The organism is Cognatundibacterium griseum (assembly GCF_014284195.1).
Taxonomy (GTDB): Bacteria; Pseudomonadota; Gammaproteobacteria; order Burkholderiales; family Burkholderiaceae_D; genus Undibacterium; species Undibacterium griseum.
Genome location: NZ_JACOGC010000002.1, coordinates 1 through 57671, shown reverse-complemented (window position 1 = coordinate 57671; position 57671 = coordinate 1). Strand labels below are relative to the sequence as shown.

The following is a 57671-nucleotide window of genomic DNA, read 5'->3' as shown; positions in this document are numbered from 1 at the left end:
GGATGCCGTCTTCAATCAGGGTATTGCACTGGGTCGGATTGCCCTCATCATCCATATTCAGCGAGCCACGGCGCTGCTTCATGGTGCCGTCATCCACCACCGTCACGCCTCTGGCGGCCACACGTTCACCGATACGACCGGAAAACGTGCTCGAACCTTTGCGGTTAAAGTCACCTTCCAGTCCGTGCCCGACCGCTTCGTGCAGTAAAACACCCGGCCAGCCCGGCCCCAGCACCACAGTCATCGGGCCTGCCGGCGCAGGACGAGCTTCGAGATTGACCAGCGCCGACTTCACGGCTTCTTCCGCATACTGCTCCAGCAATGCATCGGTGAAATAAGCATAATCGTAACGGCCGCCGCCACCGCTGGAACCCATTTCGCGCCGGCCATTCTGTTCAGCAATGACTGTCAGCGAGACCCGCACCAGAGGGCGGATATCAGCCGCAATCACACCGTCGCTGCGCGCGACCAGCACCACATCATATTCTCCTGCCAGTCCAGCCATCACCTGCACGATACGGGGATCTTTGGCCCGGGCGATTTTTTCTATGCGTTCCAGCAAGCGGACTTTCTGATTGGCGTCGAGTGAGTTCAAAGGATCATCCGGCAAATAGAGCTGATGTCCCTGAACATCGCGCATGGAGGATGCCACCTTGATTCTGCCTGCGCCCTGCGCAGCAATCGTTCTGGTAGCCATGGCGGCATCATTCAACGCTTTTTCAGAGATTTCGTCTGAGTAGGCAAATGCGGTTTTGTCCTTCGATACAGCACGCACCCCCACGCCCTGATCAATGGAAAAACTGCCGGTCTTGACGATGCCTTCCTCCAGGCTCCAGCCTTCGCTGCGGGTAAACTGAAAATACAAGTCTGCATAATCGACACGATGGGTCAGCATGGAGCCAAATACTTTCAACAACCGGTTCTCATCCAGACCAAACGGCGTCAATAAGATTTCTCTGGCGATGGCAAGATGATTCAGGGCGGGGTCAACGGGAAACATCATAAATTATTCACACAAAATGATTCAAGACTTGCATTGTAAAGCAACTTGGAAAACGCTGGCCGTCGATACGGAACACCCTGCAACCCGGGACATGATTCCTTACCATATCTGACGATGTTGAAGCGCCGGCAGGCTCTGCCGGATATTCCTGATCACGTCCGCATCGAGCTCACCGCTGACAAATCCCTCGCCCTCCGGCAATACCGCCAGCACCTTACCCCACGGGTCGATCAGCATGCTGTGTCCCCAGGTGCGGCGACCATTCTGATGCACCCCACCCTGACCGGAAGCCAGCACATAACACTGGTTTTCGATGGCTCTGGCACGCAGCAGAATCTCCCAGTGCGCCTGTCCGGTTGTATAGGTAAATGCTGCCGGAACGACGATCAGCGCACACGGCCCCATGGCGCGGTACAGCTCGGGAAAGCGCAGGTCGTAACAAATGGATAATCCGACTTGCCCCAGCTCCAGATCAAATGCGGCGACCTGATGGCCGGGGGTAATGGTGCGCGATTCCTCGTATGATTCTTCGTCTTTGGTAAAACCGAATAAATGCATTTTGTCGTAACGGGCGCAGACTGTGCCTTCCGGACTCCAGACCAGAGTGGTGTTCAATACTTTACCCGGCTCCGGCGACTGCAGGGGAATCGTACCGCCGATCAGCCAGACCTTCAGTGTTCGCGCCATCTCCGCCAGAAATGATTGCATGGGCCCCGTTCCGGCAGGCTCGGCAATATCAAGCTTGTCGGTGTCACGCAATCCCATTAATGGCCAGTATTCCGGCAACAACAATAATTGCGCACCGTCTGCTGCTGCCTCGGTCAGCAAGCGGCGGGCCGTGGCGATGTTGTGCTCCAGATCAGCACCGGAAATCATCTGGATCGCTGCAATTTTCATTCATCCCCCTTATTCATAGCCGGCTGCCCATGCGTGGCGGCAAGCTCTCCGCTGTCAAACCGTTCCAGCTTTTTGACCACCGGGTCCTTCCACGGACCGCTGATCAGATATTCGAAAGTAAATGCTTTCGCCAGCGGCTCGCGCAGAAACAGTTGCGCCAGAAAGGTTCCCAGTCCGATCACGGGATTGACCGCCAGTCCGTACACCACCGAAGCCGCACCGGCATTAATGACTGGAATCACCACCACGTGCAGTTGCTGCGATTCGCGCACAATATCGGCTTGCCCGCTCATCACGACGGTGGCATTCACGCCCCGCATCTTCAGATTATCCGTTTTTGCAATTCCCTGCTGAATCTGGGCCGTGCCAGTGATGGCATCAAAAGCAAACCCCTCTGAAAAAATATCCCTGAAATCGAGCGTCAGGCGACGTGGCAATGACTGCATGCTGAGCACGCCGAGTAATTTGGCGGCACCCGGATCGACTTTCAGAAATTGCCCTGCCGAGAGATCCAGTTTCACCTTGCCGTTCATGCTGGGAATATCCATCGCAAACGGCAATCCGGCCCAGCGGATATCGCCTTCCAGACGACCGTGGCCACCGCTCAGTACATGCGGAAAGCCAAACCGTTCCAGCAGCTGACCGCTATTGGCAATATCGAGCACATAATCAAGCCGGGTATTGCCATCGTCGTTGCGACTGCTCCATTTGCCGCTGGCGCGTAATTCGGCATCGGGATTTTTCAGCCAGACTTTGTTCAGCAGCCATTCACTGGCACCGGCATTCATCTGATTGCTGGCCTGCAGTTCCAGCCTTCCCAGCTTTTTATCCAGCAGTTCAAATTGCTCGGCAACGATATCGAGTCCGGGAATTTGCGTTCCGGCGTTTTTTCCTTCCAACAGGTCGCTGACTTCCGATGCGGCGGAATGCGGAATAATCAGTTTGCTGAGCCGCGCTGAAATATTGCCGGGACCGGGCCGCGCCGGATTATCAGTCCAGCTGAAGTGGCCGGATACCTGCCGGGCATCAATGTTGGCCTGCCAGGTATCGTTCAGATGTGAAACGCCGAGTACCACCTGATCCAGCTGCTTACCCAGAATGTGAAGTTGCCCGGTGCGCACCGCCATCACGCCGGCGTCGATGTATGGACGGATATCCAGACTGGCAGCACCGGTACTGCGGTTGTCGCCAGCCGGATTGTTGCCCGCCGACAAACCGGTCAGTGCCCGCCATTCATCGGCCTGCAGAACCGGCGTGTCGATATTCACGACCAGGCCGGCAGCCGGTTCGGGTGCCGCGGCATTCACGCCGATCCCACCGCGCACCACCTGCCAGCTGGCGGTTTTGTCAGCGGCTTTTTTCCGCCAGTAACGGGCATGCAGCAAGCTCCCCAGATTCACCCGCAGCTCGTCCTGCCAGACATTGCTGTCTGCAGAAGCCTGTGGCTGGATATCGATGCGCAACGGCAGCAATTCGGCACTGTTCTTTTTTAACGGCGCAGGAAAATTCAGCGCCAGTCCCTGCAAACCGGATTCAATCACGATTTCCGGCAATTGTTTTTTCACATTGATACTGGCGGTATACCTTGTCGTGCCGCTGACCCGGCCACTGAGCTGCTCGCGGTAAGCTGCCGGCAGGAACTGCGACAAACCTTCGCCTGTGGCGCTGCCGTCAAGCCGGATGCGGATACTGCTGTCTTTTTGCGACCCGCCGCTGATCACGACCGGGCCGCCCAGCGCATAGCCCTTCAGCGTTCCCAGATTCACGCCGCGCTCATTAAATTCCAGCCTGCCACTGGCAGCGCTGACCACAGGAATACCCGGCTGCAGCGCAACTTCATTGTTCATCAGTTGCAGCGCCCCCTGGACTTTGGCATCGATCAGGTGCTGCAAGGGTAATTGCAGTTTCAGACTCAGCGCGGCAGCAGAACCGGCTCTTGTTTCATCCAGAAAATGCCCCAGCCAGCCGCTGACCGGACTGGCTGCCACATACCCCAGCATGTTCTGCAGGCTGCCGCCGACATTGCCTTCAATATTCAGCACCGAGCCGCTGGTCAGCAGATCGGGAATCACTGCCTTCACCTTGCGCAATTCAACGCCCTGCGATTTCGCTGTATCGCCATGAATTTCCATGCGGGCGCGATCGAAAATAAAACTGCCCTTGATATCATCTATCACCGGCCAGAGCGTCGTTTTTCCGTTGTCGGATAACGCGCCGGCGGTGAAATCGAGTTTGCCGCCGCTGAGGTTGCCCTTCACCAGAAACTCACCTTTGCTGCGGGCATACGCATCGCTGGCAGAAAACGGAAAATAGGTCAGATCGCCTTTGACCCTGACACTGACATCATCGGCGCGGCCATCCAGAATCCCCCGGGTCAGCCAGTGCCGCAAATCTTCCTCGGCCACGGCCGGGATATAGCGATCCAGTTGTTTCAGATCAAAACCCTGAATATGCGCGCTCAGATCGACCTCTCCGGGCTGCGGCTGCGCTGACTGCCGCATCGGCAGCACATGCCTGCCACTCAGACTGGCATGCATACTACCTTGCACCATGTCCATTTTTGCGATCTGGAACAGCAGTTTGTCATCCTTGTCAAATTTCCAGCTGGCTTGCATCTGCAGCCGGTTGAACGGCATCAGTGGATCGACAAAATAGCTCGACAGCCGCAGCGACAGATCGCGTGAATCCAGCGCGAAATGCCCGCCCTGATCATTAGCATCAATCGTGCCGGACAGATTTTCAAATCCAGGAATGGCGGGCACCGCCGCCTTCGCCGGGCTGCGCGCCGTCTTAGGATGGGCCAGCTGCGCTGCCTGCGGCGCCATCGAGAGCTGGATAAATTCCCCCTTGACTTTATAGGCAGCGATTTCCGGGTAACTTCCCTGCCAGCTGGCGGAAAATTCCTTTAACTGACCTTTCGGCGCAAAGTCCGCCAGCATCTGGCGCTGGTCTGCCGGAAGCGGCAGGTGCTCGGCAAAATTGGCGAGCATCTCCAGATCAAGGAATTTGGCGTACAGCTCAACCCGCTCCGGCTGCCCATTGCTGCCGGGGGTAAAACTTTCCTTGATGGTGGTGGCGGGCATGCTCATGCCATCGCGGCCTTTCATGGAAAAATTTTCCAGCGCAATGGTGTGACCTGCCTTGCCGAAAATCGACGGCAGGTATTTTTTGCCAAGATCGATTTTTTCGCTGGCAATCACCCGCCCGCTGATTTCGCTCATGTCCAGTTCGGGCAGATCGCGCCCCAGTTTTCCCTGCACATCACTGAGTTTCAGATCTGCTGTAAGATCAGCCACCCGCCCGCGTTCCCAGCGCAGCCAGGAACGGACCGAGCCAAAACCGCGATGGATCAGGGCCGGGTAATCCACATACGCACTCAACTGATTCAGGTCCGTCTGATGCAGATCGACATACAGATCCCCGGCCCAGGTGCTGAAATCGGAAATTTTCCGGGTAAACGCCGGATGCAGCATATCCCCCCGGATATCCAGCGGCGCAGCCAGCCCCGCTGCCGGCGTGGCACGCAATGCAAAGCGATGATGCCGCCACTGATTCTGCAACAGCAGATTTACTTGCGTCAGCTGCAGCTCAGGCGCCTGACGGTATTGGTCTTTCCAGCGCAGCAGGCCATCGTGGATCACAATCTGATGCTGCTCCAGCACCCAGTCCAGTCCTTTGCCATCACCGCTTTGCCGGGAGTCGATCAAAAAACCGCCGATGTAAATCTGCCCGCCGGCATCCCTTTGCATATTCAGGACAGGTCGATTCAGCTCAATACGATTGAACCGCAGGTTGGCGACCATCAGCGACCACCAGGACAAGGTCGTCCGGATTTCCGGCAGAGCCAGCGCGGCCTGACCGTTCTGATCGTGCAGCACCACGTTTTCCAGCGCCAGCTGCGGATTCATTCCCTGCCAGGAAGCCTGCAATGCCTGAATGGTGACGACACGCCCAATGCTGCGGCTGACCAGTTGCTCCACCTGCGGCTTGTAATTGGCGACCTGGGGCAGCAGAACGTAGCGGGACACCAGAACCAGCGCGGCAAATAAAAAATACAACACCAGCGCCAGACGCAAGCACCAGCGCAGGCAGCCACCGCAGGCAAACCACAGGTGTGTGCCCGCCCGCTGCCATACCGGCGGGCAGGCGGCCTGTTCTGTGCTGCGAGGGGAAGATGCGTCTTCTGTCATGCTATCGGGGCACATCAGACAGCAACAATCCGGCGTCTGCCGTTGCTGAGTAAACCACTGCTTTCAACATACTCCCCTGTATTTTTTAAAATTTCAGCCAATTATCCGCACCAATGAAGGGCTGGCAAACATACTCCCCCGGAGTATATTTCACTCACCTTATCGTCCCGTCAGAAAACCCGACGTAAAATCCTGCTAGCAACGCCCATATGCCTTAGAATCAGTTTTCATCTTATTCTGCAGCTGCCGGCCTGCCCTGACATGACATCAACCACCGATATTCTTCTCACTTCCCGTTTTTTACAACGCTGGCTGCAAGCATCGGACGAACGCCAACCGGTGCTGGACACAATCTCTGAATTATCCTTGAGCCCGGCGATTTTTGCTCAGATTTTACAAAAAGAAATTTCCGGCGGCGCCAGTCTGAACAAAGCCATGCGCCGGCTGCGCAATCTGGTGATCTGCACCCTGATACGGCGCGATCTGTCCGGAGCGGCCAACTTGCATGAAGTGGTGACGACTATCAGCGAATTCGCCGACTTTGTCGTACAACAGCATCTGGCGGCGCTCGATGCCGAGTGTCAGGTACTGTACGGCATCCCGATCGGACAGGACAGCGGTACGGCACAGGAACTGGTCGTGCTGGGCATGGGTAAGCTGGGAGGTTATGAACTCAATGTTTCTTCCGATATCGACCTGATTTTCTGCTATGCCGAAGATGGTGAAACCCGCACCACCGATGACTCCCAGCGCAGTTTGTCAAACCATGAATATTTCAGCCGCCTTGGCAGGAAACTGATTGCGGCTATTTCTGAAATCACCGAAGACGGTTTCAGTTTCCGGGTCGATATGGCGCTGCGTCCGAACGGCGCATCCGGTCCGCTGGTCGCCAGCTTCGCGATGGTAGAAGAATATTTCCTGATTCAGGGGCGTGAATGGGAGCGCTACGCCTGGGTCAAGGCGCGCGCCATGACCGGCAAGGCAGATGAAATTACAGCGCTGGAAAAAATTATCCGGCCCTTCGTCTACCGGCGTTATCTCGATTACGGCGCGATCGACTCATTGCGCTCTATGCATGCGCAAATCCGGGCCGAAGTCGTGCGTCAGGAAACCCGTCATCCGGAACGCAGTAATAATGTCAAACTGGGACGCGGCGGCATCCGTGAAATCGAGTTTCTGGCGCAGGTATTCCAGCTGATCCGTGGCGGACGCGACTTGCAGCTGCGCGACCGCTCAACCCGCCATACGCTGGAAACCCTCGCCACCAAAGGCATCCTGGACAAACAGATCGTACAGGGGCTGCTGAATTCCTATACCTTTCTGCGCAATCTGGAACACCGCCTGCAATATCTGGACGATGCGCAGACCCACACTTTTCCGGCTGCGGCGGAAGATCAGCAGCGCATTGCAGTCATGATGCGCTATCAGACTGTGCAGCAATTGCTGAACGAACTGAGCCACCACCGCCAGTTTGTGGCCGAGCAGTTTGATGCCATTTTCAAGGAAAAATCCGGCTCTGCCGCCGATCAGACTTCCGGTTTGCTCAGCAATCATCTGGATGCCGCTGAAAATACTGATGCGCTGGCAGCGCAACTCAGCAGCGCCGGCTTCCAGGAAGCGCAGGATGCAGCCCGACGTCTGCTGGCAAGCTGGCAATCGCCGCGGATACAAGCCTTATCGGAAGGCAGCCGTAACAAGCTGGTCATGCTGCTGAATCAGGCCTCCGGACTGGTCGGCAAACTACCGGAAAATCAGCTGACCTGCTGGAATCGCCTGCTCGACTTTATGGAAACCATCGCACGCCGTTCCGCCTACCTGTCGCTGCTGACGGAATACCCGCATGCGCTGGCCAGGGTGATCCGGATGATGGAAGCCAGCGACTGGGCCGCCAAGTTTCTGACCCGCCACCCCATCCTGCTCGATGAATTGCTGGATGAATCCGTCCTGCATCAGCGCCCCGACTGGCGCCACTTCGAGCAGGAACTGCAGCGCCAGCTGCAACATCATCAGGGCGATACCGAAAGACAAATGGAGACACTGCGTGAAATGCATCATGCCATGCAATTCCGCTTACTGGCGCAGGATCTGGAGGGCGAGCTGACCGTGGAACACCTGGCAGATGGTCTGTCTCAGCTGGCGGATCTGATCGTTGCCGCCACCATCCAGGCAGCCTGGCAAACCATCGCCAGCCGCCACCGCGACATCCCCCGTTTTGCGGTCATTGCCTACGGAAAACTGGGTGGCAAAGAACTGGGTTACGCGTCCGATCTGGATGTCATTTTCCTCTACGACGACGAAGATCAGGAGGCGCCGGCCAATTACGCAAAACTGGCACAACGCTTCATCACCTGGATGACCAGCCATACGCCGGCAGGCATCCTGTTTGATATCGACATCGCACTGCGGCCTGACGGTGCAAGCGGTTTGCTGGTGTCGTCGGTTCAGTCTTTTTCCCGCTACCAGGAAAAATCTGCCTGGTTATGGGAACATCAGGCACTGACCCGGGCACGCTTCTGCGCAGGGGACAGCGCAATCGGCGCCGCGTTTGAAGCAATCCGCAGCGACGTATTATGCCAGCAGCGCGATCCGGCGACGCTGACGCAGGAAGTCATCAGCATGCGAAAAAAAATGCACGATGCGCATCTGAACCGCAGTGATTTATTCGATCTGAAACATGATGCCGGCGGCATGATTGACATTGAATTCATCGTGCAATACCTGGTGCTCAAATATGCGCATCGATACCCGCAGCTGACAGCCAATATCGGCAATATAGCCCTGCTTCAACGATGCGGCGAACTGCAACTGATCGATCCGGAACTGGCAGAAAAAACCGCGCGTGCTTACCGCTGGTTCCGCAAGCTGCAGCACGGTATCCGGCTGCAGGGGGCAGACCGTGCGCGGGTTGCCACCACCCGCGTGACCCACGAGGCCGGAGCAACCCGGCAATTATGGGCCAGTCTGTTTCCATCTGGATGACATGCAGGCGCACCAACGGTAATCAAAACCGCTCAACAGCTACCGTCGTTTTCACCATGAGTCATGGCAGCACAAGGATGCGCCAAAACAAAAAGCCGGATTTCATGATCCGGCTTTTTTTGCGAAGACGAAATCACTTCCCCGCGCAACAGACTGATAATGACGCTTAAATTTGCGGTGGCGCTTTCGCCGTTGCTGTCATCGTTGTTTCCAGCCACTTCTTGATACGACCGGCATCGGCCAGCCGCGAATATTTGCCTTTGGAATCCAGAAATACCATGACAATCGCACGCCCCTCGATCATCGCCTGCATCACCAGACAACGACCCGCCTCAGTAATGTAACCCGTTTTCTGCAACCCGATTTCCCAGGCAGGATTCGAAACCAGTTTATTCGATGTTCCATATTCCAGCTGATGGCCGCCCGGATTGACCGTATAGCGGGAATCCGTCGAATACTCACGAATCACAGGATGCTGATAAGCCGCATTCACCAGCCGCACCAGGTCTTTGGCGCTGGCGCGGTTCTGGCTGGACAATCCGCTGGAATCAACGTAATGCGTTTCCGTCATACCGAGCTGTTTGGCCTTGGCATTCATGGCGTTGACAAACGCTGGCAAGCCGCCCGGATAATTACGGCCAAGCGCAGAGGCGGCCCGGTTTTCGGAACTCATCAGCGCAATATGCAGCATATCGGCACGCGACAATTTGGCACCGATTTTCAGACGCGAACCTGTACCTTTTTCTTTGTCAATATCATCCGTAGTGACCTCAATCAGTTCATTCATGTCCTGATTGGCTTCCACCACCACCAGACTGGTCATCAGCTTGGTAATCGATGCAATCGGTAAAGAAACATCCGGATTTTTTTCGAATAAAACTTTTGAACTGGCCTGATCCACCACATACGCCACGTTGGACTGCAGCGCGAGAGGATCATGCGTATGTTTTAAGCCAACGGTATCCCCGACACTGGCTTTTTCGACCACGATCGGCGCGACAGCGGCAATCGCTGCACCGGCAACCAGCCGGCGTTTACCATTCACCGTCACATAATGTCTGGCAGGCTTGGCTGCCACATGCGTCACGTGTTTATGGACGATACGTTTTTTATGTTGTGCCGGCTGACTGTCCGTTGCGTGCGCCAATACGGGCAACAGTCCGATCAGAGAAACAATGAGAGCCTGGCGGGCCTGATGGGCAAATTTCACTGTCTACAACTCCTCAAATAAAATGTGCCAAAAAATTTAGTGCAGTGTAGCAAATTTATGAAATATCGCAAGCGAATTAAAGACTTAGCGCAATGTATTGAAGTCCCGGTTCACCTTAAAAACTGTACGAAAGTCGCGAGGTCATCGCGCTCCGTCACCAGACTGTTTTCAATTTTCGACATATCTGCATAACCCAGCGCCATCCCGCAAACCAGCATTTCATTTTCTGGCAACATCAGTTCGTCGCGAATAATCTGGTGATATTGGGTAAATGCTGCCTGAGGACAAGTATCGAGCCCTCTGGCCTTTGCCGCCAGCATAATATTCTGCAAGAACATTCCGTAATCCAGCCAGGAACCCTGTTCCATGACACGATCAATCGTAAAAATCAGACCGACAGGCGCATCAAAAAACGCATAGTTACGGCCATGCTGGGCATGCATGCCTTGCTTATTGTCCCGTCCCAGCCCGAGCAGGGAATATAAATCCCATCCGACCTTGCGCCGCCTTTCCAGATAAGGCGTGACCCACTTTACCGGATAGTAGTTGTATTCCTCGCGGTGACCATTCTCAGCAAGAGGCAGATGGTGTGCCTGCAAAATGCACTCAGATAATTTTTTCAGACGCTCGCCTTGCAACACATACACCTTCCAGGGCTGTGTGTTGCTACCCGAAGGCGCGCGTGATGCGACCGTCAGGATGGAGCGGATATCGTCAGTATCGATTTCCGTTTTTAAAAACGCCCGGATTGAGCGACGTCCGGTAATAATCTGATCAACGCATTGCTGAGCCGGTGTTTCTATCATGCTGCCTCTCTCTGTATAGATTCCAATATTTGACGTAATGCAGAAGGTATCGGGACCGGGCGACGGTTGCTGCGATCAACATACACATGAACGAAATGCCCCTGCGCTGAAGCGATGTCTTCATTTTCCTTAAAGATACCCACCTCATAACGGACGCTGGAGTTTCCCAGCTTGCTCACCGCAACTCCGGCAACCACCTTTTCAGGGAATGCGACCGATGAAAAATAATTACACTGCGTTTCGATCACCAGCCCGATCACTTCACTTTTCTCCACATCCAGCACCTGGTTGCTGATCAAAAACTGATTCACGATGGTGTCAAACCAACTGTAATAGACCACGTTATTCACGTGTCCATATGCGTCGTTATCCATCCAGCGGGTCGTGATGTCGTGAAAATAGCCAAATTCACACCGTTTTTTTGCCTGTATTTTCATCGGAATATGTGGATCAGGTACCACAGAGAGAAAATCAAACTAAAAGTCTAACATAAGCGATTCAATTCATTCAGTGGTCATAAATCTGACCGACAATGGATGTCGGAGAAATTTACATTTCTTCAAGTAAATTCATAAAAATTAAATTTCACTGATGACACAGGTAAATGCGTCAAAATAAATTGCAACGCACAATCAATGATTGATTTAGTCTTACAAATCAATATAATAGAAATGACGCATCGCACAAATTTAATGTAAAACATTTACTTTTAATTATTGGATAAACCAGCTTCATCTTTGCTTACTTCCTCTTTTTAGGAGATTGCTATGTTTTCCGTACCAGAACAATTTTCGGCCGCTACTAAAGCTAATTTTGATGCACAACTCGCTCTGTTTTCATCTCTGAGCGGCAAAGCATTTGAGGGTGTTGAGAAATTAATCGAGCTGAACCTGAATGCAGTCAAAAGCTCGCTGGAAGAATCTGCAGCACACACCAAACAGTTGCTGGCAGCCAAAGACCCACAGGAATTCTTCACATTGAGCAGCGCCCAGACACAGCCTAATGCGGAAAAATTCCTCGCATACAGCCGTCACCTGGGAGCCATTGCTTCCGAAGCACAGGCTGAAATCACCCATGCCGCAGAAGCGCAGATTCTGGAGAATAACCGTAAAATCCAGTCCCTGTTCGACGAAGTATCTAAAAATGCACCTGCCGGCACAGAGCAAATCGTGTCTTTTTTCAAGACAGCGATGAACAACGCCAACAGCGGCTACGAGCAATTAAGCAAGACCACCAAACAGGCGGTTGAAGCTATCGAAGCAAACATGAACAACACAGTCAATCAACTGACGCAAGCGACAACCAAAGCTGCTCCACGCGCAGCAGCCAAGAAGTAATTCTGGCGGCGTAATGCCTGGCAAATCACTCATGAAGTGTCCGGACCAGGCAGCAGAACATAATAAAAAAGCCCCGATCCGGGGCTTTTTTATTGGCTGAACATTTATTAAAAAATACCGAAGCAAATAAAGCGTCAGGCTTCGCCCAGATATGCTGCCTGGACTTTGGGATCATTCAGCATATCACTGGCCAAACCGCTCATGGTGATCGCACCGGATTCCATGACATAGCCCCGATGCGCTGCCTGCAATGCCAGTTTCGCATTTTGCTCAACCAGCAGAATCGTCACACCTTGCGCAGAAACATTCCGCACCACTTCAAAGATTTTTTCCACCATGATGGGTGACAAACCCATGGATGGCTCATCGAGCAACAACAGGTTGGGATGGCTCATCAAAGCACGCGCCATCGCCAGCATCTGCTGCTCGCCTCCGGAAAGTGTGCCCGCCAGCTGCGCAGAACGCTCTTTCAGACGGGGAAATACCGAATACCACTTATCGATATCCGCATCAACCCCGCCTTTATCGTTACGGGTGTAGGCGCCCATCATCAGATTCTCGTGAATCGTCATGCGGGTAAACACGCCACGACCTTCCGGTACCATCGCCAGATGGCGTGTCACCAGTTCAAAAGAATTGCTCCCGCGAATAGAGCTTCCCATATACAGAATGTCGCCTTCCACCTTACAGCTTGGCAACGTTCCGGTAACTGCCTTCAAGGTGGTGGTTTTACCAGCGCCATTGGCACCAATGAGAGTAATCAGCTCACCTTTGTTGACTTCCAGATCAATGCCTTTAACTGCCTTGATACCGCCATACGCAACCTTCAGGTTACTGATTTTCAATACGTTCTCAGCCATTAGTGGCCCCCTCCCAAGTATGCTTCAATGACTGCCGGATTTTTCTGGATATCTGCCGGCTGACCTTCTGCAATCGGTTTGCCGTAATCAAGCACGGTGATGCGGTCACACAAGCCCATCATCAGTTTTACATCGTGTTCAATCAGAAGGACTGTTTTTCCCTCAGCCTTGATTTTGACAAGTAACTCCCTCAGCGCCAGTTTTTCAGTCGCATTCATCCCTGCCGCCGGCTCATCCAGCGCCAGCAATTTCGGATCCGTGGCCAGCGCACGTGCAATTTCCAGACGACGCTGATCGCCGTACGACAGGTATTTGGAAGTACGGTCAGCAAACTGACCAATACCGACAAAGTCCAGCAGCTCCTGCGCACGGCTGCGGATTTCCGCTTCTTCCTTGCGTGCGGCTGCATTTCTGGTCACCGCCCCCCAGACACCCTGGTGGGTACGGATATGCCGGCCAACCATGACATTTTCCAACGCGGTCATTTCTCCGAACAAGCGGATGTTCTGGAAAGTACGTGCAATCCCTGCCTTGGCGACCTCGTGCGGCGCAGAAGGAGAATATGGCTTGCCATCGAGTTCAAAAGATCCGGTATCCGGCTGATATAAACCGGTGATGACGTTAAAGAACGTGGTTTTTCCAGCGCCATTTGGGCCAATCAGACCATAAATCTGGCCTTTTTTAATATCAATTCCTACATTCGACAGTGCCTGCAAGCCACCAAAACGCTTATTGGCACCCTCGATTTTCAACATTGTCTGTTCACTCATGTCTGTTTTCCTCAGGCTGCGGCATCGTTGGTTTTGGTGATTCGGTCTTCATGCTTTGGCGCTGGCCACAAACCGGCCGGACGATTCAACATGACGACCACCATGGTCAGACCGTACAGCAACTGACGCAGAACTTCCGCCTCAATCCAGATTTTGCCAAACATCAGCATCTGAACCGGCTCCACGACATGGCGCAAAACTTCCGGAAGAGCCGCCAGCAAAATAGCGCCCAGCACAACCCCGGGAATATGCCCGATACCGCCCAGCACAACCATTGCCAGAATCACGATGGATTCCATCAGGGAGAATGACTCCGGTGAAACGAAACCCTGAAACGAGCCAAACATGGCACCGGAAACGCCTCCGAAAGAAGCCCCCATAGAGAATGCAAGCAGCTTGATATTCCGTGTATTGATGCCCATCGCTTTGGCTGCGATTTCGTCTTCACGGATAGCAACCCATGCCCGCCCCAGACGTGAATGCTGCAACCGGGTGGAAACAAAAATAATCAGGATGCACAATGCCAGGAACAAGAAATAATAGGCATTGACCGATGGCATGCTGAAACCGCCGATATGCACCACACCCGACTCACCGGCCAGTGAAACTCCCATGACGCTCACAGGGTCGATCATGTTAATTCCCTGAGGACCGTTCGTGATATTCACCGGAGAGTTCATGTTGTTCATGAAAATACGGATAATTTCACCGAAGCCCAGTGTCACGATTGCCAGGTAATCCCCGCGCAGCTTCAGCGTCGGCGCACCGAGCAGAGCACCAAACATTCCGGCAATGGCTGCCGCAAATGGAATGATAATCCAGACAGACAGGTGAATACCTTTCTGTGCGATTTCAGGACCGAAAGCAGTGACCAGAAAATTCCCGACGGTCGGGTAATTATCCACAAACGACTCGAGGATCGTGGCGAACTGAGGAGACCCGAAAATACCCGCCAGATAAGCACCTACTGCGTAGAACGCGATATATCCCAGATCAAGCAGACCGGCAAATCCGACCACAATATTGAGCCCCAGCGCCAGCATGATATACAGCAGCGCGAAATCAATAATACGGACCCAGGAATTACCGAAATTAGCAGCAACAAATGGAAACAGCACCAGCACAATACCAAGCACAGCAAAACTGGCATAGGCTTTTTGAGGATTGGCTTTTACATCAAATATCGTTGACATGGCTTTTCTCCTTAAGCACGATCAGCCACACGCTCACCCATGATGCCGGATGGACGCAATGTCAGCACAATAATCAATACGATGAAAGCGAAAATATCCTGATACTGACTGCCCAGAATGCCGCCAGTCAGATCGCCGATATAACCGGCACCCAGACTTTCAATCAGCCCGAGCAAAATCCCGCCTACCATCGCACCATAGATGTTGCCGATTCCCCCAAGCACCGCGGCGGAAAACGCCTTCAGACCCGGAACAAAGCCCATCGCAAACTGCGCAGAGGAATAATTAGCCGCCCACATGACGCCGGCAATCGCCGCCAGCGCGGCACCAATTGCAAATGTAGCCACAATGACTTTATTGGAGTCAACACCCATCAGCCCTGCAACGCGCGGATTTTCAGCCGTCGCACGCATCGCTCTTCCCATCTTGGTTTTTTCGACCAGTAAAACCAGACCAATCATGGCGGCAGTAGCCAACACCAGCAGCAATATCTGAATCTGGGAAATCACCGCTCCGCCGATTTGAACCGGAACCGTTGGCATCACAGAAGGGAAAGGAATCGGGCTCCGGCCCCAGATCATCATCGCAAACGTCTGCACCAGGATAGACACACCGATCGCAGTGATTAATGGTGCCAGACGTGGAGCATTTCTTAAGCGGCGGTAAGCAATCCGCTCAATCAGAATGTTCACGATAATACAGACTGGAATCGCTCCCAGAATAGCAATCAGCAGCATGGCGATACCCGGCAGTCCCGGTGCCACGACCTGCAATAACTTGATGATACTCAGCCCGACCATGGCGCCAACCATCAGCACATCGCCATGGGCAAAGTTAATCAGATTCAGCACACCATAAACCATGGTGTAGCCCAATGCGACCAGTGCATACATACTGCCCAACACCAGCCCATTGATAATTTGTTGGATAAAGGTATCCATATTTGCATCTCTCTATATAAACGAATCGAAATTTATGCTGACCGGCTCAATATACCGGTTAAACATCGGAACATGTCAGCAAAAATCATTCCTGATAACAAAAACGGCACCCTGATGTCTGGGCGCCGCTCACGTTGTCGTCATCTGCTATCCGAAAAGGCGTGTCATCATATCGAGAGTGACAATATTGCGTGTCATACACATCTTCAGTTCTCCTCTGCAACTTTTGGTAAAAGTTTTTCTAATATTGTGACTTCTTTTAGTTCGCCATTGAAGTGGGCGGGATTATACCGATGCATTTAATCGAGTCCGTGGTAAAAAAACCACCCGGTGCTACGTATTTTCCACAAAGCCACTTCGATTGCTTCCCTCTTTGCCCTGTCATGCCGCAGAGCAAAGGAGTTGCGCAATCTTAATCACGAATCCACAAAATAAAATATCGAAAACTTGGGAAAATGCAGTTTTTTAATACTTGTTCACCTTCCTGCCTGCTTGTGTGTATGCGGCATGAAACGATCAGATCAGTCGCTGTTCAGTCCTTTCGGCATGGGAAAAGTCACATGCTCCTCCACGCCTTCCAGCGTACGTACGCTTTTTGCACCATATTCACGCAATCGCGCCACGACCTCTGCGACCAACACTTCCGGTGCAGAAGCACCTGCCGTAACGCCGATACGTACCGCATCATTCAGCCAGGCCGCATCAATCTGGGTCGCGTTATCAATCATAAAGGCGGGAACACCGATTTTTCTGGCCAGTTCATGCAAGCGATTTGAATTAGAACTGTTCGGGCTACCAATCACCAGCACCAGATCGACCTGGGGCGCCATGAATTTGACGGCCTCCTGGCGATTGGTGGTGGCATAGCAGATATCACCTTTTTTAGGTTCACTGATCAGGGGGAAACGTTGTTTCAAAGCAGCGATAATTTCGGCCGTATCATCCACAGACAACGTGGTCTGGGACACGTAGGCTAACAAATCGGGATTTTTCACCTGCAGCTTTGCCACATCGGCGATCGTTTCGACCAAGTGCATACCCTCTTCCGTCTGTCCCATGGTTCCCTCGACTTCAGGATGTCCGGCGTGACCGATCATGATGATTTCACGACCTTCATGGCGCATTTTCACGACTTCAACATGGACTTTGGAAACCAGGGGACAAGTTGCATCAAAAATCCGGACGCCACGTTGTTCAGCTTCCTTACGCACCGCCTGAGACACACCATGCGCAGAGAAAATCAAAGTATTACCGGGAGGTACGTCTTCCAGATTTTCAATGAAAACGGCACCTTTCTCCCTGAGGTCATTCACGACATACGCGTTATGCACGATCTCGTGCCGGACGTAGATTGGCGCACCAAATTTTTGCAGCGCTTTTTCAACAATCTCAATGGCCCGGTCAACTCCGGCGCAAAACCCTCTGGGCTGCGCCAATACAATTTCCTTATCCATCACTTACAGAATTCCTATGATTTTGGTTTCAAACAACAACGTTTGTCCTGCCAGCGGATGATTAAAATCAAACACATATCCCTGTGCATCCATTTCACGCAAAATACCGGCGAAACGGCCACCTGAAGGCGCGGTAAAATCGACCAGATCACCGATCACATATTGCTCACCGAATGCAGAGTTTTCTTTCAGCGTTTCGGCGGACACTCTCTGGATCAGTTCCGGATTACGCTCGCCGAACGCTTTTTCAGGGGGGAGCTCCTGCGTGGAATGCGTCCCCTCCGCCAGCCCCAATAATGCACTTTCCAGTTCGGGAGCCAATTGCCCGCCCCCCATTTGCAAAGTTGCAGGACTATCATTAAAAGTACTGATAATATCCTCACCATCCAAGGTGGCAAGGCGATAATGCAATGTCAGGTAAGCATTCGGGGTAACGACGGGTATAGCTGGAGTAGTCATGATGGATGGCTGAAAAATAGCAGGTTAACAGTATGTATTGTAAGCCAGCTTTAACACTTCGACGTGATCCTCCTCAGAGACAGACTGGAGCAATATGGCAATTACGGACTGGCCGGAAGATCAGCGGCCACGGGAAAGACTGATTAAATCAGGCGCATCAGCATTATCCGACGCAGAATTACTGGCGGTTTTTCTGCGCACCGGCGTGGCCGGAAAAAGTGCAGTCGAGCTGGGACGCGACATGCTCCAGCACTTCGGCTCGCTATCCCGCATGTTCTCCGCCAGCCGGACAGAGTTCTGCGCCATACATGGCCTGGGAAGTGCCAAATATGCCCAGTTGCAGGCAGTTTCCGAACTGGCCAGAAGAGCGATTGCAGAAGAATTACAGAATGGAACCACCTTATCCTCCCCGCAGGCTGTCAGGCATTACCTCCAATTACTGATTGGAAATAAAGGACATGAAATCTTCGTCGCCTTGTTTCTGGATGTCAAAAACAGGCTGATCGCATCGGAAGAATTATTTCGCGGCAGCTTGAATCATGCCAGCGTCTACCCCAGAGAAGTGGTGAAATCTGCTTTAAAGCATAATGCCGCTGCGATCATATTCGCGCACAATCATCCATCCGGCACACCGGAACCCAGCCAGGCAGATATCGAACTGACCCGGGTACTAAAACAGGCACTGGCATTGATTGACGTACGGGTTCTGGATCACTTCATCATTGCAAACCCGCATGTTTATTCACTTGCAGAGCATGACCTGGTATAAAAATTTAAATTGTTAAATTTAAATTTTAAATAAGACACAATTGTTTTTCACAAGTCGTTGATAATTCAAAGAATTTTGTTTATACTCTCTTTTTTTCCAATTTCGGAAACTATTAAGGAGTTAATCATGGCACGTGTCTGCCAAGTGACTGGGAAAGGGCCAATGGTTGGCAACAACGTTTCCCACGCTAACAACAAAACCAAACGCCGCTTTTTGCCTAACCTGCAAAACCGTCGCTTTTTCGTAGAATCAGAAAACCGCTGGGTTTCTCTGCGTTTGTCTAACGCTGGTCTGCGCGTCATTGACAAAGTCGGCATCGATGCCGTTTTGGCTGACCTGCGCGCTCGCGGCGAAAAAGTTTAAGCTAAACTATTGTTAGGAAAATATCATGGCTAAATCTGGTCGCGACAAAATCAAGCTGGAATCCACTGCCGGCACTGGTCACTTCTACACAACCTCCAAAAACAAGCGCACGATGCCTGAAAAAATGGAGATCATGAAGTTTGATCCTAAAGCACGTAAGCATGTGATCTACAAAGAAACAAAAATCAAGTAATCCGATTTTTCTTTGGACATAAAAAAAGCCTCGTTCTGCGAGGCTTTTTTTTATTTTATTCAAATTGTATTGATCGAGAATTTCCCCGGAAATTCTCACTTATTTACATCTTGTGCGAAGTATCATTTCCGCAGACGGCACTATTCATAAAAAAACGGTGCAGTTGCACCGTTTTTTTATTGTGACCGATACCGCAATCAGGCATAAGTCCGCAGACGGCGGGAAAAATCATGCAGCGCCTGGATGCCCGATGCTTCTGCCCGCAAACACCAGTCCTGCAGCTGATGCACCAACTGCTCACGGCTGACGGTAGAGCGCTCCCAGATCAATCCCAGCTCCACCCGCATGTCGTGCATAGTCTTTAAGACCGTGCTGTGCGCCAGCACTTCAGACAACTGCTGCTGCTGTGGCGCCTCCAGTTTGTTCGGCTCACGCTGCAGGAGTTTTTTGGTGAGCTTTAAATGCGCCGCCCCAAACTGAGCTTTTTCACGCAGCACTGCGACTTCATGACGCCAGGTACGACGTAAAGATTTTGTATATTTTGCCATGACATCGTAACGATGCGTGATCACCGCCTGCAAAGTATCCATATCAATCACCGCTTTGCTCTCTGCAAATTTCGGTTCCGGTGCCAGCTTTTTGACTTTTGCCCAACCGACTATTTCCATAATGCGGATATACAACCAGCCGATATCAAACTCATACCATTTGGAGGACAGCTTGGCCGATGTGCCAAATGTATGGTGATTATTATGTAATTCTTCGCCGCCGATCAGGATGCCAATCGGGAAAATGTTGGTAGAGGCGTCAACACAGTCGTAGTTACGATAGCCCCAATAGTGACCGATGCCATTGATGATGCCCGCTGCGGTCACCGGAATCCAGATCATCTGGATTGCCCAGACTGTGATACCAATAACGCCGAACAACAAAAAATCAACTATAAACATCAGCAAAATACCTGCCCAGCTGAAACGGGTATACAGATTGCGCTCAATCCAGTCGTCCGGTGTTCCGTGTCCATATTTCTGCATGGTTTCCAGGTTTCTGGATTCCGCACGATAGAGCTCAGCACCTTCCAACAACACCTTTTTGATGCCGCGTGTCTGCGGGCTGTGTGGGTCTTCTTCTGTTTCGCATTTTGCATGATGCTTGCGATGGATGGATGCCCACTCCTTGGTTACCTGACCTGTAGTCAGCCATAACCATAAACGGAAAAAATGGCTGGGGATTGCATGCAGCTCCAGAGCGCGGTGCGCCTGACAGCGATGCAGGAAAATCGTCACGCTGGCAATCGTGATATGTGTCACGACCATTGTAAAAATAAATACCTGCCATCCACTGGCGCGAGTAAAGCCATTAGACAAAAAATCAATTACAGTTTCAACAAATGTGCTCAAAATAACATGTACTCCATTGTTAATGTTCGCTTCGTAACTTATATCGCAAAGTTAACTGTCTCAGAACAGATAAAGATATGGGGACGCATTGTACGCGTTTTTGACTTTACTTCCTCAATTTATCTGCAATTTCCTGCATCACCGTCATCAGGTACAGACTGACTCGGTACACTGGCAGGCGCTCCGGCAAAAGTGACGACTCTCTGCGGGAAAGGCAGATCAATGTGGTGCATCTGTAATGCGCTCCACAACGCACGGTTCACAGCAGACAAAACATTGGTACGGCCATTTTCGGGATCCGCAATCCAGAATCCGATCCGTAATTCCAGCCCGTCCGCCCCGAATTTCATCAGATAAGCAGCAGGTGCCGGCTCCTGCGCCACCCTGGGTACACTGGCGACAGTCGATTCAAGGACGGGCAACAATGCTCCCAGGTCAGTACGGTAAGACACCGTCACATCTGTTGACATTGCCACGCTGCGGTTGGTCAGTGAGTAATTCTGTACCGGTGAAGAGACCAGCACTTCATTCGGAATAACCGACTCGGCGCCATCCAGCCCCTGTAAGACAGTATAGCGGGTATTTATCTGGGTAACTTTGCCGTTGAATTTATCGACTGTAATCAAATCGCCGATAGACATACTTCTGTCGAGCAAAATAATAAAGCCGGACACATAACTGCTGGCAATTTTCTGCAAACCGAATCCAAGCCCCACGCCCAATGCGCCGCCAAAAACAGACAATACCGTGAGATCAATACCCACGATGGTGAGGCTGATCAATAAGGCCAGCAGAATCAGTAAAGCACGGCCAACCCTCGAAAGCACCACTTTCAGCGACATGTGTGTCGTAGGCAATTGCATCAGGCGGGTTTCGAGCGCAGCGCTGGCCCACAATGCAATCACCATGGTCAGTGCCACGGAGATACAGGCCTGCAGGATGCTCAGTACCGTAATTTTATTTTTACCGACTGGCAACACCACGCTGTCTAACGCGTCCAGCAAATCCGGCCACAGGCCCGTGAAATGCAAAACAACACCCAGCCAGACCAGTCCGGCAAACAGTTTTTCAAATAACGCCAGAAATTTCCCGATGTCGCCATCCCGCGCAAAAGTCCGGCGCACCACATAAAATCCAAACCGGATCAGTGCAAGCGAGCCAATGATGGGGAACAGCAGCATCAGCAAATGCGTATGCTGCCAGCGTCCCAGCATCCACTTGCCGATCATCAGGAACAGGACGCTCAGCGCGGGCTGCAACACCCGGCCAAAACTTTCTGCCCCAAGCCGGACAACCGAAGAATCAGGCTCACTCCGGGCAAAAATCTGACGCAGAAATCTGGCGAACAACCATGCCAGGCAAAGGCACAATGCAACCGTACCGACCTGCCATAAAAATTGCGGCTCCCGAAAATCAAGAGCCAGATCAGACAACAAGTTGGCGAGTAATGAACTATTCATGGAAAGTCGTTACATGAAACAGAAAAGATCAGCGCTTGCGGCAATCCGGAACGCTGATCCTGCATGACGGTATTACTTCTGGCGTTCCAGCACCGCAGCAAAAAAACCATCGGTCTGATGAATATGCGGATACAGTTTCAGATAGTCTCCCATCTCCAGCTGGATTTTCTGCTCTTCCAGAACACGGGAAACCGGTACCAGAGAGAATTCAGGATGCGCATTCAAAAACGCCTCAACGATTCCTTCATTTTCCTCATCTAGAATACTGCAGGTGGCATACACCAGGCGTCCGCCCGGCTTTACCATGCGCGAGGCGCTGTCGAGAATGGAACTCTGTTTCTGGTTCAGCTCAGCAACCCCTTCCGGAGTCTGGCGCCATTTCACATCGGGATTACGACGCAATGTCCCCAGGCCACTGCAAGGAGCATCCACCAGAACCCGGTCCAGCTTGGCAGCCAGACGCTTGATTTTGGCGTCTTTTTCATGCGCAATGACGACCGGATGCACATTGGATAAACCGCTGCGCGCCAGTCTCGGCTTCAGCTTTGCCAGCCGTTTTTCCGACACATCAAATGCATACAGCCGGCCGGTGTTACGCATGATGGCGCCCAGTGCAAGGGTCTTGCCGCCTGCGCCGGCACAAAAATCAGCCACCATTTCACCACGACGCGCACCGACCAGTTGCGAAAGTAACTGACTGCCTTCATCCTGTACTTCGATCGTCCCATCTTTAAACAAAGGCAAATTCTGTATCGATGGCTTTTTCCGGACACGCAAACCAGTACTGGCATAGGGTGTCGGTTCAGTGATGATCGGTGCTTCAGCCAATGTCTGGGCGACCGTATCGCGGTCACTCTTGAGCGAATTTACCCGCAGATCAAGCGCTGCCGGCATATTCATGGATTCTGCCAGCGTCAGCGCCCCGGCTTCGCCAAACTGGGTGCAGAGTTTTGTCCATAGCCACTCCGGAAGATTCGCTTTCATCAGCAAGGGCAAATGAGAGCGGTCAATCTGCATAACTCTGGTCAGCCATGCGGTTTCGTCTTCACTTAATCCGCCGAGTGAGTCAACACCCACGGCGTCTGCCAGTCCCAGCAAAGTCAGTCTGCGCATGGCAGAACCAGACCCGGATTCGGCAAAGCTGGTGTAGACCAACTTGTTTCTCAATAAGCCATAGATCGCTTCTGCGATCACACCACGCTCACGGGAGCCAAGCCGGGGGTGTTCCCGGAAATAGCGGGACAATGTGCCATCTGCTGGTCCGGTAAAACGTAAAATTTCACGCAAAACTTCTTCTGCATGACCAATGATGGCGGGAGGTAATCTCATTCTGCTTCCTTCAATTCCTGACAGGTCAAATCTGACCCTGGTGATTAGCGCATATTGGCGGATGCTGGCTCGCTGATGTGGACCGTATTGCCAATAATGCTGATTTTATTTTCCACAAACTGGCGTACAGCTTGCGGATATAAGCGATGTTCCTGTTCCAGCACCCGGTGCGCCAGGCTGTCTTCGGTATCCCCCGAAAAAACCGGAACCACGGCCTGCGCGACAATCGGGCCGTGGTCAAGTTCGGCGGTCACAAAATGCACTGTCGCCCCGTGCACCTTGACCCCTGCCTCCAGCGCCTGACGGTGCGTTGCCAGACCGACAAAACTGGGCAGCAGCGAGGGGTGAATGTTCAGCATCCTTCCTGCATAATGCGCCACGAATCCAGGTGTCAGAATCCGCATGAAACCGGCCAGCACGACCAAGTCCGGGGAATACTGGTCAATCTGCTCAAGTAATGCCTGATCAAATGCGCTCCGTTCCGTATATTCCTTACTGGGAACCACGGCAGTTGGTATGCCCCGGTTCGCCGCATAGACAAGGCCGCTGGCGTCGGCTTTATTGCTGATAATCGCGGCAATCTGTGCTGGCCATTGTTCCGCCTGGCAGGCCTCGACGATGGCCTGCATGTTACTGCCGCGGCCAGAAATGAGGATAACGATCTTTTTCATGGCGGCATTGTAACGCTGTAAGGCAGGAAGCCCCAAATAAAAGTGCCGGTGGTCAGCACCGGCATACAGGAAACGGTACTGGCCGGAATTTATTCAAATGAATAAAAAACTCTGAAGGCAACTTTCTTTTCTGCCCAGAAATCTGCTGCGTCACGGAATACATCCAGCAAGGTTTCGCGTGCTTCCTTGTCAAATTTAGGTGTATTGGGCAATTGTTCCAGAACAATCACGAAACCGGGTTGCGGACCTGCTTTGTAGATCATATCGGTCAGGCAGTCGGATAATGCATCGAAATTTTTTCCGAAATATTTTGGGAAACCGAAAGAAGCGGCTATCTTGCCCAATACCTGTTGTTTAGTGCTTGCTTCGAGACAGTACGCATACAAAAAATGCTGCCCGAGATGCGCAGCTTCTGATTGCAAATCCAGAACACGGAAAGCCCGGATTGACTGCACCACATTCGGCGCAACCGTTTCCAGCAAACCCGGCTCTTTCTCTTCCTCAGTCGATGAGATCATAATTATTCTTTGATACGACGAAAACTTTCGTAGTGGTCATCTGTGTAATAGTATTCACCCGAACTCTCCGGCACGCCGCCAGCAATAATGCGGCGAGGGCCGCGGTTACGGGCACGCGGTGTCTTAACAGTATATTCGTGATAATACCCACGCTTTTGCTTAGGAAGCCTGGACTCATAATTGCCAAAAACGACACCATCTTTTTCATAGGGAAAAGGACCGCCGTGCTTGATGAGTACTAACGTGGTTTGCGCTTCCTGCGGAAGCTCGTTAACGGGGACAATTCCGATATTATCTTTTGCAAATGCCATCGAAGCAAGCAATGTAATCATCAGAAACATTGCCCACTGCCGTATAAATTGCGTATTTTTCATTGATTTAAATGAATTTCAATAGATTTTAAGAACAGAGATTAGCCTTTTGGCAGCATCAGGGCAATATGTCAAATTGACCTCGATGCCGATTTTCAGATATGTACCTCTTGGCGGTTAAAAAATTGCAACACATCTTTCTCCCGCTGTCGCGTATCACTGCGTCCCAGAGCGATCAACTCCCTGGTATAACTCGATTCAAATAAAAGATAAGAAGCCAGCGCAGACCCTCTGACCTCCGTTGCGCCAATACCGCCCAGCATGGTCCGGACGGGTAAGGGCAGACTCTGTATATGACGGCTGGCAATTTCATCCAATCGTTCTGAGGGGGCGATCACCAATAGCTCCACCGGTCGTAACGGTGTTTTTTCCAATAAAGGAGGTGGCAACATCGATAAAGTTTTGTTGATGCGGGTCAGCCGTTCAATATCGACAGCGAGGCTGTCGAGAAAAATACTGGACAAGGCATGTCCGGCAATCTGCGCCAGACTCGGGTAGCGGGCAGCTTCACGACTGACTACTGGCGGCTCGGTAAGACGCCCGGCGCCGATGATCAGCACTTTGCGCGCACCAAGATGAATAGCCGGTGAGATCGGCGCCAACTGACGCATAGAACCATCGCCGCAATACTCCAGCTGCCCGCCCCAATTCAGCGGCACTGCTGGAAACACAAACGGAATCGCGGCCGATGCCATCAGATGTGGCACGGTGATATAGTCGCGCTGCGCCAGTCTCTGGCTTCGGATCCAGGGTTCAATCTGCGCCAGCGTCTGATAAAACGTCAGATGCTGACCCGTCGTATAGGACGAAGCCGTGACCGCCAGTGCACGCAAGTGTCCGGCACGCAATGCCGTGTCCAGCCGCTGAAAATCCAGCATTCTGTTCAGCAAGGCTTCCAGCGGCGAACAGTCCAGCAGAGAATTAGGAGGAGCCTTGCGCCATTTGTTCAATAACCAGCCAAATGACCACAAAGTCAGCCAGCGTGCGCCGCTGCGCATTACTCCGAGAGAGTCAGCACGATAAACCTGCGCTGCCTGAAAATTTTCCCAGATATGCAGTACCGCTGAGGTGGCTTCGGCAAAATTATCCGCCCGGCATGCCAGCGCAACGGCATTAATGGCACCAGCCGATGTTCCGCAAATGATGCCAAACGGATTCTCTTGCGCCGGCCAGCCATTCTGTCTGAGTATCCGTGCAATCTCATCAATGACGCCGACCTGATAAGCGGCACGCGCTCCGCCACCGGTCAGTATCAGCCCTGTTCCCGCATGATCACGCATTGGAATCCAAAAAAATAAGGCAAATCGAAATTTGCCTTAGTGTATTAGCCTGTTACCGGCTTGTCATGTTGCAGCACTGCTCAATAGTGCCCGCAGACTGCAAAAACAACAATCCACAGTCAATTCTGCTGCACTTATTTTGGCTGCATGCGGATAGCGCCATCCAGCCGGATTGTTTCGCCGTTCATCATGACGTTTTCGATGATGGTTTTAGACAAATGGGCATATTCTTCCGGTTTACCCAGGCGCGGCGGGAACGGTACCATTTTACCCAGGGCATCCTGCACTTCCTGCGGCATGCCAAGCAGCATCGGCGTTTCAAAAATGCCCGGCGCAATCGTCATTACGCGGATGCCGCTGCGGGACAGGTCGCGCGCCATCGGCAAAGTGAGGCCAACCACCGCTGCCTTGGAAGACGCATACGCAGCCTGCCCGATCTGCCCGTCATAAGCGGCGACAGAGGCTGTATTGATAATAACGCCGCGCTCTCCCTGCGCATTTGCTTCCGTTTTTGCCATGGCATCAGCAGCCAGACGGCACATATTGAAAGTCCCGACCAGATTGATGTTGACCACACGCTGAAACACGTCCAGTGGATGCGGGCCGTCTTTACCGACCGTTTTGACCGCAGGCGCCACACCAGCGCAATTGATCAGGCCACGGACGGTACCAAGTGCCGTTGCCGCTTCGACCACGGCTTTACCGTCAGCCTCAGAAGTCACATCGCACTTTACAAACTGACCACCCAGCTCTTTTGCCAGCGCCTCACCTGCTTCAACCTGCACATCTGCCAGCACGACTTTACCGCCGTTCGCTGCCAGCATTTTTGCGGTCGCGGCTCCCAAGCCTGAAGCACCGCCAGTAATAATAAATACGCCGTTCTGGATTTGCATATTGTTTCTTCCCGTGTTTGGTTAATGTTTGTCTGACAATAAGAAGTTTGAAAAAACCACAGATAAAGCACCTGGCTGTACAGCGCAATCAGATATCGGTCTGCTCAACCGCCAATTCAGCCAATTCCATCATTCTGACTCAAATTAACGTTAACGTAAACGTCACTTTAAAACACGACTCAATCCCAAAATTTCAGATACAAAAAAAAATGACCATTCGCTGAACGGTCATTTTTTCAAAGATTACCGGAAACAGCGGACTACTTGGCACCTGCCGCACTTGCCGCCGATGCTGTTGCAGGTGCAGCTGGCTGACTAACCGCTGCGCCAGCTGCCGGCTCAGGCACAGAGTGAATGATAGGTGCAGCCTGCATGACCGGACCGTTGTCACCATGAGCAGTCACACTTGCCGCCGGCAGCAGGGGGACCAGCAGCAGTGCCACGATATTAATGATTTTAATCAGAGGATTCACAGCCGGACCAGCCGTGTCTTTATACGGATCACCCACGGTATCCCCCGTGACAGCCGCTTTATGGGCGTCTGATCCTTTGCCGCCATAATGCCCGTCCTCGATGTATTTCTTGGCATTATCCCAGGCACCGCCACCAGTGGTCATTGATATCGCAACAAATAAACCCGTCACAATTGTTCCCATCAGCAAACCGCCCAATGCTGCCGATCCCAGCAACAAACCGACCAGCACCGGAACAATCACAGGCAACAATGACGGCAGAATCATTTCGCGGATCGCTGAACTGGTCAGCATATCAACCGCTTTATCGTATTCCGGTTTGCCGCTGCCATCCATGATGCCTTTGATTTCTTTAAACTGCCGGCGCACTTCAATCACCACGGCTCCGGCAGCCCGTCCCACCGCTTCCATTGCCATGGCGCCAAACAGGTAAGGAATCAGGCCACCGATAAACAGACCGACGATCACCTTCGGGTCCGACAGGCTGAAAACGGTCGATTGCCCGACGGATTCGAGCGCATGCGTGTAATCGGCAAATAAAACCAGCGATGCAAGACCCGCAGAGCCGATCGCATAGCCTTTGGTGACGGCTTTTGTCGTATTGCCGACCGCATCCAGCGGATCAGTAATTGCGCGCACGGAAGCCGGCATCTCGGACATTTCAGCGATGCCGCCCGCATTGTCGGTGATCGGGCCATAAGCATCCAACGCCACCACAATGCCGGCCATGGACAACATGGCCGTGGCAGCAATCGCAATGCCATACAGACCTGCCAGGGAAAATGAAATCAGGATCGCTGCGCAAACGGCCAGCACCGGCCATGCAGTCGATTTCATCGACACACCCAGACCTGCAATGATGTTTGTTCCGTGGCCCGTTGTAGACGCCTCCGCAACATGACGAACCGGCTTGAAATCGGTGCCGGTGTAATACTCCGTGATATACACCATCAGGCCAGTGAGAACGATACCGACCACGGTTGCGCCGAGCATTTTCCAGCGCATCGCATCATCCTGCCACACCATCCAGGTCACGACGGCAAAACCAATCAGGGATAAGCCAGCCGCCCACCACAAACCGGTGTACAGCGCAGACATGATTTTCTTGCCAGGTTTTGCCTTGACTGCCGAGCAACCAACAATCGAAGCAAGGATGGACACCGCGCCGAGCAGCAGGGGATACATAATTGCTTCCGTCACTGCTCCGGTCACCACCAATGCACCGAGCAGCATGGTGGCAATCAGCGTCACCACATACGTTTCAAACAAATCAGCCGCCATCCCGGCGCAGTCGCCGACATTGTCGCCCACGTTGTCAGCAATCACCGCCGGATTGCGCGGATCGTCTTCGGGAATTCCGGCTTCCACTTTACCGACCAGATCGGCGCCGACGTCCGCACCTTTGGTAAAAATACCGCCACCGAGACGGGCAAAAATTGAAATCAGGGAAGCGCCAAACGCGAGTCCGATGAGCGGCTTGATCACATCATGCTGGCTGATTGTCAGCCCCATGCCGTGCGGTGCGGAAGTGATCAGCACTGCATAAAAAATGGCCACCCCCAGCAACCCGAGCCCGACCACCAGCATCCCGGTAATTGCGCCGCCGCGAAAAGCTACATCCAGCGCCTCATTCATGCCCTTGGTGGCAGCCTGCGCGGTACGGACATTGGCCCGGACCGAGACATTCATGCCGATGAAACCACAGGCTCCGGACAGCACGGCACCGATCAGAAATCCGCTCGCCGTGGTCATGCCAAGACCGGGCATGACAGCGATCACCACAAACAAAATCACACCGACCAACGCAATGGTCCGGTACTGCCGCGCCAGATAAGCCGCCGCGCCCTGCTGTATCGCCGCAGCAATTTCCTGCATGCGCGGATTACCTGCATCCTGCCGTAAGATCCAGTTACGTGATATCAGGCCATAGACGACCGCAATAACGCCACAGGCGATGACAAACCAGAGACTCGCTACCATGTTGACTCCTCCATTATTATTACCGGCTCACCTTATGAGTAAGTCCGGTCTGATGACGACAAACGACAAAGCACAGCAAGAACATTGTTTGCAATAACCACCAGAACTCATCTCCACCCTGCTGATGCGATGAATTCTGCATACATGCCATTTACATGCAATTCAGATACTGCTGAAACCTGTACACCTTATTCGCAATCTGATCATCCCTGAGCTGCAGGAGTCCTGATTCTTAACGGATAACGAAATAAAAAAAGCGGACATCAGTCCGCTTTTTTTATTCGCTCAATGCAGCAAATGCATTATCGCGTATTGCCTCCACGGCACCGACACCGGCAATCTTGCGATATTTCGGCGCTCCCGGCTGGCCTGATTTCGCCCAGTTTCCGTAGTAACCAACCAGCACCTCGGTTTGCTCATGGTAAACAGCGAGTCGTTTTTTGACGGTTTCTTCCTGGTCGTCATCGCGCTGAATCAGTTCCTCACCGGTAATATCATCTTTACCAGCCGTTTTTGGCGGATTGTATTTCACATGATAGGTGCGGCCAGAAGCAGGATGAACGCGTCGCCCGCTCATGCGATCAATGATCGCCTCGTCCGGCACGTCGATCTCCAGCACATAGTCAATCGTCACGCCTGCTTCCTTCATGGCATCCGCCTGAGGAATGGTCCGTGGAAAACCATCGAACAAATAACCGTTTGCACAATCAGCTTGTTTCAGACGGTCCTTGACCAGGCCAATAATGATGTCATCGGAAACCAGTCCGCCGGCATCCATGACTTTTTTCGCTTCCAGACCCAGCGGTGTTCCTGCCTTGACCGCGGCACGCAGCATATCGCCGGTGGAAATTTGAGGAATATTGAATTTTTCTTTGATGTAATTCGCTTGAGTGCCCTTGCCGGCACCTGGTGCTCCCAACAAAATAAGACGCATTTTAGTTCCTAAGACGAGTTTGAATTTATTTGTGTGCCGGCACCGTGGTGCAGGCAGAATCTTTCCAGCCTGTTTGGGTGCATGACTACGCGGAATTGTTTTTCTTCTGGTAGTAATAACACAGTTTCTTTTCACGAAACTTACCACAAATTTCTTTATTCCTGACGCTTTGGCATCAATTCGTGGCTAAGTTCGTTAATTTTTTAGCGCATTTGCTGAAAAATCCGGCGCACTCTCAGCAGATCTTCCGGTGTATCGACGCCAGGCGCAGGTGCCGTTGCCGTCACATGCACGGCAATCGGGTAGCCATGCCACAACACGCGAAGTTGCTCCAGCGCTTCAATCTGCTCCAGCGGCGACACGGGTAACTGCGGATACATCTGCAGGAAATCGTTACGGTAGGCATACAGACCGATATGGCGCAAAGGCTGGTATCCGGCAGGCAACTGATCCCGCTGCTGCGCAAAGGCATCCCGGTGCCAGGGAATCGTGGCACGGGAAAAATACAGTGCGCGCTGCATCTTATCCAGCACCACTTTCACCACGTTCGGATTAAACACATCAGGCGCCTCATGCAACGGATGCGCGGCAGTTGCCATCGGCGTGGCGGCATTGATCAGTGCTGCAGTGGCGGCGATCAGGTCAGGGTCAATCAGCGGTTCATCGCCCTGTACATTCACAATCACGGCATCTGCCGGCAGCTCCATGCGGGCAGCCACTTCTGCAATCCGGTCTGTGCCGGACGGATGATCCGTGCGGGTCAGGCAAACCGGGATACCAAAGGCTTCACACGCAGCCACAATGTCGGCATGATCCGTTGCGACCATGACTTCCCTTGCGCCCGATGCCAGCGCACGCTCTGCTGTGCGCACCACCATGGGTTTTCCTTCCAGATCAGCGAGCGGTTTATCGGGCAGGCGGCTCGATGCCAGACGGGCAGGAATAATCGCAACAAAACTCATACTGTGATCCGGTGTGTCGGTATTTGAACGTATTTTCAGCGGGCTTCAATTTCTTCTGCGGTCAGCGCGCGCGCCTGATCTGCCCACATGATCGGGATATCATCCCGGACCGGGAAAGCCAGCTTGTCGCCATAACAGATCAGCTCCTGTGCATTTTTGTTATAAACCAGTGGGCCTTTGCACAAAGGGCAAACCAAAATATCAAGCAGACGTGCGTCCATGCTTTTTCTCCGCAATCATAGGTAATAAATCAGCCGCAAAACCAGGATCAAGCTGCGCCTCAACAGGCACTACCCAGATCCGGGCATCCGTTTGCAAAGCTGGAATCTGGCGACATTTTACTGCATCCTTTTCAGTGATCAGAATGCAATCCGCATTGCGCCCGGCAAAAATACCGCTGTGAAAATGCTGATGATCTGCCAGCGGCATTTCTTCACACTGTAAGCCGGCTGCTTTCAACATCATGAAAAAACGCTGCGGATTGCCGATCCCGGCGGCGGCAATCACCCGGGTATTTGTCATCTCAGATAAAGCCTGATGCCGTTGCGGTTGCATCAGCTGATAAGCATCCTGCGCAATCAGCTGCATCCGCACGGCTGCTGCCGGTACGCCCGGAATCTGCGTCAGAGCAATCTGTTCCGGCGCATTCACCACCGTGAAATCACGCCGCCGTGTCAAGGGCTCGCGCAAAGGGCCGGCGGGTAGCATCCAGCCATTTCCCGCACCACGCTGGTCAAACAGCATGATTTCAATATCCCGTGCCAGAAAATAATGCTGCAAACCATCATCGGCAATCAACACATCGGTATCCGGAAAAGCCTGCAGCAATGCCCGGGCTGCGGCTACCCTGCCCCGGCCAACGGCAACCGGCACAGAAGTACGCTGCGCAATCAATACCGGCTCGTCACCGGCTACCGCAGCATCCGCATGCGCATCAAGCAGCGACACATTATCAGCGGCTGCACCATATCCGCGGGAAACCACGCCGGGATGCCACCCTGCCTTCTGCAACTGCTGCACCAGCCAGATCACCAGCGGCGTTTTACCGGTTCCCCCGATATAAATATTGCCAACCACGATGACCGGCACCGGCAAGCGGGTCTGCGCCTTGTAGCCCATGACAAACAATCCGAAGCGGAATGCCACGATCCACTGAAACAACAAAGACAAGGGGCGCAGCAAATATGCCAGCAGGCCCCGTTTCTGCCATGCCCGTAGCAAGCTGTTTTCCAGCCAGATGCGCATTGTCAGCCATCCTTAAAAAAACCGGGGAGCGTATCCTCCCCGATGTTGATCATCACACTTTCACCATGCCGGTATCTGCCGGGAACAGACCAAGGCGAAGACCATGACCATGGTGCAGATCACGACGGCGTCATCGCGCCTCGCCTGCAAAGACAGTTTCTGGCTTATCTGGAACGGTTCGCAGCCTGTGCTGCAAAAGTGACTTTGGCCAGCCCGGCAATGCGCGCCGCCTCCAGCACATCAATCACCGACTGGTGCGTGGCAGCACGGTCTGCGTTGATGATGATGACGGGGTCCGGCTGACCGCCGCCGTTAGCGCCATTCATGGCACTGACCGTGCGCCGCAGGTCATCCGCCAGAGTCGCGGTATCCAGAAACGAGACCGCCTGGTTGTTGATCTTATACCGCCCCTGCGCATCAATACCGATCTCGATCTGATTCGGTTTTTCCTGCGCTTTTTCAGCATCTGCCGTCGGCAGCGTGATCTGCAGTTCGGTGAACCGGCTGTAGGTCGTGGTCACCATCAGGAAAATCAGGATCACCAGCAATACGTCAATGAACGGAATCAGGTTGATTTCCGGCTCTTCCCTGCTCTGACCTTTACGAAAATTCATGGGAGTTACTTTCTGGCGCCGTGTACAACATCCACAAATTTAACTGCCTTCTGCTCCATATCGACCACCAGACTGTCAACCAGCGCCCGGAAATGGCGGTAAGCCACCAGCGTCGGCATCGCAATCAGCAGGCCGAATCCGGTGTTGTACAGCGCCACCGAGATACCGTGCGCCAATTGCGCCGGATTTGCGCCACTGGCAGTCTGGGAACCAAAAATCTCAATCATGCCGACCACCGTGCCAAACAGCCCCATCAGAGGTGCGAGCGAAGCAATCGTTCCGAGCGTCGTCAGAAAGCGCTCCAGCTCATGCGCCACAGCGGCACCCGCCTCTTCAATCGATTCCTTCATGACTTCGCGCGGTGCCGCAGCATTGCGCAAGCCAGCGGCCAGCACCTGCCCCAGCGGGGAATTGCCAGCCAGCTGATCGATCACTTCCGGCTTGACCTTGCCAGACTGATAAACGCGGATCACCTCATCAAGTAAGGTGGCGGGCAAGATTTTATTTCTGCGCAGAGAAAAACTGCGCTCAATAATCAGTGTCAGGGCAATGACAGAAGCAATCAGCAACAGATAAATGGGCCAGCCGGCAGCCTGAATGATGGCGAACAAAGCGCACTCCTTATAGGTTCAGAAATCTAACCCCGCAATGTAGCGCTTTGCAGGCATACCGGCAAGAGCATGGCGCAGAAAATGTGTTTCTTTCAGCATTCATCCCCGTTTTACACAAAATCTGTGCGCAAGCTTGTGGATAAACCAATGAATGCCTTCCAAGTCTTTGAAATCATAGGTTTTTTATGATTCGCTGAAGAATTAGGCAATGATTTTCATTGCAAAAAACATATTTCAAAACAAAATGTAGCTCGCTTCTTTTACACACTTTGTGTGGACAAACGTGTGAACAAATGCAGAAAAATTCATTAAGTCACTGATTTCAAAAACAATTACTCTTGTGCAAACAAAATAGGCAACAAGCCGTTTTGCCGTGTTTTTGCTGAAAATCCGGGCAGCTCCGTTTCCTGCCTGAATAAGTCCCTGATTCTGCACATTTTATGTGGACAAGTATGTGTAAAATTCCTAGAAAAAATCTCAAGTATTTGATTTATATTGATAAAAATTTTTCGCTTAAAAAATAAGCATACTTGCAATCCGTTCACAAAACACCTTAAATTCGTCCCGGAAAACCGCCAATTCCGGTCCGGCAGGCGGATCTGGCATGTTTTTGCACATTTTTTGTGGACAAGTGTGTGATAAGCAAATGAAAATCATCTTAAATCATTGATTTTAAATAAAAATTTATCGCCGCCTGTTTTTTAGGCGCGCCATCCAAAAGACAGCAAAACCGGCTGCCCGATGATCTGAAGAAATTTTCTTGTGGATTTCAGGGACATTCTGCACATTTTTTGTGGACAACATTGTGCAAAAGAAAAAGAAATAACGGTAAGTGATTGATTTCATTCACAATTCAGATTGTGCTCAAAAAATCATCAGAAAAAACATGCGAGACATCAGACATGCCTGCCAGCCCGGTAAAAAAAGATACTCACAGCTTATGCACCTTTTCTGTGGATAAGTTTGTGCACAAGCACTGTATCACTGAGTAACGCCCTTGATTTGTAAGGAAATTTTCATATTGCACAAGTAACTTGCAAATGCTTTTATAATGAAAATCAACGACTTACTGAAAAAATTTGCATTTCCCGGGCAGGAATATGGCAGAGTACCGTCCTGACCATGACCCAGCGCTTCTGTGGACAGCTTTTCCAATGCCAGCCTTGATGAATACTGAATTTCCTGAACCAAACCCAATAACCACGCCTGCTGTCATCAGTGTTTCGGCGCTGAACAAGACGGTTGCTCAGTTATTGGAGCGTCATATACCGCTGACATGGGTTTCTGGCGAAATATCCAACTTTACCCGCGCCGCTTCGGGACATTGGTATTTCACACTGAAAGATGAAGCCGCCCAGGTCAGGGCGGTGATGTTTCGCGGACGCGCACAATATGCCGACTTCCAGCCGCGCGAGGGCGACAAGGTGGAGGTCCGGGCGCTGGTTTCCTTATACGCTCCCCGCGGCGATTACCAGTTAAGCGTCGAAGCCATCCGGCGTGCCGGCATCGGCAATCTGTATGAGGCTTTCCTGCGCCTGAAGGCGCAGCTCGCGCAAGAGGGTTTGTTTGATCCGGCGCGTAAACGTCCGCTGCCACCTTTTCCGCGCACGATCGGCATCGTGACCAGCCCGCAGGCAGCCGCTTTGCGCGACATCCTGACGACGCTGCAGCGACGGGCGCCGCATGTGCAGGTGATTCTGTACCCGACACCGGTGCAGGGGGAGAGCGCTGCGGCAAAAATCGCGCAGGCCATAGCCACTGCTGCTGCGCGGGCCGAATGCGATGTCCTGCTGCTGTGCCGTGGCGGCGGCAGCATGGAAGACCTGTGGGCTTTCAATGACGAAACCCTGGCCCGCACGATCGCCCATTGCCCGGTTCCGGTCATTACCGGCATCGGGCACGAAACCGACTTCACCATCGCCGATTTCGCCGCAGACCTGCGCGCGCCGACCCCGACCGCCGCCGCCGAACTGGCGGCAACGCCGCGCAGTGACTGGATGGCGCAACTCCTTGCGCAACAACAGCTGATGCAGCGCGCCATGCGCCGCCGTGTGCAGGAGCAACAGCAGAATCTGGACTGGCTGGGGCGACGCTTGCTGAGCCCGTCCGCCACACTCGCGCTGCGTCATCAGCAATTGCAACATCTGGCACAGCGTCTGCGTCTGAGTGCGGCACTGCCGCTGCAACGGGCAATGCAAAGGCTGCACTATCTGCAGAATCAGTTCACGACCCATCGTCCGCAGACCTCTGCCGCACACCTGCGGTTGGACGAATGGCAGCGCCGTCTGCAACAGGCGCAACGACAAATGTCCGGTTCCCGGCAGCAGCATTTAACGGCTTTACAGACGCAACTGGAATTACTGAACCCGCAACGCACGCTGGAACGCGGCTATGCCATTCTGAGCGACCGTAAAGGGCATTCCCTGCGCTCTGCCAGCGAGCTGCAACCTGCCGCAATACTGACCGTCAGGCTCGCCAGAGGAACTGCAGACATTACGATAGGCAGCGTGCAGCAAAGCCTTCCAGACACAAAATAAATTCCTGCCCTGACGCTGCAAGCTTTTGCACAAACGCTTACAATGCAGGTTTTCCCCGTTGTACAGACGGAAACCACTGACGACAATTAAAGGACGCAACATGGAACATACCTTACCGGCATTGCCCTATGCACTGGACGCCCTGGCTCCGCATATTTCCCAGGAAACCCTGGAATACCACTACGGCAAGCATCACCAGACTTACGTCACGAATCTGAACAACCTGATCAAAGGTACCGAATTTGAAAACGCCACACTGGAAGAAATCGTCAAGAAATCTTCCGGCGGCGTCTTTAACAATGCAGCTCAAATCTGGAATCACACTTTCTACTGGAATGGCCTGAAACCTAACGGCGGCGGCGCACCGGCCGGCGCACTGGCAGACGCAATCAATGCAAAATGGGGCTCATTCGACGCCTTCAAGGAAGCTTTCACCAAGTCCTGCGTTGGCAACTTCGGCTCCTCCTGGACCTGGCTGGTGAAAAAAGCTGACGGCACACTGGACATCGTCAACACATCCAATGCAGCCACACCGCTGACCACGACCGACAAGCCGCTGCTGACCTGCGATCTGTGGGAACACGCTTACTACATCGACTATCGCAATGCGCGTCCTAAATATCTGGAAGCATTCTGGGCATTGGTGAACTGGGATTTTGCTGCCGCCAACCTGGCATAATTGATCGTTGTTCCGGTCGTCCGGCCGGCACACATGAAAAAAACCTGCGCATGTTTTGACAGCGCAGGTTTTTTTTCATCTATCGGCCCACCGGTTTATGCGAAGATGAAATCAGGTTTCACCGTATAACACTGAACGCCTGCCGGTACTTTTTCGCCAATACCCTGTCTTGGCGAATTACTTCCGGCACGACGAATTCAGGCCATCAAAGAGACAAGAAAATCATGCAATCCCAATCTTCACTGCTGCTGCGCTCGCTGCCAGGTATCTTCATTTTTATCTGGGCTTCCGGCTATGTGGTCGCCAAATACGGTCTGCCTTATGCAGAACCACTGACCTTCCTCTGCATGCGCTACCTTGGCGTCATCCTGTTCATGCTGACGCTCGCCGTCATCATGCGCGCCCCCTGGCCGGCACGTTCCGCCTGGCCGCAGATTGCGGTCGCTGGTATCCTGATGCAGGCCATGTATCTGGGCGGCATCTGGTGCGCCGTCAAGCTCGGTATGCCCGCAGGCCTGGCGGCACTGATCGCCAACACCCAGCCGATTCTGACTGCCGTCATGGGGCCGCTGATCGGCGAGCGCATCCGCGGCAAGCAATGGCTGGGGCTGGCATTTGGCATCATGGGCGTGGGACTGGTGGTTGCGAATAAAATCTCCGTCGTCAGTTTATCGCCGGTCAGTGTAGGGCTCGCCACGATGGCATTGCTGGCCATGACCACAGGCACGCTGTATCAGAAAAAAACCTGTCCCTCTTTCGATGTGCGTACCGGCCAGGTCATTCAGTTTGGCGCCTCGCTGCTGGTGACTCTGCCGTTTGCGCTGCTGCTGGAAACCCAGACCGTGCAATGGACTCCACAGTTTTTCGCAGCGCTGGCATGGTCGGTATTTGTCTTGTCCGGAGTCGGCATCTCGGTCCTCTACATCCTGATCCGGCATGGCGAGGCCACCAAAGTCACCAGTTACATGTACCTTGTTCCGGCAGTCACCGCAGCAATGGCATGGCTGATGTTCGGTGAAAAATTCACCGCAACTGCAGCAGCAGGAATGGCGATCGCACTGGCCGGTGTGGCACTGGTGGTACGGCCGGCACGCTGAAACTGATTCGGGAAAACATCCCACCCAGCCTGCCAGGCGCAATATGTGACACTGCCAGGCTGGGCATGTCTGATGTCATCGCAGATGATTGAATCCGGACATGACAAATATAAACCAGCAGCGCCCGTCTGCTGACAATACTCATTCGCGCCAGCGCCGGATTTTAATCGCAGCAAGAATCATCCCTGCTCCGACAATCATCCCAACCCAGATATTCCAGTGAGCAAACAATTGCCATTGCGGATCACGCATTATCTGGAATAGCCATTCAATTTTTTCTTTTTGTCCCTGTATAAGCAGGTATTGTTGTGCGATTTCATTACTGAATAACCAGCCACAAGGAATCAAACTGAAGATCAATCGCCCTACAACAAAATAACCAAAATGCCGTACATTCCAATCGAGCCCAAATTGACTGCTCATCCAGACAAAAAAGAAGAACACGCCAACCGGTCCTAAAACAACCCACAAACCGACACGCTTATTCAGTGAACTAGAAACCAGCAATAACCAGCCAACCGTCAACACTGACCACGCAAGATAAATCGGAAAATTGAATATCGCCAGATAAACAGGTTGCCAGGCATCATGATGAAACAAGACAGGCACGAATAAATTGACCCCATTCAACGCGTAGCTCGTACAGATAATCAGCAGACAAATCAGATTGCTCGAGAAAGCAAAGACAATCATCGTCACTGGAAAAACCACTACTCCGAATATCGCCTTGGAAAGAACCGTCGCAGCATCGGAAACGGGCATGGATTTCCAGAACAAAATGCTGCGGTCTTTTCTTTCATCACTAAGTGCGCCGGATAAATACGAATACATCGTAAGAACCATTGCCAGCATAAAGAAACCAAGCATAAGAAGCCCGCTCCCACCGGCGACTCTTGATGTCATGTCAGAAAATTGCACTTCGCTCAACGGTACGCCATGATGCAAGATAACCGCGTAACGATCCTCGTGTAAATTTTTAAAGACAGCAATCAAAGAAAATAAAATCATCACAGCGCTGACCAGCAGATTCGGCCATAGCAACAAGCTGCGGTTTTCCCAGAATTCCCGTTTCAGCAACCACTTCAGTGTATTCATTATTTTTTTCCTTTCATGGTTGCGACAAACAGGTCAGCAACACTGGGTTGACGTAAGTCCCCCAATGGAGCCAGCAGTTCACGCTGTACACCGTCAAACAGCATCAGATACTTACCAAACACATTGCGTTGATCAATCGGCTTCAATGCGAGCGCCTGTTCGACATGCATGGGACTGACAGCAACCTCGATAAAGCGTTGCTCAATATCCTCCATGCTGATGGTTAAGTTAATTTTTCCATCACGGATAAAGATCAGATCGCTCAGAACATGCTCGACCTCTTCAACTTGATGAGTGGTGATGATGATAGTTTTATGCTGATCAAAATAATCTTCGAGTAAATCCTGATAAAACTGTTTCCGGTACAGAATATCAAGGCCCAGCGTCGGCTCATCCAGTATCAATAATTTCGCATCGATGGCCATCACCAGTGCCAGATGCAATTGCACCACCATTCCTTTGGACATAGATTTAACTTTCATGTCCGGTGACAATTTGGTCTTCGCAAGATAACGTTCTGCTTTGGCACGATTAAATTTTGGATGCACGCCTTCGACAAAATCAACCGCTTCCTTCACCTTCAGCCAGCGCGGCAAGATCGCAACATCCGCAATAAAGCAAATATCACGCATCAGCTTATCGCGTTGAGTACGTGGATCAAGACCGAGTACCGTCATATCGCCCTCAAACGAAGTTAATCCCAGTATGGCTTTGAGAGTCGTCGTTTTGCCGGAACCATTTGGCCCGATCAGTCCTATAATGCGTCCAGAAGGAATGTTCAGACTCATTTGATCGAGAACCTGCTGCTTACCATAATGTTTGCTAAGTCTGTTTGCAGATACCACTGTATTCATTGTTTTTCTCCTTCATGACGCTGTTGCAGAAGCTCCTGCACATTCAGCCCGAGACGTTTGATACGCTCACACATCGCCGGCCATTCCTGTTCGATAAAACGTTGACGTTCGCTGGCCAGCAACTGATCCAATGCGCCCTCCATCACATACATACCCATGCCTCTTCTTTTTTCTACCAGTTTTTCATCGACTAACTCCTGATACGCCTTGGATACAGTAATCGGGTTAATCTGATATTCAGTTGCAATTTGCCGAACCGAAGGCAGTGCATCGCCTGATTTCAGGATGCCATCCAAAATCATGATGAGAATGCGCTGCTTTAATTGCCGGTAAATCGGTGACTGATCATGCCAGTCAGCGTTCATGATTTGATCCCTCCGGGGAGTAAGCTCTTTGTCAAAAAGAACAACTTGTTTTGATGCATTTTTCTTATTACACAGATTTAGTGTACTAGTTAACTATAACACTAACTTTTAAATAAAAGACACTTTTATTTTTATTCAGAAATAACATGAAATTAATACTGCAAAATGCCACTACAAAAGTTGTTCCCTGGTGCGACGGGAAATAGCAATTTGCCTGGGACAATTACTTATCAAACAACTTTTCTCCCTGAAAATTTTCTTTCATTCGTAAGGAACCATCCCTCAATTTGTCCGGTCTATGCTGCTTGTTTTCCACCGGTCAACATCGACGTTATCGGTATGCAGCAGCTGACCACTTATAACAAACACTCAGAGACAATATGCCCCCAAAATCACTCACATTCAGTATTACGCTGATCTGCTGCGGTCTGTCCGCAGGTTTAATGCCCCAATATCCTGCTCATGCAGCACCGGCCAACAATATCGTTGCGAAAGCAAATCCTGCCGATCTCACTCTGGAACAGGTGTTCCGCGCAAAATCGTATGCGGGACAATCTGCACGCCTGATTCACTTCAGCCATGATGCGCGCTATCTGGCGTATGTCTGGAATCCGTTTGGCGAGGCCGGATCCGATTTATATCTCTATGACTCACTGACTGGCGAAACCAGACGTATCACTTCACCTGCCGTGATGAAGACATTTGATGCGCCGGAAGTGTGGGACAGATTCGATAAAAAATTCCGGCAACGTGAACAGGAGGATGCAGAGCGTCAGGCCAAAGCTGAGGCGCAGGCAGCCTATCTGCGCGGTGAACAGGTCGATCTGATGCAATGGGAAACTGCCGCACTGGAAGAAGTCCAAAAAGAACTGGCAGAAAAAAAGGTGAAAGAAGCAGCCAAAAAAGCGGAAGCGGATGCTGAAGCCTCCAGGGAAAAAGCTGCTGCCGGAAAAGCCGCCGACAAACCGGTTGAAGAAAAAAAAGACAATCAGGCGGACAACGACAAACCCAAAGCCTTATGGGAATTGCGCGATGAATTGAAAAAGAAAATCGCCAAAAACAAACTCAAACCCGGCGACCTGTATCCCGGAGTCGATCAACTGGTCTGGGCGAACAAAAAGAATGAGCTGATCTTCCAGTATCGTGGCGACCTGTTCCGTCTGCAAGCAGCTAACGGCAAAATTGAACGCCTGACCCGCACTGGCATACCGGAACGCATCGTCGCGTATCAGGCGAATGATCAGGGTTATCTGTATATGGATGACAAACGTCTGTACAGCGTCAGCTTTGATTCCAGCGTCATCCGCCAACTTAATCCGGAACTGATTCATCCTGACGATGCCGATAAAAAATACAGCATTACCGACACCGTACTGAGCGAAGATAAACAGTGGATGGCGATCTCTGCCGCCGTGCCGGATGTGAATCCGGATACAGGCAAGCCGAATCCGTCTTCCGAGCGCCAGGTTGAAATCATGAATTACAACGAGCGTTTTGCCACCGCCAAAAAAGTACCGCGCGAAGTGTCGGATGATAAGCGCAGGATTCCCGCAACGGCGCTGTATATCCGGCATATCTCTGACGCCAACACCCGCCAGCCGCAACCGGTATTCACCAATGATGGCGGTGATATCTGGTTTGAGATGAGCAAGGTCAGCTGGGCAAAAGACGGCAGCCGTTACACATTTTCCACCTGGGAGCGCGAAAAGGATCTGCTGCGCATCTATGTCGGCCATGCAGCAGAAAGCGAAAAACCCAAAATGGTTTTCGAGCGCCGCGGCAACGTCGGCCATGAGGTCGTGAATGTCGTCGATCCGCGATTCACGCCGGACAGCAAACAACTGATCGCCGTACTCGATGAGCAGGGTTATCGCCAGCCTTATGTCATCGATACAGAAAACGGCAGCGCCAGAGCGATACTGAAAGGCGACTTTGAAGCCCATCATATTCTCGGCTTCACACCGGACAGCAAAGCCATGTTTGTGCTGGCAAACAAAGGGGATTTCGCTGCAATGAATGTCTTCAAGGCCGATCTTGCCAGCGGCGATATGAAAGCGCTGGGTGCAGCAGGTGATTTTCACCGCCAGAGCGATGCTGCCGAGAATGGCGAAAAAGTGGCCAGCGTTGCAGGTCAGTGGTCCAGCCGTCCGGAATTGAAAATCATGGATGTTAAAACCGGCATAGCCCAGACGCTGACCAACAGCCATGATCCGCAATGGAGCAGCATTGACCTGTTGCGCCCTGAACGTTTCAGCTTTACCAACCGTCACGGCGACCAGATTCAGGCGTATGTATTCAAACCATTCCACTGGCAGACCAGCGATCAGCGCCCTGCAATTGTCTACACCTATGGCGGCCCGCTGAACGACCGCCATATCGTGGAGACAGACAGCTTCCAGCCGACCGCGTATCTGTTCGGCATGTACATGGCGGCAAAACATGGCTATGTGACAGTCGCGGTGGACCCGCGCGGACATTCCAACTATGGCCGCAAATTCAGTGATGCCAACTGGGAGCAGGCAGGCAAGCCGCAGACCGAAGATCTGGAAGACCTGGCGAAATACATGCAGCAACATCTGGGCGTGGATGGCAAACGGATTGGCCTGACCGGGTGGAGTTTTGGCGGCTTCCAGACGCAATACACCATGTACACCAGTCCGGACACATTTGCAGCCGGGATTGCCGGAGCAGGTCCGACCGAATGGGAAAATTACAATAGCTGGTACAGTGGCCGGACCATTGGCAAAACCGAGCGCAGCAAGCCGAATCTGCGCCAGTATTCCCTGCTGCCCCTGACTGCCGGGCTGAAAAAACCTCTGCTGCTGGTGCATGGCATGCAGGACCCGAACGTGCTGTATCAGGACACCGTCAACGTGTACCGCGCCCTGCTCGAAAACGGCAAGGAGCAACTGGTCGATCTGTTTCTCGATCCGGACGGTGAACATGCGCTGGGCGGCGCCATCAAGGCGAAGGCCTGGCATAAAAAATACGAACGCTTTTTCCTGCAGCATCTGGGAACGGCGCTGCCTGCAGCCAGCCAGTAGCATTGACGGGGTGATCAATTAACCGGCTTTTGACGGATCAACAGATCAATGAGTTGAGTCATTGACGCTTTATTGAAACAGTCCCGCAGGCAGTATTCATGCGGGACTGTTTTCAGTTTTTCTCGGCATTTTTTCTGATTTTTTACCGTGGCAAGCTGACTGCCGGTTTGCCATAATCGCGCCTGGTCTGTGACGAGGCCTGCTCCTGCAACGGCAGATCGCAAACCCAGAGAAAGGAACAGAGATGAAACATCCGTTTGGACAATATATGTACTCCGTGTTGCGGCAGCTCAGCCAGGAATTCCGGCAATTCGCTTCGCGTGCGGCGCTCGCCTCGCTGCGGACGCCATTGCCGCGGATTGCGCTGATTCTGCTGGCGCTGATGATCATGCTGAGTCTGATTCCTTTGATCATTACCCTGTTCATTGCCCTGTTTGCATTCCGCGTCTTTGCCGGGCTGATCACCCGCGGTCCGGCATCTCCGTTTCAGGAGAACCATCCGCCGCAGGCGAGGCCGTATCCGGCACGGCGTGATCGCATCGGATACCGCGAATAAATATTCCTCAACCTGCCCTGGCAGCAACGAATGCTGCTCAGGCAGCGTCAGATCACGATGCGCCAGTTTTTGCGCGCCATCCACCAGGTCAGCACGCCGAACACCACTGTCAGGCTTGCTGCGAACGCTGCAGAACTCCAGGCATCGCCCAATAACGGCACCAGGTAAGGAATAAAAACCAGCCGGTACAGCTGTGCCCCCCAGCCTGTCAGCGCGAGCAGACATGCCATGATCCATGATCCCGCATAAGCGGCAATCGCATTGCGGCCGAAACTGCGGCCGATAGCAGGAAAGCCGCGGATATCCAGCAGCCAGTGCGACGCCAGCAGAAACAGCATTGCCCAACCGCTGGTCCAGCAGACGAAAGAAGCGGTCCAGAGCTGCTTATTCCAGGGCAAAATCATTGCCAACAATATGCCTGCCAACAGACTGCCTGTCGCCAGCCAGAACAGCTGCCGCAGCCTGCCTGTGCGCAGCAGCGTGGCAGCCTGAATACCTGCCAATGTGCTGCACACTGCGCCCAGTGTGGAAAGCAGACCTTCCGGGTCCTGCGCCCATCCGGTCGCTGGATCGAACTGATAAGCCAGCGTCCCTAGCAAGGCCGTGTCTATCCTGTCAGACAAATTCTGATGCGGTAGCAGCGTCCCCCCTGCGAGCAATAATGCGCTGTGAGGCGTCAGCAATGTCACCAGCACCGCCCAGCGACTGCGCTCTGAACGCCAGTGCAGCATCAGGCAAGCTGCAACCGCAAATACGATACCGATACGCTGCAGCACGCCCATTAAGCGGAACGCACGACCATCGATGGTGAGACTGGCAAGTCCGTGCAGGAACACGCCCAGCGCAAACAGACGAACACCGCGCCAGATAGCCTGCTTTCTCAATACATCTGGCGAAATACCTTGTTCGAGCGCAGGTGTAAATGAACATTCCAGCGACAAACCGGCGATGAATAAAAACAGCGGAAAAATCAGGTCTGCCGGGGAGCAGCCAGACCATTCCGCGTGTTCCAGCCAGGGCAGGACATGATTCCAGTCACCCGCATTATTCACCAGCAGCATGGCGGCCACTGTCCAGCCGCGCATGGCATCAAGCGATAAGTAACGTACAGGTTTTTGCATTTTTTCCCTTCTGAATCTTCCTCGCCGGCGGGTAGAAACACCCGGCCATCACATCTCATTCCATCTCTGAAAGCCGGTAATCAGGCCGGCTCCGGCGCGCAGCAGGCAAGCATACCAGTCAAGTCTGAGTACGGTATTTTCCCGGAATACAACAGCTGATCAACAACAAGCCCGGTTTTTTAAAAATTCTGCCTAATCATGATGAAATAAAGCTCTTCAGGCATTGTCGCATCCTGTGCAGTATCAGCAACGCATATTACTGGCACTCAAGTGGCATTGTAAATATAAAACCAGTTGACCAGCTTAATTCCGCCTAGTATGTTCTGTCATAGCTGTAATCACTGCGCCAACCATCAGACATAAGGCTGCAGGACATATCCAAACATGACGGGACCGCAACATGACGACAAACAAGACTGCCTCCTCTCACCCTATGCGCTGGGTGCCCACTCTGTATCTGGCGGAGGGCCTGCCGTTTTATGCGGTCGCACTGGTTGCCGGGCTGATGTACAAAAGTCTGGGTGTGCCAAACGATCAGATCGCCCGCTGGACTGGCCTGATCGGACTGGCCTGGGTGTTCAAAAGTCTGTGGAGCCCGTTTTTGGAAGCTGCCAGCAGCAAGAAACTCATCGTTGTGCTGTTCCAGTGTATCGGTGGCGTCAGCCTGGTGCTGGTTGCGCTGTCCTTGCAGTTACCGATGTATTTTGCGGTCAGCATTGCTTTGCTGGCGATTGTGGCAATCGCGTCGGCAACACATGATATTGCTGCCGACGGACTGTATATCGCAACACTGAGTCACAAGCAGCAGGCGGCTTATGCCGGCTGGCAGGGTGCTTTTTTCAACGCCGCCAAATTTATTTCACTGGGCGGACTGGTGATTCTGGCAGGCCATCTGGAAAAGCAGATGAGCGCCAATCATGCATGGATGATTATTTTCGGCCTGCTCGGCGCCATGCTGACCCTGCTCGGGATTTATCATAGCTGGGCGTTGCCGGGGACAAAGAATACGGCGACTGAGGCATCCATGCGCAGCGTATTCAGCACGCTGATGAGCGTCATCATCGATTTTTTCCGCAAACCCGGCATCTGGCTGGCAATCACCTTCATCATCCTGTTCCGCGCCGGTGAGGGTCAGATACAGACGATCGGCCCGTTGTTTCTGCGGGATACGCGCGAACTCGGCGGACTCGGGCTGAGTACCGATCAGGTCGGCATCGTGTATGGCACGGCGGGCACTGTCGCCTTTCTGGCTGGCAGTGTGCTGGGGGGCTATTTCACTTCCTGGCTCGGTCTGCGCCGGGCGCTGCCGTGGCTGATTGTGGCAATGAATGTGCCGAATTTTGTGTTCTTTTTTCTCAGCACACAATTACCTGAGCAGATGGCAGTGATCGCCACTGCGCTGAGTTTTGAAATGTTCGGCTACGGCTTCGGCTTTGTCGGCCTGATCCTGTTCATCATGCAGGTGGTGGCCATCGGCAAATACCAGACTGCCCACTATGCACTGGGCACCGGCGTAATGCAGCTGGGGCTGGTTTTTTTCAAAATGATCAGCGGTGATATCCAGATGGCGCTGGGCTATCAGCACTTTTTCATCTGGGTGCTGGCCTGCGCCGTTCCGGTGCTGGTGATGACCCGCTTTGTCCGGATTCCAGATCAGGCAGTTGAAGCCGTGCAGGAAGAAGCCGCGCAGATCAAGACTGAAGCCGACTGCGCATCGCAGGCATAACAACTTACCCGGTGTTGGCAGGACGCAAAATGCCCGTCTTGCACGCACCGCGGTGCCCCTCCCGGCAGAAACATCACCAGACTGCCGCATTACGCCATCTGACCAGTCATGCCATGCACAGACAGCGGCTCTGCGTGTTGCTACCTTGCAGAGTTGCTGCCGCGTTTCAGGCAGGTAAATTTCTTGGCATTGCCCTGCCCTGCGTATCAAACAGATGGCAATGGCGTAAATCAAAACGCAGCTCCATCAGGCTGCCGCGCACCGGTGGCAGGGCATCTGCCGCCGTTTTCGCCGCATAAAGCTGGCCCTGACCCGGCAGGCTGACATACAGCAGATTGCAGTCGCCAAGCTGCTCGGAAAAAGCCAACTCCATCCTGATTGCAGGACTGCACTGCACACTGTCCTGTTTGTCTCTGCCGGCCTGTGCCGGCTGCCAGTGTTCCGGGCGTACACCCAGCGTCAGCTGCTGACCAGGCTGCGCAGAGGGCAGCTTCAATGGCAAACGCAATTCAGCGCCGCCCGGCAGGCTGACGCGCAGGCTTTGTTGCTCCGCTGCCAGCACAGTCACTGGCAGCATATTCATCGCCGGAGATCCGAGAAAACCAGCGACAAACTGATTCACCGGCTGATGATACAGCTCCATCGGTGTGCCGACCTGCTCAATGCGCCCGCCGTGAAACACCGCAATCCGCTGTCCCAGCGTCATCGCCTCCACCTGATCATGGGTCACGTAAATCATGGTGGAGCCGAGTTCCTTATGCAGGCGGCTCAGCTCAATCCGGGTCTGCACCCGCAGACTGGCATCGAGATTGGACAGCGGCTCATCGAACAAAAATAATGCTGGCTGACGCACAATGGCGCGGCCAATCGCTACCCGCTGACGTTGGCCGCCGGATAAGTCTTTCGGTTTGCGGTCCAGCAGATGCGTGATCTGCAATGAAGCCGCAGCCTGTTCAACGGCGCTGCGAATGGCGGGCTTGGGTAGTCTGGACAGGCTCAGTGCAAACGCCATGTTGTCGAACACTGTCATATGCGGATACAGCGCATATGACTGAAACACCATCGCCAGACCACGCTGGGCAGGTGGTGTGTCGTTCACGCGTTTTCCGCCGATCTGCAGCTCGCCGCTGCTGATCTCTTCCAGTCCGGCGATCATGCGCAGCAGCGTGGATTTGCCGCAGCCCGAAGGCCCGACGAACACCATGAATTCGCCATCGCGGATATGCAGGTCGATGTTTTGCAACACCGTGTTGCTGCCATACGATTTGCTCAGCCCTTGCAAACGCACCTCTGCCATCGCTGCCGCCTTTACGCTGAATTATGCTGAATTATGCTGAAAACTACACTGAAAAACCGGAAACCGGAATCTGCCCATCGGCCGTGATTTCACCCGCCAGCCAGGCACGCGCGGCGTCGATTGCCGGTGGTGCAAAGCCATAGGTCATGAGCGCTGGCGCCTGAATGTCGAGCATCTGGAACGGGTTCCACAACACCAGATGCAGATCGGGTTTCCAGCTGTCACGCACCTGCTGGCTGTAACGGATACGCACCGTCGATGCCAGTATCACAAAGCGCCCATCCTGCGGCAGGCTAAGCCAGTCAAAGGTATTTGCGTTATCAAAAGTCACGGTATCAACGTCATACAAACTGGCGAGCATGGCGCTGACTTTACCAGCCGGAATACCAGCTTCCGACACGCCATCACTGACCACATCGGCGCTGATCACCAACCTGACCTTACTGCCTCTGACAGGCGGTAATGGATGACCGCTGGTCGTCAGCCCACGCTTCCAGGCAGAAGACATCAGGATACGGTCTGCCAGTTCGGTTTGGTAAGCCGACGACTGGCACGGGTAAGCCGTTGTCAGCTGGCGCACACGAGTCAATCGCTGCTCCACTTCGACGCGGGAAATCTGCCCGCTGGCAATCACTTCTGCCAGCGCCTCCAGTGTTTCGAGCTGCGTCTCGGTCGTGCCCAGCGCCATCACCAGATCGGCGCCCGCCAGCAGCGCTTTGACCGCCGCATTGCCGACGCCATAACGACCGGCAATCGCATGCATGTCCATGCCATCGGTAATCACCACGCCCTGATATTGCCATTGCTGGCGCAACAGATCGGTGAGAATGGCTTTGGACATGGTGGCAGGATTATCACCATCCAGCGCCGGATAGACAATATGCGCCGTCATCATCGCCGGCGCATTGCGGCTGACTGCGATCTGGAACGGTGCCAGCTCCAGCGCCTGCAATTGTTCCCATGTTTTATCGACAGTCGGCAGGTCGCGGTGCGAGTCGACACTGGTGTCGCCATGCCCCGGAAAATGCTTGACGCAACAGGCCACGCCTTCCGACAGGCTGCCGTCCATCCACGCCAGCGCCAGTTCGCTGGCACGTTGCGGATCGGAGCCGAAAGAGCGTTCAGAAATCACCGGATTATCAACGTTATTATTCAGATCCAGTACCGGCGCAAAATTCCAGTTAAAACCCAGCGCCTTGACGCCGCGCGCGACCGCAGCGCCAACCTGATAACACAGTTCAGGATCATTGCTGGCGCCGAGCGACATAGCAGCTGGCGGCTGCGGCACCCAGGTAGAGCGCACCACCGCGCCGCCTTCCTGATCGATCGCAATCAACGCTTCCGGCCCCATGACTGCACGCAGATCGGCGGTCAGTTTTTTCAGTTGCAGCTCGTCGGTCATATTGCCGCGAAACAGGCAAATTGCGCGGATGTGATGCTGCTTTAGATACGCAGCCGATTCCGCATCCAGGCTGGTGATGGGCATCCGTATCATCACCAGCTGCCCTGCCAGGTGGCGTGCTTCCTCGATCGGCATGACCGCGTTAGTCTCTTGTGTTTTTAGTGTCATTTCACTGCTCCATCCATACCGCGCATGAAAAAGCGCTGGGTAAATAAAAAGGCGGCCAGAATCGGCGCGACTGTCAGAATCGTTCCGGCGGCAATCACGCGGGTGCTGCTGCCATAGGTGCCACGCAGGTACAACACACCTGCCGACAAAGGAAAATCTTCCGGTTTGGCGATCACGATAGAAGGCCAGATATAGTCATTCCACGCCTCCACCGCAGTCAGAATGCCGACGGTGGCGAGCCACGGCATGATCAGTGGCAAGACGATCCGCACAAAGACCGTCCATTCACCGGCACCGTCGACACGCGCAGCATCCAGCAGATCCTGCGGTACTTCATCAAAGGCCTGCTTCAGCAACAATACCGATACCGCCGTCACCAGATTCGGCAGCACCACACCGGTGTAAGTATCGACCAGCCCGAGCTTCGTCATGCTAATGAAGTTCACCAGAAAATTGACTTCCGACGGCAGAATCATGGTCGCCAGAATAATGCCCAGCACCAGCTTGCTGCCACGAAATTGCATCCGCGATAGTGGGTATGCCGCCAGCGAGCAGATCACCAGTTTGCCGATGACGGTAGCAGCGGTAATCAGCAGCGAATTTTTATAAAATGCGACGATAGGAATGACGCGAAATACTTCTACAAAATTATCCAGCGATACGCCGCGCGGCCAGAAAGATGGCGGAAATTCAAACAGATTGCCGCGCGTTGACAGCGCCGTCACCAGTGTCCACCAGAACGGAAAAATGCACAGCAGCGCGATCACTGAAAGTAACAGATAGTGCGGCAATTGTGCCGCAACGCGGCGCCAGTGGCGAATAGATACATTCCTCATGGGTGCCGCCCCGGTTTCAGATAACGCAGACACAGCAGCGCGATCAACATACAGCACAAGGACACCACGAAACTGGCTGCCAGCCCGCGCGGCAGCTTCAAATGTTTGAGCCCCTGATCATAGGCATAGTACAGCGCGGTGAAAGTAGAATTCATCGGCCCGCCCTGCGTCAGCACATCGACTTCCTGATACGCTTTTAATGCCGCCAGCACCGACATGATGCTGCACACCACGATGGTCGGATACAGCATCGGCACGGTGATGCGCCAGAAACGCTGCCAGCGGCTGGCGCCGTCGAGAATCGCGGCTTCCTGCATTTCCGCAGGCAGCGCTTGCAAGGCCGCCAGATACATCACCATATACCAGCCCAGCCCGCGCCAGAATGAGACAAACATCACCGCAAACAGGGCCAGATGATCATCCGACAGCCAGCCCAGCGGCGCCGCGATCAGATGCAATTGCAGCAGCACATAATTAAGCGTGCCCTGCTCATGAAACATGAAGCCCCACATGATGCCGACCACCGACACCGTGGTCACGACCGGCACGTAATAGGCGGCGCGAAACCAGCGCATGGCTGGCAGCTGATGATTGACCAGCACAGCCAGCGCAATCGCCGCCAGCTGCGTGACCGGCACCACCAGCAAAAACAATAACGAGTTGCGCAGGCCGGTCAGAAACATCGCGTTGTCCAGCAGGGCGCGATAATTGTCCAGCCCGACCCAGTGCGTGGCACGCATCAGGCTAAAGTCGGTGAAACTCAGGTACGAACCGTACAGCACCGGCCAGAAAGAAAATGCCGCCAGCAGCAACAGCGCCGGCATCAGAAACAGATACGGCAGCCAGCCGGATGACAGCGAACGGGCGCGAGAAAATACAAAGGAGAACGGCTGTAACAACCGGGCAATGAACGGGGACATCACGGTGTTTTCCCTTTCGCCAGTTTGCGGTTCCAGATTTGCACCGCTTCATCGAGTGCCTGCTGGATATCGCGCCGCCCGGTGACACCGGCTTCCACCGCCTGTACCAGAAACCGGCGTAACTCATCATAATCATCGATGCCCGACACATACAGGCTGCGTGCCGAGTTCATGGAATGTGCCGCCACCATCAGCGCCTGTTCTGCGGCACCGGCACCGACAGCGGCATCCACTGATGATGCTGGCAACTGGCGGAAATACGGATTCGCCAATGCCTGCCGCGTGGTCGGCATCACACCGGCAATCCGGGCGAATGCGAGTTGATTCGCATCGCCCGTCAGGTAACGCGCAAATGCGGTGATGGCGGGCAGATCCGCTGCTTTCACGCCTTTGGGAATCGCAAAATGGAACATCCAGCCGCCATCATTGATGCCGGTCGGCCCCGGTGGCATCGGAAAAATACCGGTCTGCGCATAGATGTCCGGTGCATCGGTCTGTATGCGTCGGATCGCAGTCGGCGCGCTGACCATCATGCCCAGCCTGCCGCCCAGATAGGCATCCACCACGGCGGGGAAATTATCTTCCGCAAACAATTTGTCCTTTAAAAAACCATTGGCTTTGTACGTTACAGCCAGCTTGCGGATCAATGCCACATGCGCCGGAGAGTTAAACACCGCCCTGCCGTCACGGATCAGATCCAGTCCCTGCTGCATCAGGAAACCATCGATCTTGCCGAGCGCAGGCGCGTAACCGGGCTTGCCGGTGCGGGCCGCAATCGTTACTGCCTGCTCCAGCAGCTGGTCCATATTCTGCGGCGCTCTGGTGATGCCTGCCGCCGCCAATATCGTGCGGTTATAGGCGATCACATTCACATTACTGTAATGCGGGAAACCGTAAATTTTGCCTTGAAAGCGCAGATCGGCCAGTGCGGCATCGGTGTAATCCACCGGTTTGCCGGGTGCCGCCAGATAGGCATCGACCGGTTCCAGCAAACCATCACGCGCCATTTCCTCAGCCCACGGCACGCTGAGATTGACCAGCGCTGGCGGCTTACCGGCGGCAATCGCGGTGATCAGTTTGAGTTGCAGAATATCCCACGGAAAATCTACCCAGACCAGTTTTACGTCCGGATGCGCGGCTTCATAACGCGCCACCAACTCCTGAAAATACGGGATGAATTTCGGCTTTAAGCTCATGGTCCAGAATTCGATTTTCTGGACTGCATGCGCTGCCGGAACGATGCTCAAAAGGAGCACCAGACTCAGCAACAGATTCACAAAACAGGACATCAATACTTTTCGCCATTGCCCTGCAGAATGTGCCGGAAAGCTGCTCCGGCGTTGAGTCTTTAATATACTCCCCCCATTTTTCTCAAAAAACACCATGATGTCCTTGTCTTTATTGGGCTGTTTAAGATACTGGGAAGGAGTATATAAATACAGGTTTTTTAAAAATCGGCGGAATATTCCGTGGAACCTGACCGGCTCAGTTGGTCTTGGTGACCTTGCTGAGATGGCGCGGCTGATCCGGATTCAATCCGCGTGCGACCGAGAGTTGCGCCGCCATCACATAAAACGCCTGTATCGCGGTAATCGGATCGAGATCCGGCGTACCGGCAACCGGCAATGTCAGATTGCGTTCGCGGATATTGTCCGGTGCTGCCAGCAGCACATTGGCGCCACGTCCGCGCATTTCTTCGGCCAATTTGATCAGGCCTTCCTGTGCCGGACCGCGGGTTGCAAAAATCAGCAGCGGATAGCCGTCGTGAATCAAGGCCATCGGCCCGTGCTTGATCTCGGCACCGCTGAACGCCTCTGCCTGAATCACGGATGTCTCTTTGAATTTCAATGCGGATTCCAGTGCCACCGGAAAGCTGATGCCGCGTCCGACCACCATGATGCGTTGCGCCGGAACCAGTACATCAAGTGCCGCCGACCAGTCGAGCTGCGTTGCTGCGTGCAAGGCTTCCGGCAGTTGTTCGATGGCGCTCAGGAATGCCGCATCGTTCTGCCAGTGGCCCGCTAAGCGCGCACCGGCGACCAGCGATGTGATGAAACTCTTGGTGGCCGCCACACTCAATTCCGGCCCGGCATGCAAGGGCATGGTCCATTCTGCGGCATTTGCCAGTGGCGAAGCGGCATCGTTCACCAGGGCGACTGTGGTCGCGCCGCCGGCACGGAAATATGAGATCGGCTCGACCACATCCGGACTTTGACCAGACTGCGAAATCGCAATCGCCAGCGCGTCTTTGGCCAGTAATGGCGCCTTGTTCAAGGTCACCAGCGACATCGGCAACGATGCCACGATGCGCCCCAGACGCGCCATGATCAGATACGCCGCATAGTTGGCCGCATGATCCGAGCTGCCGCGCGCCACTGTCAGCACCGATGATGGCGGATGGTCGCGCAGATGGGCGCCGAGTTCCGCATAGCGTTCACGTTCCTGCGTCAGTTGTTCGGCGACGCGTTCGGATGAAGCGCAGGCTTCTTTAAGCATTTGCGAGGTCAATCTTTTCTCCTTCTACATACACAGCAATGAGGTTGAGCTGGCGATCCAGCACAACGAGGTCGGCAAACGCGCCCGCGCTCAGGCGGCCACGTTCGGCTAATCCGAGATAATCCGCAGCGTAAGTAGAAACCCGTTTCGAAGCCTCTTCCAGACTGAGTCCGATGCTGACCAGATTACGCAAAGCCTGATCCATCGTCAGCGTGCTGCCAGCCAGCGTGCCGTCTTCCAGACGCACACCGCCCAGACACTTATGCACCACCTGACGACCCAGCATGTATTGCCCGTCCGGCATGCCGGAAGCAGCGGTTGAATCGGTCACGCAATACAGATGCGGAATCGCCCGCATCGCCGCCCTGATGGCACCGGGATGCACATGCAGCAGATCGGGAATAATTTCTGAAAACTGCGCATGTGCCAGCGCCGCGCCGACCATGCCAGGCGCACGGTGATCGAGACGTGACATGGCGTTGTATAAATGCGTGAACCCTTTGGCACCGTTTTCCAGCGCAGCCACGCCTTCTTCGTAAGTGCCGAGCGTGTGACCGATCTGCACCTGCATGCCGGTTGCCGACAATTCGCGCACCAGGTCCAGATGTCCGGGCATTTCCGGCGCGACCGTAATCAGCCGGATCGGCGCAATCCCATGCAGATGCTGCACCTGTTGCAGCGAGCCTAAACCGGCAAAATCCGGCTGCGCGCCGAGCTTGCCGGGATTGATATACGGACCTTCCAGATGCACACCCAGCACACGCGCCGCACCGGACGGGCGCTGCGCAATCACCGGTTGTATCGCACGCAAAGCAGTCTCGATATCCGCCATCGGTGCGGTCATGGTGGTCGCCAGCAGGCTGGTGGTGCCGTGCCGCGCATGTTCGCGTGCGATCACCTGCACCGCGTCACCGGCTTCCATCGTGTCTTTGCCGCCCGCGCCATGCACGTGCAGATCGACGAATCCGGGCAGGATGTAATGCGCAGCCTGTGGTGCGTTTCCTGCGTCTTGCGCACCGGAAGAAATGGCGTCGATACGATCAATACGGCCATTCGCCGTATCAAAACAGATTTGTCCGTGCACCCAGCCGTCCGGCGTCAGTACCTGTCCCTGCAATTGCTGTTGCAAACTCATCTGAACAACTCCGCCACAAAATCATAGTAATCACTGCGGCAATAGGAATGCGATAACTCAATCGCGCTGCCGTTGGGCAGATAGCCGACACGGGTGATGAACAACATCGCCGCCCCCTGTTTGATATCAGCCAGCCGCGCCTGCTCTGCCGTCGCATTCACCGCGCGGATATGCTGCAAGGCCCGGGTCGGCATCACATTGTGTGATTCCAGATAACCATACAGGCTGTCAGTCACCAGTTTCGGATTCGGCATATACATGGCCGGAATCGTGGTGCTTTCAATCGCCATCACGACATTGTCCGCAGTACGTAAACGTTTGAGCCGGGACACCACGGTGTTCGGTGACAGACCCAGCGATAAAATTTCTTCCGGCGAGGCGATGCCGGTTTCGCGTGAAATCCAGCGCGAGCCCGGCACGAAACCACGCTGGCGTAATTCTTCACTGAAGTTGGTCAGGCGCGATAAAGGCTGCTCCAGCTTCGGCGTGATGTACGTGCCAGAACCGTGCTTGCGCGTCAGCAAACCGCGTTCGCACAGCATATCAATCGCCTTGCGCGCTGTGACTCTGGAGATATCGAGCACTTCGGACAGCATGCGCTCCGAAGGCAGCGCCTCATCCGGTTGCCACAGGCCACTGTGAATACCATTCGCCAGCTTGTTCGCCAATTGCAGATACAAGGGCGTGGAGCTTTCGCTATCCGGTTTGAAATCGGTCAGTTGTGCCAGCATGTTTGTCTCTCTTCGGTGTTATGACTGCTGATTGCTGCTTGTAATGACTCTGTACGTCCTGATGCCTGTTCTTGCTGATTGTGCTGATTGTGCTGCATGACCGCGGCTACCGCCGGCCCAGCTGCATGCTGCGCTGAATCAGGATCAGCGCGCCTTCTGCAGAATCGCCCAGCGGCGCCTGCGCCCTCGCCTGCAAGTCTGCCGGCAGGTAAGGTTTCAGCACCGCAGCCAGACCACCGCATAATGCCAGCGGCAACTGGTGTTGCGGGTCGAGCGCATCGGCCATTGCCTGCACTTCCAGACCCGCATCCTGCACGATGCGTAACGCCGCTGCCGAATTGTCTGCCGCCGCCAGCACCAGCGGCGCCAGTTCGGCATAGCGTGTCTGGTTGGCCTGACCGAGCCAGGCGAACACCGCATCTTTATCGCCGCCGCAATGTTGCAACACAGCGGCTGACAAGGTGTCCGGCGCGGTACGGCCATCCAGCGCCCGCTGCAGATGATTCGCTGCGCGCATGCCCAGCCAGGCACCGCTGGCCTCGTCGCTGACCGGAAAACCCCAGCCGCCGACTTCGCGCCGCTGACCATCCGGCTGCAACACTTCGCCCACGCTGCCCGTACCCAGCGCGATGACAACGCCCGGCTGACCTCGGTGCGCGCCCATCAGCGTAGTGTAAGCATCGGTCTCGGCTGCCAGCGCCGCCACGCCCGGATTGCAGGCTGTAAATTCTGCTGCCCACTGCGCATTATTGATTCCGGCCAGACCACAGCCCATGGCAATCTGCGACAAGGCAGGCATGACCAGCCCAGCTTGTTCAAATGCTTCCAGGGTCGCCGTCAGGATTGCCTCCCAGGCGCGTTGCCGCCCATGAACCAGACCAGATGGGCCACCGGCTCCACGCGACAGCAATACGCCATCCGCATTCGCCAACACCACTCTGGTGCCAGTACCACCGCCGTCAACGCCGATCAGATAAGTGCAGACTGCACCTGCTGCCGCAGTTCCGGGATCAACAGATAATGCTGAATTTCCTTGTGCCATCAGTTTCTTACTCATTTCCTACGTCATGCCCGGCGAACAGAGCGCACTCCGTTGACTGAACAGAATTCTGTTAGACTGTCATCACGCCACTGTAAAGTTTTTTTATAGTGGTTGTCAATAGGTATTTAAGTGGTATTAATTGATTTTACCCACAGCTTGCATACCTCTTGCCTCAGAGCCGCTCCCGCGCTTCCTATGCCTTCATCTGTTTACCAGCGTGGCTGACATCACACGAAACCATTGCCGCGCATTTACTTTGCTGATTGCCTGATCGCTTCACTTCAGGAACTGCTCATTGCCCACCATCCCGATCTTCGTCACCCCCAGCCGCTGCGCCGAGGCCATCACCGCCGCCACCGACTTGTACGGCACCACCGCATTCGGCCTTAAATGCACCTCCGGCTG

At 53.5% G+C, this 57671-nt stretch carries 52 protein-coding genes (1 of these 52 running past the window's edge); 11 read left to right on the top strand and 41 right to left on the bottom strand.

Annotated features, from left to right (window positions below):
* The 3 genes from tldD to H8K27_RS04730 form a co-directional block, all read right to left on the bottom strand.
* Positions 1 to 1000: the 5' portion of a metalloprotease TldD gene (tldD, locus tag H8K27_RS04740; RefSeq protein ID WP_186862666.1), read on the bottom strand. Its footprint begins 461 nt before the window's first position; only the first 1000 of its 1461 coding nucleotides appear in the window; the start codon lies at positions 998 to 1000; its stop codon lies off the left edge, out of view.
* A gap of 102 nt (positions 1001 to 1102) precedes the next feature.
* Positions 1103 to 1900, bottom strand: a complete 798-nt coding sequence (locus H8K27_RS04735) for a carbon-nitrogen hydrolase family protein (RefSeq protein WP_186862071.1) — start codon at positions 1898 to 1900, stop codon at positions 1103 to 1105.
* A complete protein-coding gene (locus H8K27_RS04730) occupies positions 1897 to 6090 on the bottom strand; it encodes a YhdP family protein (protein ID WP_186862070.1) in 4194 nt (1397 codons plus the stop codon). The genes H8K27_RS04735 and H8K27_RS04730 overlap by 4 nt, the downstream gene beginning before the upstream one ends.
* Positions 6091 to 6351: 261 nt before the next feature.
* Here H8K27_RS04730 and glnE point away from each other — a divergent pair, with 261 nt between their 5' ends.
* Positions 6352 to 9069, top strand: coding sequence for a bifunctional [glutamate--ammonia ligase]-adenylyl-L-tyrosine phosphorylase/[glutamate--ammonia-ligase] adenylyltransferase (gene glnE, locus H8K27_RS04725; protein WP_186862069.1), 2718 nt, complete (start codon positions 6352 to 6354; stop codon positions 9067 to 9069).
* Positions 9070 to 9235: 166 nt separating this feature from the next.
* Here the strand turns inward: glnE and pbpG are convergent, their stop codons facing one another.
* From pbpG to H8K27_RS04710, 3 genes are all read right to left on the bottom strand, one after another.
* Positions 9236 to 10279, bottom strand: a complete 1044-nt coding sequence (pbpG, locus tag H8K27_RS04720) for a D-alanyl-D-alanine endopeptidase (RefSeq protein ID WP_186862068.1) — start codon at positions 10277 to 10279, stop codon at positions 9236 to 9238.
* Between the two features lie 110 nt (positions 10280 to 10389).
* Positions 10390 to 11085 (bottom strand): nitroreductase, encoded by a 696-nt coding sequence (locus H8K27_RS04715; protein ID WP_186862067.1) that lies wholly within the window; start codon positions 11083 to 11085, stop codon positions 10390 to 10392.
* Positions 11082 to 11522, bottom strand: coding sequence for an acyl-CoA thioesterase (locus H8K27_RS04710; RefSeq protein ID WP_186862066.1), 441 nt, complete (start codon positions 11520 to 11522; stop codon positions 11082 to 11084). The genes H8K27_RS04715 and H8K27_RS04710 overlap by 4 nt, the downstream gene beginning before the upstream one ends.
* Positions 11523 to 11852: 330 nt before the next feature.
* Between H8K27_RS04710 and H8K27_RS04705 the strand changes: the two genes are divergently transcribed.
* A complete protein-coding gene (locus tag H8K27_RS04705) occupies positions 11853 to 12422 on the top strand; it encodes a phasin family protein (protein ID WP_186862065.1) in 570 nt (189 codons plus the stop codon).
* Between the two features lie 134 nt (positions 12423 to 12556).
* Here H8K27_RS04705 and H8K27_RS04700 read toward each other — a convergent pair whose 3' ends face one another.
* The 6 genes from H8K27_RS04700 to H8K27_RS04675 all read right to left on the bottom strand — a co-directional run bounded on the left by H8K27_RS04700 (position 12557) and on the right by H8K27_RS04675 (position 18099).
* Positions 12557 to 13282 carry an ABC transporter ATP-binding protein gene (locus H8K27_RS04700; protein ID WP_186862064.1) on the bottom strand — a complete coding sequence of 242 codons (726 nt, stop codon included), beginning with the start codon at positions 13280 to 13282 and terminating at the stop codon, positions 12557 to 12559.
* Complete coding sequence (locus H8K27_RS04695) at positions 13282 to 14052, bottom strand: ABC transporter ATP-binding protein (protein ID WP_186862063.1); 771 nt, start codon at positions 14050 to 14052, stop codon at positions 13282 to 13284. The genes H8K27_RS04700 and H8K27_RS04695 overlap by 1 nt, the downstream gene beginning before the upstream one ends.
* A gap of 11 nt (positions 14053 to 14063) precedes the next feature.
* A complete protein-coding gene (locus H8K27_RS04690; RefSeq protein ID WP_186862062.1) occupies positions 14064 to 15245 on the bottom strand; it encodes an ABC transporter permease subunit in 1182 nt (393 codons plus the stop codon).
* A gap of 11 nt (positions 15246 to 15256) precedes the next feature.
* Positions 15257 to 16186 carry a branched-chain amino acid ABC transporter permease gene (locus H8K27_RS04685; protein ID WP_176802464.1) on the bottom strand — a complete coding sequence of 310 codons (930 nt, stop codon included), beginning with the start codon at positions 16184 to 16186 and terminating at the stop codon, positions 15257 to 15259.
* A gap of 521 nt (positions 16187 to 16707) precedes the next feature.
* Entirely contained in the window at positions 16708 to 17640 is a 933-nt protein-coding gene (ispH, locus tag H8K27_RS04680; protein ID WP_186862061.1) for a 4-hydroxy-3-methylbut-2-enyl diphosphate reductase, read from the bottom strand.
* A 3-nt stretch (positions 17641 to 17643) separates the two neighbouring features.
* Positions 17644 to 18099, bottom strand: coding sequence for an FKBP-type peptidyl-prolyl cis-trans isomerase (locus tag H8K27_RS04675; RefSeq protein WP_186862060.1), 456 nt, complete (start codon positions 18097 to 18099; stop codon positions 17644 to 17646).
* A 94-nt stretch (positions 18100 to 18193) separates the two neighbouring features.
* Here H8K27_RS04675 and radC point away from each other — a divergent pair, with 94 nt between their 5' ends.
* The 3 genes from radC to rpmG all read left to right on the top strand — a co-directional run bounded on the left by radC (position 18194) and on the right by rpmG (position 19424).
* Positions 18194 to 18868 carry a RadC family protein gene (gene radC, locus H8K27_RS04670; RefSeq protein ID WP_186862059.1) on the top strand — a complete coding sequence of 225 codons (675 nt, stop codon included), beginning with the start codon at positions 18194 to 18196 and terminating at the stop codon, positions 18866 to 18868.
* 126 nt (positions 18869 to 18994) lie between these two features.
* Positions 18995 to 19231, top strand: a complete 237-nt coding sequence (gene rpmB, locus H8K27_RS04665) for a 50S ribosomal protein L28 (RefSeq protein WP_162021243.1) — start codon at positions 18995 to 18997, stop codon at positions 19229 to 19231.
* A gap of 25 nt (positions 19232 to 19256) precedes the next feature.
* Complete coding sequence (rpmG, locus tag H8K27_RS04660) at positions 19257 to 19424, top strand: 50S ribosomal protein L33 (protein WP_110257750.1); 168 nt, start codon at positions 19257 to 19259, stop codon at positions 19422 to 19424.
* A 197-nt stretch (positions 19425 to 19621) separates the two neighbouring features.
* Here the strand turns inward: rpmG and H8K27_RS04655 are convergent, their stop codons facing one another.
* The 15 genes from H8K27_RS04655 to H8K27_RS04585 all read right to left on the bottom strand — a co-directional run bounded on the left by H8K27_RS04655 (position 19622) and on the right by H8K27_RS04585 (position 34165).
* Positions 19622 to 20824 (bottom strand): DesA family fatty acid desaturase, encoded by a 1203-nt coding sequence (locus H8K27_RS04655; protein WP_268977076.1) that lies wholly within the window; start codon positions 20822 to 20824, stop codon positions 19622 to 19624.
* Between the two features lie 119 nt (positions 20825 to 20943).
* Entirely contained in the window at positions 20944 to 22284 is a 1341-nt protein-coding gene (locus tag H8K27_RS04650) for a mechanosensitive ion channel family protein (protein WP_186862058.1), read from the bottom strand.
* Between the two features lie 72 nt (positions 22285 to 22356).
* Positions 22357 to 23613: an RsmB/NOP family class I SAM-dependent RNA methyltransferase gene (locus tag H8K27_RS04645; protein WP_186862057.1), complete on the bottom strand. Its 1257-nt coding sequence runs from the start codon at positions 23611 to 23613 to the stop codon at positions 22357 to 22359.
* A gap of 44 nt (positions 23614 to 23657) precedes the next feature.
* Positions 23658 to 24284 (bottom strand): phosphoribosylglycinamide formyltransferase, encoded by a 627-nt coding sequence (gene purN / locus H8K27_RS04640; RefSeq protein WP_186862056.1) that lies wholly within the window; start codon positions 24282 to 24284, stop codon positions 23658 to 23660.
* 89 nt (positions 24285 to 24373) lie between these two features.
* Positions 24374 to 24802 (bottom strand): barstar family protein, encoded by a 429-nt coding sequence (locus tag H8K27_RS04635; protein ID WP_186862055.1) that lies wholly within the window; start codon positions 24800 to 24802, stop codon positions 24374 to 24376.
* A gap of 2 nt (positions 24803 to 24804) precedes the next feature.
* On the bottom strand, positions 24805 to 25113 hold the full coding sequence (locus tag H8K27_RS04630; RefSeq protein ID WP_408058422.1) for a guanyl-specific ribonuclease: 309 nt from the start codon (positions 25111 to 25113) through the stop codon (positions 24805 to 24807).
* Between the two features lie 155 nt (positions 25114 to 25268).
* On the bottom strand, positions 25269 to 26453 hold the full coding sequence (locus tag H8K27_RS04625) for a patatin-like phospholipase family protein (RefSeq protein WP_186862053.1): 1185 nt from the start codon (positions 26451 to 26453) through the stop codon (positions 25269 to 25271).
* 134 nt (positions 26454 to 26587) lie between these two features.
* On the bottom strand, positions 26588 to 27346 hold the full coding sequence (locus tag H8K27_RS04620) for a 3-hydroxyacyl-CoA dehydrogenase (RefSeq protein ID WP_186862052.1): 759 nt from the start codon (positions 27344 to 27346) through the stop codon (positions 26588 to 26590).
* Positions 27347 to 27606: 260 nt separating this feature from the next.
* A complete protein-coding gene (locus tag H8K27_RS04615; RefSeq protein WP_186862051.1) occupies positions 27607 to 29799 on the bottom strand; it encodes a sodium-translocating pyrophosphatase in 2193 nt (730 codons plus the stop codon).
* A gap of 277 nt (positions 29800 to 30076) precedes the next feature.
* The gene (adk, locus tag H8K27_RS04610; RefSeq protein ID WP_186862050.1) at positions 30077 to 30733 is read right to left on the bottom strand and encodes an adenylate kinase; all 657 of its coding nucleotides are present in this window, start codon (positions 30731 to 30733) and stop codon (positions 30077 to 30079) included.
* A gap of 203 nt (positions 30734 to 30936) precedes the next feature.
* The gene (kdsB, locus tag H8K27_RS04605) at positions 30937 to 31695 is read right to left on the bottom strand and encodes a 3-deoxy-manno-octulosonate cytidylyltransferase (protein WP_186862049.1); all 759 of its coding nucleotides are present in this window, start codon (positions 31693 to 31695) and stop codon (positions 30937 to 30939) included.
* Between the two features lie 35 nt (positions 31696 to 31730).
* Positions 31731 to 31916 carry a Trm112 family protein gene (locus tag H8K27_RS04600; protein WP_176802478.1) on the bottom strand — a complete coding sequence of 62 codons (186 nt, stop codon included), beginning with the start codon at positions 31914 to 31916 and terminating at the stop codon, positions 31731 to 31733.
* On the bottom strand, positions 31897 to 32940 hold the full coding sequence (gene lpxK, locus H8K27_RS04595; RefSeq protein ID WP_186862048.1) for a tetraacyldisaccharide 4'-kinase: 1044 nt from the start codon (positions 32938 to 32940) through the stop codon (positions 31897 to 31899). Before lpxK ends, H8K27_RS04600 begins: the two co-directional genes overlap by 20 nt.
* 164 nt (positions 32941 to 33104) lie before the next feature.
* Positions 33105 to 33554, bottom strand: coding sequence for an ExbD/TolR family protein (locus tag H8K27_RS04590; protein ID WP_186862047.1), 450 nt, complete (start codon positions 33552 to 33554; stop codon positions 33105 to 33107).
* Between the two features lie 5 nt (positions 33555 to 33559).
* Positions 33560 to 34165: a MotA/TolQ/ExbB proton channel family protein gene (locus H8K27_RS04585; RefSeq protein WP_186862046.1), complete on the bottom strand. Its 606-nt coding sequence runs from the start codon at positions 34163 to 34165 to the stop codon at positions 33560 to 33562.
* A 1166-nt stretch (positions 34166 to 35331) separates the two neighbouring features.
* Between H8K27_RS04585 and xseA the strand changes: the two genes are divergently transcribed.
* The 3 genes from xseA to H8K27_RS04570 all read left to right on the top strand — a co-directional run bounded on the left by xseA (position 35332) and on the right by H8K27_RS04570 (position 38478).
* On the top strand, positions 35332 to 36702 hold the full coding sequence (gene xseA, locus H8K27_RS04580) for an exodeoxyribonuclease VII large subunit (RefSeq protein ID WP_186862045.1): 1371 nt from the start codon (positions 35332 to 35334) through the stop codon (positions 36700 to 36702).
* A 100-nt stretch (positions 36703 to 36802) separates the two neighbouring features.
* On the top strand, positions 36803 to 37381 hold the full coding sequence (gene sodB / locus H8K27_RS04575; protein WP_186862044.1) for a superoxide dismutase [Fe]: 579 nt from the start codon (positions 36803 to 36805) through the stop codon (positions 37379 to 37381).
* A 224-nt stretch (positions 37382 to 37605) separates the two neighbouring features.
* Positions 37606 to 38478 (top strand): DMT family transporter, encoded by an 873-nt coding sequence (locus H8K27_RS04570; protein ID WP_186862043.1) that lies wholly within the window; start codon positions 37606 to 37608, stop codon positions 38476 to 38478.
* Between the two features lie 141 nt (positions 38479 to 38619).
* Here H8K27_RS04570 and H8K27_RS04565 read toward each other — a convergent pair whose 3' ends face one another.
* The 3 genes from H8K27_RS04565 to H8K27_RS04555 are packed head-to-tail and all read right to left on the bottom strand — an operon-like array spanning position 38620 to position 40792.
* Complete coding sequence (locus tag H8K27_RS04565) at positions 38620 to 39573, bottom strand: ABC-2 transporter permease (RefSeq protein WP_186862042.1); 954 nt, start codon at positions 39571 to 39573, stop codon at positions 38620 to 38622.
* The gene (locus H8K27_RS04560; protein ID WP_186862041.1) at positions 39573 to 40427 is read right to left on the bottom strand and encodes an ABC transporter ATP-binding protein; all 855 of its coding nucleotides are present in this window, start codon (positions 40425 to 40427) and stop codon (positions 39573 to 39575) included. Before H8K27_RS04560 ends, H8K27_RS04565 begins: the two co-directional genes overlap by 1 nt.
* Positions 40424 to 40792 carry a GntR family transcriptional regulator gene (locus H8K27_RS04555; RefSeq protein WP_186862040.1) on the bottom strand — a complete coding sequence of 123 codons (369 nt, stop codon included), beginning with the start codon at positions 40790 to 40792 and terminating at the stop codon, positions 40424 to 40426. The genes H8K27_RS04560 and H8K27_RS04555 overlap by 4 nt, the downstream gene beginning before the upstream one ends.
* A gap of 443 nt (positions 40793 to 41235) precedes the next feature.
* Between H8K27_RS04555 and H8K27_RS04550 the strand changes: the two genes are divergently transcribed.
* Both H8K27_RS04550 and H8K27_RS04545 read left to right on the top strand, forming a co-directional pair.
* Complete coding sequence (locus tag H8K27_RS04550) at positions 41236 to 43836, top strand: S9 family peptidase (RefSeq protein ID WP_186862039.1); 2601 nt, start codon at positions 41236 to 41238, stop codon at positions 43834 to 43836.
* 244 nt (positions 43837 to 44080) lie between these two features.
* Positions 44081 to 44392, top strand: a complete 312-nt coding sequence (locus H8K27_RS04545; protein ID WP_186862038.1) for a hypothetical protein — start codon at positions 44081 to 44083, stop codon at positions 44390 to 44392.
* A 47-nt stretch (positions 44393 to 44439) separates the two neighbouring features.
* Here H8K27_RS04545 and H8K27_RS04540 read toward each other — a convergent pair whose 3' ends face one another.
* Positions 44440 to 45513 carry an acyltransferase family protein gene (locus tag H8K27_RS04540; RefSeq protein ID WP_186862037.1) on the bottom strand — a complete coding sequence of 358 codons (1074 nt, stop codon included), beginning with the start codon at positions 45511 to 45513 and terminating at the stop codon, positions 44440 to 44442.
* 400 nt (positions 45514 to 45913) lie between these two features.
* On the opposite strand from H8K27_RS04540, the gene H8K27_RS04535 reads away from it, so the two are divergent.
* Complete coding sequence (locus tag H8K27_RS04535) at positions 45914 to 47239, top strand: MFS transporter (RefSeq protein ID WP_186862036.1); 1326 nt, start codon at positions 45914 to 45916, stop codon at positions 47237 to 47239.
* A gap of 166 nt (positions 47240 to 47405) precedes the next feature.
* Here H8K27_RS04535 and H8K27_RS04530 read toward each other — a convergent pair whose 3' ends face one another.
* The 10 genes from H8K27_RS04530 to H8K27_RS16485 form a co-directional block, all read right to left on the bottom strand.
* Positions 47406 to 48536 carry an ABC transporter ATP-binding protein gene (locus H8K27_RS04530; protein WP_186862035.1) on the bottom strand — a complete coding sequence of 377 codons (1131 nt, stop codon included), beginning with the start codon at positions 48534 to 48536 and terminating at the stop codon, positions 47406 to 47408.
* A 43-nt stretch (positions 48537 to 48579) separates the two neighbouring features.
* On the bottom strand, positions 48580 to 50106 hold the full coding sequence (gene nagZ / locus H8K27_RS04525) for a beta-N-acetylhexosaminidase (RefSeq protein ID WP_230418946.1): 1527 nt from the start codon (positions 50104 to 50106) through the stop codon (positions 48580 to 48582).
* Positions 50103 to 50942, bottom strand: coding sequence for a carbohydrate ABC transporter permease (locus H8K27_RS04520; RefSeq protein ID WP_186862034.1), 840 nt, complete (start codon positions 50940 to 50942; stop codon positions 50103 to 50105). The genes nagZ and H8K27_RS04520 overlap by 4 nt, the downstream gene beginning before the upstream one ends.
* The gene (locus tag H8K27_RS04515; RefSeq protein ID WP_186862663.1) at positions 50939 to 51862 is read right to left on the bottom strand and encodes a carbohydrate ABC transporter permease; all 924 of its coding nucleotides are present in this window, start codon (positions 51860 to 51862) and stop codon (positions 50939 to 50941) included. Before H8K27_RS04515 ends, H8K27_RS04520 begins: the two co-directional genes overlap by 4 nt.
* Positions 51862 to 53151: an ABC transporter substrate-binding protein gene (locus tag H8K27_RS04510; protein ID WP_186862033.1), complete on the bottom strand. Its 1290-nt coding sequence runs from the start codon at positions 53149 to 53151 to the stop codon at positions 51862 to 51864. Before H8K27_RS04510 ends, H8K27_RS04515 begins: the two co-directional genes overlap by 1 nt.
* 196 nt (positions 53152 to 53347) lie before the next feature.
* Positions 53348 to 54358 carry an SIS domain-containing protein gene (locus H8K27_RS04505; RefSeq protein WP_186862662.1) on the bottom strand — a complete coding sequence of 337 codons (1011 nt, stop codon included), beginning with the start codon at positions 54356 to 54358 and terminating at the stop codon, positions 53348 to 53350.
* Positions 54351 to 55493, bottom strand: coding sequence for an N-acetylglucosamine-6-phosphate deacetylase (nagA, locus tag H8K27_RS04500; protein WP_186862032.1), 1143 nt, complete (start codon positions 55491 to 55493; stop codon positions 54351 to 54353). Before nagA ends, H8K27_RS04505 begins: the two co-directional genes overlap by 8 nt.
* Positions 55490 to 56224, bottom strand: a complete 735-nt coding sequence (locus tag H8K27_RS04495) for a GntR family transcriptional regulator (RefSeq protein ID WP_186862031.1) — start codon at positions 56222 to 56224, stop codon at positions 55490 to 55492. The genes nagA and H8K27_RS04495 overlap by 4 nt, the downstream gene beginning before the upstream one ends.
* A gap of 106 nt (positions 56225 to 56330) precedes the next feature.
* The gene (locus H8K27_RS04490; RefSeq protein WP_230418942.1) at positions 56331 to 57281 is read right to left on the bottom strand and encodes a glucosamine kinase nucleotide-binding domain-containing protein; all 951 of its coding nucleotides are present in this window, start codon (positions 57279 to 57281) and stop codon (positions 56331 to 56333) included.
* Between the two features lie 261 nt (positions 57282 to 57542).
* The coding region (locus H8K27_RS16485; RefSeq protein ID WP_370527135.1) for an ExbD/TolR family protein at positions 57543 to 57671 on the bottom strand (129 nt) is incomplete at its 5' end.

Coding starts and splice junctions, on each gene's coding strand:
- H8K27_RS04735 (WP_186862071.1), bottom strand. CDS start 1,900: ATGAAAATTGCAGCGATCCAGATGATTTCCGGTGCTGATCTGGAGCAC.
- H8K27_RS04730 (WP_186862070.1), bottom strand. CDS start 6,090: ATGACAGAAGACGCATCTTCCCCTCGCAGCACAGAACAGGCCGCCTGC.
- glnE (WP_186862069.1), top strand. CDS start 6,352: ATGACATCAACCACCGATATTCTTCTCACTTCCCGTTTTTTACAACGC.
- H8K27_RS04715 (WP_186862067.1), bottom strand. CDS start 11,085: ATGATAGAAACACCGGCTCAGCAATGCGTTGATCAGATTATTACCGGA.
- H8K27_RS04710 (WP_186862066.1), bottom strand. CDS start 11,522: ATGAAAATACAGGCAAAAAAACGGTGTGAATTTGGCTATTTTCACGAC.
- H8K27_RS04705 (WP_186862065.1), top strand. CDS start 11,853: ATGTTTTCCGTACCAGAACAATTTTCGGCCGCTACTAAAGCTAATTTT.
- H8K27_RS04700 (WP_186862064.1), bottom strand. CDS start 13,282: ATGGCTGAGAACGTATTGAAAATCAGTAACCTGAAGGTTGCGTATGGC.
- H8K27_RS04695 (WP_186862063.1), bottom strand. CDS start 14,052: ATGAGTGAACAGACAATGTTGAAAATCGAGGGTGCCAATAAGCGTTTT.
- H8K27_RS04690 (WP_186862062.1), bottom strand. CDS start 15,245: ATGTCAACGATATTTGATGTAAAAGCCAATCCTCAAAAAGCCTATGCC.
- H8K27_RS04685 (WP_176802464.1), bottom strand. CDS start 16,186: ATGGATACCTTTATCCAACAAATTATCAATGGGCTGGTGTTGGGCAGT.
- ispH (WP_186862061.1), bottom strand. CDS start 17,640: ATGGATAAGGAAATTGTATTGGCGCAGCCCAGAGGGTTTTGCGCCGGA.
- H8K27_RS04675 (WP_186862060.1), bottom strand. CDS start 18,099: ATGACTACTCCAGCTATACCCGTCGTTACCCCGAATGCTTACCTGACA.
- radC (WP_186862059.1), top strand. CDS start 18,194: ATGGCAATTACGGACTGGCCGGAAGATCAGCGGCCACGGGAAAGACTG.
- rpmB (WP_162021243.1), top strand. CDS start 18,995: ATGGCACGTGTCTGCCAAGTGACTGGGAAAGGGCCAATGGTTGGCAAC.
- rpmG (WP_110257750.1), top strand. CDS start 19,257: ATGGCTAAATCTGGTCGCGACAAAATCAAGCTGGAATCCACTGCCGGC.
- H8K27_RS04650 (WP_186862058.1), bottom strand. CDS start 22,284: ATGAATAGTTCATTACTCGCCAACTTGTTGTCTGATCTGGCTCTTGAT.
- H8K27_RS04645 (WP_186862057.1), bottom strand. CDS start 23,613: ATGAGATTACCTCCCGCCATCATTGGTCATGCAGAAGAAGTTTTGCGT.
- purN (WP_186862056.1), bottom strand. CDS start 24,284: ATGAAAAAGATCGTTATCCTCATTTCTGGCCGCGGCAGTAACATGCAG.
- H8K27_RS04635 (WP_186862055.1), bottom strand. CDS start 24,802: ATGATCTCATCGACTGAGGAAGAGAAAGAGCCGGGTTTGCTGGAAACG.
- H8K27_RS04630 (WP_408058422.1), bottom strand. CDS start 25,113: ATGGCATTTGCAAAAGATAATATCGGAATTGTCCCCGTTAACGAGCTT.
- H8K27_RS04625 (WP_186862053.1), bottom strand. CDS start 26,453: ATGCGTGATCATGCGGGAACAGGGCTGATACTGACCGGTGGCGGAGCG.
- H8K27_RS04620 (WP_186862052.1), bottom strand. CDS start 27,346: ATGCAAATCCAGAACGGCGTATTTATTATTACTGGCGGTGCTTCAGGC.
- H8K27_RS04615 (WP_186862051.1), bottom strand. CDS start 29,799: ATGGTAGCGAGTCTCTGGTTTGTCATCGCCTGTGGCGTTATTGCGGTC.
- adk (WP_186862050.1), bottom strand. CDS start 30,733: ATGCGTCTTATTTTGTTGGGAGCACCAGGTGCCGGCAAGGGCACTCAA.
- kdsB (WP_186862049.1), bottom strand. CDS start 31,695: ATGAGTTTTGTTGCGATTATTCCTGCCCGTCTGGCATCGAGCCGCCTG.
- H8K27_RS04600 (WP_176802478.1), bottom strand. CDS start 31,916: ATGGACGCACGTCTGCTTGATATTTTGGTTTGCCCTTTGTGCAAAGGC.
- lpxK (WP_186862048.1), bottom strand. CDS start 32,940: ATGCGCATCTGGCTGGAAAACAGCTTGCTACGGGCATGGCAGAAACGG.
- H8K27_RS04590 (WP_186862047.1), bottom strand. CDS start 33,554: ATGAATTTTCGTAAAGGTCAGAGCAGGGAAGAGCCGGAAATCAACCTG.
- xseA (WP_186862045.1), top strand. CDS start 35,332: ATGAATACTGAATTTCCTGAACCAAACCCAATAACCACGCCTGCTGTC.
- sodB (WP_186862044.1), top strand. CDS start 36,803: ATGGAACATACCTTACCGGCATTGCCCTATGCACTGGACGCCCTGGCT.
- H8K27_RS04570 (WP_186862043.1), top strand. CDS start 37,606: ATGCAATCCCAATCTTCACTGCTGCTGCGCTCGCTGCCAGGTATCTTC.
- H8K27_RS04565 (WP_186862042.1), bottom strand. CDS start 39,573: ATGAATACACTGAAGTGGTTGCTGAAACGGGAATTCTGGGAAAACCGC.
- H8K27_RS04560 (WP_186862041.1), bottom strand. CDS start 40,427: ATGAATACAGTGGTATCTGCAAACAGACTTAGCAAACATTATGGTAAG.
- H8K27_RS04555 (WP_186862040.1), bottom strand. CDS start 40,792: ATGAACGCTGACTGGCATGATCAGTCACCGATTTACCGGCAATTAAAG.
- H8K27_RS04550 (WP_186862039.1), top strand. CDS start 41,236: ATGCCCCAATATCCTGCTCATGCAGCACCGGCCAACAATATCGTTGCG.
- H8K27_RS04545 (WP_186862038.1), top strand. CDS start 44,081: ATGAAACATCCGTTTGGACAATATATGTACTCCGTGTTGCGGCAGCTC.
- H8K27_RS04540 (WP_186862037.1), bottom strand. CDS start 45,513: ATGCAAAAACCTGTACGTTACTTATCGCTTGATGCCATGCGCGGCTGG.
- H8K27_RS04535 (WP_186862036.1), top strand. CDS start 45,914: ATGACGACAAACAAGACTGCCTCCTCTCACCCTATGCGCTGGGTGCCC.
- H8K27_RS04530 (WP_186862035.1), bottom strand. CDS start 48,536: ATGGCAGAGGTGCGTTTGCAAGGGCTGAGCAAATCGTATGGCAGCAAC.
- nagZ (WP_230418946.1), bottom strand. CDS start 50,106: ATGACACTAAAAACACAAGAGACTAACGCGGTCATGCCGATCGAGGAA.
- H8K27_RS04520 (WP_186862034.1), bottom strand. CDS start 50,942: ATGAGGAATGTATCTATTCGCCACTGGCGCCGCGTTGCGGCACAATTG.
- H8K27_RS04515 (WP_186862663.1), bottom strand. CDS start 51,862: ATGTCCCCGTTCATTGCCCGGTTGTTACAGCCGTTCTCCTTTGTATTT.
- H8K27_RS04510 (WP_186862033.1), bottom strand. CDS start 53,151: ATGTCCTGTTTTGTGAATCTGTTGCTGAGTCTGGTGCTCCTTTTGAGC.
- H8K27_RS04505 (WP_186862662.1), bottom strand. CDS start 54,358: ATGCTTAAAGAAGCCTGCGCTTCATCCGAACGCGTCGCCGAACAACTG.
- nagA (WP_186862032.1), bottom strand. CDS start 55,493: ATGAGTTTGCAACAGCAATTGCAGGGACAGGTACTGACGCCGGACGGC.
- H8K27_RS04495 (WP_186862031.1), bottom strand. CDS start 56,224: ATGCTGGCACAACTGACCGATTTCAAACCGGATAGCGAAAGCTCCACG.
- H8K27_RS04490 (WP_230418942.1), bottom strand. CDS start 57,281: ATGAGTAAGAAACTGATGGCACAAGGAAATTCAGCATTATCTGTTGAT.